Here is a 57,671-nt window from a genome sequence, read left to right on the forward strand (position 1 = left end):
TCTTTTGCCCCTAGCATTTCTTCTGGTCGCAGGAAGCATTTATGGCCAAACAAATGGCAATGAAGCCCATGGCCCTACCACTTGGAATGTAAAAGAACACCAGGCCAAAGGTGACGGCTTTACAGATGATACCGAAGCTATCCAAGCCACCATTCGCTTGGCCAACCCCGGAGATACGGTATGGATCCCTGAAGGCACTTATGTGGTCAAAACACTTGGATTACGATCCGGAGTCCACATTAAGGCTGACGGTCTTTTAAAACAACAGCTAGACAGCACAGAGGAGTTTACTACAAAGCGTCAAAACTCTTCCGCGCCTCTTTTTAGGGGTAAGAATGTGGCTGGTATTTCCCTTGCCATTCGTGCCCAAGCCCTCCATGAGGCGATTTACCTCAGCGGGAGTCAAAACATCTCCATCATCCACTCCCTACTCTCAGGAGACAGCACAAAAGTCCGTTCTTTTGCAGGGGTTCTATTGTACAAGTGCAAGAACGTCACCGTCAGACAATCGGAAGTGCGTAACTTTGGAACTGACCGAATTTACACCGACCATTACCAACCCGGAACAGGCATTCGGATTCTGGAAAGCCAAAATATCTCCATCATAAAATCCAGTATTTGTTATAATGGTGAAAATGGCGTCTTTATCCACAGCAGCCCTGATGTCCAAGTTCTCAACTCCACTATCAGCCACAATGGTATGAGCGGAATCCAGGTAGCCTTTGGCACCAGCGGAGTTGAAAAAAACTATCTTTTCGAAAACAACATCCTACATCACAATGCCGGTGATGCGGTCGATATCAACAACAGGGCTCCTAAGGGGCCTCTCGACATCCATGCCGTCATCAAGGACAATGACAGTAAAGAAAATGGTTTTGTGGACGGAAAGTCCACTCCCGATGGCTCTGGAATAGCTACTTTGGTCAATGTATCCAATGTGGAAGTCCTGAACAATGAAGCCAAAGGGAACAACCGTCCGGCTGTCTATGCAGAAGATTGTGGGGAAATATTCCTACAGGGCAATGTGGCTGACAATCAAGTGGAACTCGTGGGCGGGCTAGATCATCTCACCATGCTCGCCAATGTCTTTGCCAATGTCACGTTCATTAAAAACGTCCACGCAAAATACATCTGCATGGAAAACAACCAACTAGGCACACTGTACCTCCCCAACGACATCACTGTCAACACCCTTTTGCTCAACAAAAACGAACTGACCAATTCAGTTATAAACATCAACTTATCCGGAAACATCCAGCTGACAGGTAACCGCATCCTCAATGAAGGGAAGGATCCGGCCTTGCTGTTGGTAAAAGCCGACGCTATCAGATTGGAAGACAACTATCTCTCCAGCGGCCGATCTCCGGCCATCACCATACATAGCTCTGCTAAAAACGTGCTCATTCAAAACAACACCATCCAAGCTGCCAACACCTGCATCATCGATAACGGTTCTCCTGGCCTGCAAATCAAAGGCAACAAACTTACTGCGGCCGAATCAGGCAGCCATTACTTCACCCTAAGGAGCAAAAACCCAAAAGATCTACAGCTTACCGGAAACGAACATACTGGCATGGATGACCACACTGTCGTGCTTATGGAAGGAAAAGGAACAGCAAAAATGGACGCCGAAAAAATCATCAAAGGCACCACAGATTTTGGTCAGGTAAAAGTGGCCAAAAGTAACCTTTAAAAGTAGCAAATGATGAAGATCAACCTTTTTATCCCCACACTCAATGCAGGGGCAAAGTGGAACCAAACCTTAGCGAAAATTGCGGAACAAACAGCCGTATTTCACCGTAAGATCTTGATCGATTCTGGATCTACAGATGGCACGCTACAAGCCCCCTTACTGGATGATTGGGAAGTGATGGCCATAGATAAAAAGGATTTTGACCACGGGGGCACCCGACAAATGGCCGTAGAAAAGTTCAATGATGCAGATATTTTTATCTTCTTGACCCAAGATGCCATCCCTGCAGACAAACACGCTCTCTCCATTCTAGTGGCCTCATTGGAAAACAATGCTGAATTGGGAATGGCCTATGGCCGTCAACTCCCACATTTAGGTGCCAAAACCCTAGAGGCACATGCGCGACTCTTCAACTACCCTGCACAAAGCGAAGTCCGTAGCTTAAAAGACCATGAACAATACGGTATCAAAACCATATCCTGCTCCAATTCCTTTGCCGCTTACCGAAAAGTGGCCTTTGAAGAGGCTGGTGGATTCCCAAAAGGATTGATCTTGGGAGAGGATGCTTATATCGCAGGCAAAATGTTACTGAAAGGCTGGAAGATGGCCTATATCGCCAATGCTTGTGTTCATCATTCACACGATTACACTGTTAAGGAGGAATTCAAGCGCTATTTTGATATTGGCGTCTTCCATGCTAAAAGTAAGTGGATTTTTGAGCACTACGGGCGTGCCGAAGGTCGCGGTTTTCAATATTTACAGTCTGAACTGACCTACGCCTCAAAAAACAATCCCCTAGCCCTTCCAAAGTCCATAGCGTCACTTTTCGCCAAATGGACCGGGTACAAAATAGGCCTGAACCACAAGAAGTTACCAACTTCTTTTAACAAATTTTTATCCATGCACAAGCACTTTTGGCATTCCACATAGTGAGTAAGGCTTCCACAGGCAAAACCCACATTAACGGTATTTAACTGCATTTTAAGGCTGATTTCAAGGTATTTCTCACTTGGCATATATGTTGGCTTATGTTAGTCAGGTTTATTAACTGACTTAACATAAAAAAAATGGCTAATCATAATCAAGAAATAATCTATAACAGGGCAATGACCACTACGGCGACCGTCCCAGACTTATTCACACTTTCGGATCTCATCACCAGGGATCGTATACACAACGGAATATTGAACATGCAAGTGGACAGCACCACGAAAGTGCTGAAAAGGATGTTTGACGTTCTATTTTCCGCTTTTGTATTACTACTTGGAGCGCCGGTGTACCTGGCGCTGATGGCCATCACCAAAGCCACTTCTAAAGGCCCAATATTCTATAAACAAGAGCGCATTGGCGAAAACGGTAGACCGTTTGACATCTACAAATTCAGGAGTATGTATACCGATGCAGAGAAAAATGGACCACAACTCACGAGTGGCAACGACCCAAGGATAACCCCATGGGGAAACTTCATGAGAAAAACCCACTTAGACGAGATCCCACAGTTTTACAACGTGCTAAAAGGGGATATGTCCATCGTTGGCCCTAGACCTGAGCGAGAACACTTTATCAACCAGATCGTAAGTGTCTCCCCAAGTTATAAAAAACTCCAAGGCATCAAACCAGGAATTACCTCTATCGGTCAGGTATACTATGGCTATGCCGAAACCGTACAGGAAATGGTAGAACGAATGAAATATGACTTGCTCTACCTAACCGGTGTCAACTTAAAGACCGATATCTTCATCATTTACCAAACGGTGAAAGTCATGGTCAATGGCAAAGGCCAGTAATTGTGAAAACCAACTAAACCATAAATAGACCACAGCCTAACCGAGTCACTGGACTTTTGGATATTCCCACTTCTCCCACAATCCATAATCGCTAATAATTGTTTGAAAGGGGAAATCAAAGAGAAAAGTGGCTCGGTTTTTTTAAACCCGATTTATACATTAGCCTATCTATTTCGACCTGATCCATCGCGGAGGACGCTCACACCTCCAAACTAACTGTCTTTTTCACTTTCAGCCTTCAGCGATAATGAGGATTATTGATTACCGCATTTTCCCCTACTGTGACCTATGTGACTATGTTGTTACACATAAATCAAGTTCCAAAACATAACAGTCGTACGTGGTATTGAGTTAAAAACTCAATTTTATCTGGTTCCGCAGCACAGCTGTCGGAACAACCGTTGCGTTTATGACTTACTTATTTTGGCCACAAAGTCTCGAAGTCACAAAGGGGTGGTGAATAGTGATGTGTCGTGTACTTGGCCGGGCCTATTATTTTCCAAAACTACTTAGTGTCTTGGTGCCTTAGTGGCTTGCTATTGATCCAGCAAAAACAGTGAAGGTACCGACAGGATGACTAAATACACATCCCCCTACTGTGACCTATGTGACTATGTTGTTACACATAAATCAAGCTCAAAACGTAACAGTCGTACGTGGTATTGAGTTAAAAACTCAAATTTATCTGGTTCCGCAGCATAGCTGTCGGAACAACCGGTGCGTTTATGGCTTACTTATTTTTGCCACAAAGTCTCGAAGTCACAAAGGGGTAGTGAATAGTGATGTGTCGCGTACTTGGCCTGGCCTATTACTTACCAAAACTACTTAGTGTCTTGGTGCCTTAGTGGCTTGCTATTGATCCACCAAAAACAGTGAAGGTACCGACAGGATGAATAGATGCATCCCCCCTACTGTGACCTATGTGACTATGTTGTTACACATAAATCAAGCTCAAAACATAACAGTTGTACGTGGTATTGAGTTAAAAACTCAAATTTACCTAGTTCCGCAGCACAGCTGTCGGAACAACCGTTGCGTTTATGACTTACTTATTTTGGCCACAAAGTCTCGAAGTCACAAAGGGGTGGTGAATAGTGATGTGTCGCGTACTTGGCCGGGCCTATTATTTTCCAAAACTACTTAGTGTCTTGGTGCCTTAGTGGCTTGCTATTGATCCAGCAAAAACAGTGAAGGTACCGACAGGATGAATAGATGCATCCCCCCTACTGTGACCTATGTGACTATGTTGTTACACATAAATCAAGCTCAAAACATAACAGTTGTACGTGGTATTGAGTTAAAAACTCAATTTTATCTGGTTCCGCAGCACAGCTGTCGGAACAACCGTTGCGTTTATGACTTACTTTTTTTGGCCACAAAGTCTCGAAGTCACAAAGGGGTAGTGAATAGTGATGTGTCGCGTACTTGGCCTGGCCTATTACTTTCCAAAACACTTAGTGTCTTGGTGCCTTAGTGGCTTGCTATTGATCCACCAAAAACAGTGAAGGCACCGACAGACTGGTTACCTGAATCTCCCCTTATAGTCGAGCATCGACCAAGGTTTTATCCAACATGCCCTTGACATCGTACACCACCTGTTTATCGGACTTTTGGATAGTCCATGCTTTAAATTCCTTATGGGCAACGGCCAAAATAATCGCCGAATATTCGGAAAGGTCAGGCTGTTTCTCAGAACTCAGTACATTGATTTTGTATTCATGGGCCACTTCTTCTGAGTTTGCCCATGGATCATAAACGTCCACATTAATGTCAAAATTTCTCAGCTCTTGGTAAATATCAATTACTCTCGTATTGCGGACATCTGGGCAGTCTTCCTTGAAGGTAAAGCCTAGGATCAGCACCTTTGATTCCATCACCTTGAGGTCTTTTCTCATCATGTGCTTGATCACTTCGGTAGCTACGTGCTTGCCCATAGAGTCATTCAGCCTTCTTCCCGCTAGGATAATTTCAGGGTGATAGCCTACTTCTTGTGCCTTTTGGGCCAAGTAAAAAGGATCTACACTGATGCAGTGGCCGCCTACCAAACCGGGACGAAAGGGGAGGAAGTTCCACTTAGTACCAGCCGCTTCAAGTACCTCCTGCGTATCGATATCCAAGAGATTGAAGATTTTGGAGAGCTCATTCACAAAAGCAATATTGATATCCCGCTGGGAATTCTCAATGACCTTGGCAGCTTCAGCCACTTTAATAGAGGTAGCCTTGAAGGTCCCCGCCGTTATCACCGACTTGTAAAGATCATCAATAAAATCAGCTGCTTCGGGACAACTCCCTGAGGTTACCTTCAGTATCTTGGACACCGTATGTTCTTTGTCACCCGGATTGATCCGCTCTGGAGAATACCCTACAAAAAAGTCCTGATTGAACGTTAAACCAGAACCACTCTCCAGCACCGGTACGCATTCCTCCTCGGTGACGCCTGGATACACTGTTGATTCATACACGACCACATCTCCTTTTTTCAGCACCTTGCTGATAGATTCCGAGGCTTTGAGCATAGGTGTCAATACAGGCCTATTGTGCTTGTCTGTAGGTGTAGGCACGGTAACTACATAAACATTACTATCTGCAATATCCCGGGGGTCTGATGTGGGGTAAAAGCCGCCCTTTTTCTGATCTAAATAACTTTTGGAAGTCTCCAACACCGACTGCAACAGTTCATCCTCCACCTCCAGCGTATGGTCAATTCCTTGGGAAAGCTGACTTACACGGGAAGAGGAAATATCGAACCCGACAACAGGGTATTTTTTAGCAAACTCTACCGCCAGAGGTAGGCCAACATAGCCCAAACCAATAACGGAAATCTTAGCGTCTTCAAGAGGAAAAAGTAGTGTATTCATGAGTAGTATTAATTATAAAGTAATTAGTATCAAATTTAATTTATCGTAATAAAATAAGGTTGGCCACAAAGATAACAGTACAAGGCTGTATTTACATCACATCCTTCCAGAATAGTTCCGCTGCGGGTAATTCAACCCGGAGTTTATTACTATTTTTCCAAAATGCGGATAAACGAGGAAAGGTGCAACCATTTTGGCTGCACCTCTTCCTAATTGGCCAAAGGAAACCGCATGGCTAGAGGTCATCCGCTACCAAAGACTGTATGCTTACAATGAACCAAGGGTTCAAGAGATCCTCTTTATTATAAACCAATGGAACTCCTTTTTTGGCCTGTAAAACTTGTCCTCCCATGGCCAATACGACTCCATGTGCTGCTGCAGTGTCCCATTCCATCGTCGGGGCAAAACGGGGATAAATCTGGGCTTTGTCTTCTGCCACGAGCATGAATTTTAAGGAACTCCCCATGCTGATGATTTCAGCACCTGGATACTTTTCCATAAAAGCCTTGGTTTCTGGACTCTGATGTGAAAGGCTAACGACCAAGGTCTTCACTTCCTCCTTCTCGGGAGGAGTCAGTTGGAACGGCGTCTCTTCTTTCTCCTGTTTCCAAGCGCCCTCGAGCGCATTGCCCCAATACATCCACTCCAGTACGGGAGCATATACTACACCGAGCACTGGACTGCCCTTATGTATCAAGGCAATATTGACCGTAAATTCTCCACTTTTTTTTATAAACTCTTTGGTTCCGTCCAAGGGATCCACCATCCAGAAATAGTCCCATTCCTTTCGAGTCTCATAGGGAATATCATTCCCTTCTTCGGACAGGACAGGTAACCCTGTTTCCTTCAAGATATCTATGATAGCATCATGCCCTGCTTTGTCGGCTTTGGTCAAGGGGGAGTCATCTTTTTTATATTCGACACCAAAATCTGCCGAATGGTAAATCCTCATGATCTCATCCCCCGCTGCCTTTGAAGCCTTGACAGCTGTACTGGTTAGCTCTTTAAGATTGATTTGCATGGCACTCCTCCTAATTTAGTGTCATTTAACCCGGTTTATGCATTGGTAATCGTAATAGATAGGCTAATGCATATTCTGGGTTTAATTAACCAAATCAGGTTTATTTTTCTCCAATTTTTCAAATACCTTTTTTACCTCTTGGGCACTTTCCTTCTTTAGTACAAGGATAGCGTCTTTGGTCTGTACCAATATCGTGTTTTCAAGGCCAACAAATTCAGTATGAATATCACTGCCGATGATCATATTACCTTGTTCATCTGCACTATAACCGTGTTGTTCCATGTATTCAAAAACCGACTCAAAGGACCCCATGTCCGACCACCCAAATGACGAAGGCACTACTTTTATCTTTTGGGTCCGTTCCATCACGGCATAGTCCACCGAAATAGACGGGATCTTCATGGACAGTTCTCTATCCAAAAAACCATTGTCAGCCGCTTTGATTGCTTCTTGGGATCGATGATATACTTCTGGCTCATATTGCTCCAGTTCAGTCAAGAATACCTGGGCCTTAAAACAAAACATTCCAGAATTCCACAGGAAATTGCCCTTTTCCAAAAAGAGTTTGGCCGTTTCCAAATCCGGTTTCTCACGAAAGCCTTTCACTTCCTCTCCCTTGGCTTCGATATACCCAAAACCTGTCTCAGGCCTTGTGGGTTTCAGTCCAAAGGTGACAATCTGATCTTCTTTCGCCAAAGCGATAGCTCTTTCTACACTTTTGGAATAAGCTTCTCCAGAAGTAATCAGGTGGTCCGAGGGAGTCACAAACAACACATCCTCTGGATCACAACTCAACGCCGCAAAGGCAATGGCGGCGGCCGTATTTCTGGGGCAAGCCTCGATTACCTCTGCATAATCGGTTATCCCCAAGTCATTCACGTCCTTTCTGGACAATTCATAATTGGCTTTATTGCCCACGATCATGAGCTGGTCACAAAGACCTGAATTTCGTTCTACGGTCTTTTGAAATAGTGTTTTTTCTTCAAAAATTGGCAGGTATTGTTTTGGACAGCTTTTGCGAGAGAGCGGCCACAGTCTACTCCCTACTCCTCCAGACAATACGATATTTATTATTTTCATGGGATAATAAATCTAAGTTATAATTAAAAACCGTCACTATCGGGGCATTTCTACATTGGCAGTTCTAAAACTGTTCCAATACCAGTCACATGCCGCTTCAAGCCCTTCTTTCATGGAAAAAGCAGGTTCATACCCTAATACTCCTCTAGCTTTGTCTATCGACGCCAAAGAATGAGGCACATCACCTGCCCGCTGTGGACCATATTCAAACGCTATATTGGCTATTCCCGGTTCAAACTTGGACAATTCTGTTTTTAAATATTCTCCCAACTGGTTCAGGCTTACCCGCTCACCAAAAGCTACATTAAAAACCTCTGACAATACTGCTTCCTTAGAGAAATCCTGGGCAACTTGGGCATAATAGTCCCCAAGCTTATCTTTAATTTCCTCAGTGTTCCCTACAGCAGCTTTGATATTTGCCTGGATGACATTATCGATATAGGTAAAATCCCTCGAAAAGGATCCATCCCCATTGATTTTTGGCTGCTGGCCTTTTATCAGCGTTTGTACAAATTTAGGTATGACAGCAGCATAGGCCCCATCAGGATCCTGTCTTCTGCCGAATACGTTAAAATAGCGGAGGCCAATGGTTTCAAGCCCATAGATATCTGCAAAATTTTTGGCAAACAGCTCATCCACATATTTGGTAATGGCATAGGGGGAGAGTGCATTTCCTATAACATGCTCTACTTTTGGCAAGGTCGAATGATCACCATAGGTAGAGGAGCTGGCAGCATACACTACCCTTTTTACACCCGCCTCTTTGGCTGCAAAAAGAACCTTCACGAAACCTCCAATATTGACATCGGTAGTGGTCATAGGATCTGCAATAGACCTAGGTACCGATCCGAGGGCGGCCTGATGAAATACCACTTCACAGCCTTCTACTGCTTTTTGACAGGTAGCTGCATCACGAATATCCCCTTCCAGCATGGTAAATAAAGGCGATTTTTTGGCATTTTCCAGATTTTCAGGCTTACCTGTCGAAAAGTTATCCAAACATACCACCTTATTTTCAGCTTCCAATAAAGTGTCAATCAGGTTGGAGCCGATAAACCCGGCTCCACCTGTGACCAAAACCTTAGCTCCTGAGAGCTCTGAAGTTAATTTTTCCTTTCCCATAAGTTCGGTGTCAATTACACTTATTAAAGTTAAGCATAATTAGATTCCGATACCATAATGCTCAAAGCCCATTTCCTTAAGGTACTTACGATCGTAAATATTCCGTCCATCAAAAACCACTTTATTGGTAAGCAACTTACCCAATGCACTCCAACTTGGCATCCTGAACTCAGACCATTCTGTGACCAGAAGCAATGCATCGGCATCCACGCAAGCGTCGTATGCATCATCGCAATAAGTCACCTTATCGCCTACATATACTTCTTTGGCTTCTTCCATCGCAATCGGGTCATAGGCCTTTACTTTTGCCCCTGCTGCACGCAGCTCATTGATCATCACAATAGCTGGTGCTTCTCTCATATCGTCGGTATTTGGCTTAAAGCTCAGTCCCCACATGGCGAAGGTCATACCACTAAGGTCATCTCCAAAATGTTTCTTCACCTTCTTCACCAAAGTATGTTTCTGGTCCTCATTTACTGCTTCTACAGACTGGAGCACACGTAGATCATAGCCGTATGTCTTGGCCGTTCTGATGATGGCTTTTACATCCTTGGGAAAGCAGCTTCCACCGTATCCTACACCTGGATAGATAAATTTATTCCCAATTCTTGGGTCTGAGCCAATCCCTGCCCTTACCATGTTGGCATCGGCTCCCACCAGCTCACATAGATTGGCGATGTCATTCATGAAACTGATCTTGGTAGCCAGCATCGCATTGGCAGTATATTTGGTCATCTCTGCCGAAGGAATATCCATGTAGATTATTCTATCTCCACTCAGCTGAAAAGGCTTATAAAGACGCCTCATAATCTCTTCTGCTCTTTCCTCTTCTACACCAATGACTATTCTATCTGGCTTCAAAAAGTCCTCTACCGCGGCACCTTCTTTCAAGAATTCAGGATTCGATGCTACCGCAAATGGCAAATCACTCTTTCGCTTGTCAAGTGCATTCTGAATGGCTTCTTTCACCTTGCAGCCTGTAGTCACTGGCACAGTACTTTTGGTGGCCACTACTATATAGTCAGACATGGTCTTGCCGATTTCATCTGCTACAGCAAGCACATATTTAAGGTCAGCAGAACCATCCTCGCCAGGAGGTGTCCCTACTGCTATAAAAGCCACTTCAGAATCTTGGATAGCCTCCCCTAGGTTAGTAGAGAAGGACAACCTTCCACTTTCATAGTTTCTTACCACAATTTCCTCTAAGCCCGGTTCATAAATAGGCATGATCCCATTTTTGAGCTTATCGATTTTCTTTTGGTCAATGTCAACGCAGACCACTTCGATACCTACATCGGCAAAACAGGCTCCTGAGACCAAGCCTACATATCCGGTTCCTACGACTGTGATTTTCATTTTTCTAGCTGTTATTTGTTAAATGATCGATTGTTATATAGTATGGTTATATTAAAAATCTATTGTATTTACTTTTATGGTTTCTGACGGCCGAAAACAACATTATATCCTTTTCCAGCTCAAACCTGTTACTATCTGTTATACGACATTTCCTTTCTTTATCGGTCAATCTCCTTTCAACCCCAAGCTTCTACCTCCGTCAACCTTGAAATTTTGTCCCGTGATAAATTTACCCTCTTCCCTTGTTAGGTAGGCCACCATTTCGGAAATATCCTCAGGCCGGCCATAGGTATTCATATAATTGGTCTTCTTTAGTTTAGCCATTTGTGCAGGTGTGATCGTTCCCCGCTGTACGATTCCCGGCGACACGCAGTTGGCAGTGATATCCAAGCTACCAAGCTCCATGGCAATGGATTTGGTAAAGGCGATTATACCTGCTTTTGCAGCTGCATATTCGGAAAACTTGGCCTTGCCATGCTCACCGATTACAGAGGTGACCGATATGATGGCTCCCTTCTTTGCCTCTACCATCATTTTTGAAGCCTCCCGTGTACAAAGTATCGCTCCTCGTAGATTTACATGCAAAGTAGTGTCTATTGTCTCTGTCTCCAATTCATAAATTGGCCTACTGGCCTGCCTTGCACTTCCACCAGCGCAATTTACCAAAATATCCAACTGGTGGAAGGTATCTTTCAGCCATTGATAGAATTCCTTGATTTTTTCCTCACTCGAAATATCAAGTTGCTTCTTCACCGCCTGACCGCCATTGGCCTTGATTTCATCTACCACACCTTGCATCTTATCATGGCTCATGCCACATACTACCACCATGGCGCCGTCAGCGGCCAGCCGGCAACAGATGGCCCTACCAATGGCTCCGCTACCTCCTGTCACCACTGCTACCTTCCCTTTGAGCAGTCCTGGTGTGGACACCTGAATCGTATAGGGTACAGCTACAGACACACCACCTGTGTTCCCGGGGGCCATCCCCTTAATTTTGTTCCTCATACTTTTGGGAACCAATCTCTTGATGAAATTTTTCATTTTTTACGTTTTCCTAATATTTTCTTGACAACGATATTATTGATAAAATTCCGCTCCTGCTTTGATAGTCCTACCAGATACACTGCGGTAAGGACAGTGGTACAGGCACAAAGGACTTTTATTATAAAGTTCACCAAGTTTGTTGGTATTGTATAGTACAAGTAGCCCGGTAAGGGGATCGCCAACAATATCACGACCAAGGAAGGCACCAGCACTCCAACCAGGAAATCCCTGAATTTAAATCCGATGGACTTCCTTAGGAACGACACCCTGATAAAACTAATCAATGCGGACAAAAGGATCGCCACCACCAAGGTAGACTCAGGTTCATACCCTATAGTGAGCATAAAGTAACTGATTGGTAGATTCAATAGTCCAATAATGCTCAAGGTAATATGGTAATTTCTCACATTTCCCGTTGCGGATTGTGCAGTGGCCACAGGGTTGGCATAGGACTCTATCAATGCCTTGACCATCACCAGTCTGACAAACAACACGGTATGTTCTGGCACCTCCCCCAGCCAAAGCTTTAGTATAAAAGGTGCTTCAATAAATATCGGCAACGAGATCAGCAGTATGAGGAAAAAGGACATCTTCACACTGGTGACAAGCAGCTTTTTCATGCCTGTCAGATCACCTGCAGCATACTGCTTGACGATCTGTGGGTTCACTGCCTGGGTAAAGTTCCTTGCAAAGGTAGTCACCACCGTATTGATCTGATTAGATATCCCTTGGGCTGCGTTCACGACCGTTCCGAAAAACATATTGAGAACTACTGCAATCCCCTGGTTCCGGAGCACCACCGATATACTGCTCAGCATCGTCCATCCTGAGAATCCCAACATCTTTTTAAAGAAAGTATCATCCTTGCTCACACCTACCTTACATTCCCCGAAATTTCTTCTAGCATACCAACGCACGGCCATCCTGACCACAAATGTGACGCAGAAAGTCAGAAATCCGTACAGTATCAGTTTGTCCATCATGAACAACTGGAGCAGGTAGACAATCAACAGCTTCAAGATCACATCAATAATGCTGATATAGGCAAAGGCAGTCATTCGCTCGTTGGCAATGATGGCTGCATTATAGGGCACATTGATCACGGTCAGCACAAAGGAAAGTATCGAAAACTGGTAAACCCAGTTAGCAGCAACCATCCTTCCCTCGGGGATGTTCAACCGAGTGTTCAAAAACCAAAGTCCTGCCGTCTCTGCCAATACCAACACTACCAATGCAATGAGGTAATGGATATAAAGACTAGTACTAAAGACCTTTCTGAGGCTGTTGCCATTCTCGGTACCCTGTTCATAGTTCAAGAACCGCTGGGTAGCCGAAGCCATGGTGCCACTCAGGAAAGAGAACATCGTTACCACTCCACCAACTACCGTGTTCAGCCCGTAATCACTGACCCCTAGGGTCTGTAACACTACCCTTGCGGTATAAAGCGAAACACCCATCGTTATCAGCATCCGAAGGTACAGTGATAACGAATTCTTGGCAATTCGCGTATTCTTTGATGACATCTATATGTTACCCTTAATGGTTTTTATTGACGAACTTATCGATCTTCTGGGATACCTTAAGCTTCGCTTTATCAAACTTCGTTTCTCGGTTCAAGCTGCCAAAATATTTTTTGAGGATCTTAATATCCACCTCTTTCTTGGTAAAGACTTCAAGGACCATTGGCCCTTGCTCATTTGGATCTGACAGCCAATCCACTGCGGCGTTACATTCCTCTTGATTTCTGGCAGCATTATATTTCATACCCAAGGATTCTACCCATCCCTTGGCAGAAGTCTGGTGTCCTGCAGATATATGCTTAGAAAGGACATCAGCAAGTGATTCTTTCAATGGCAGGTGCATGATGGCTCCTCCTTCGTTGTTGAGCAGCAATATCCGCAAATTAGACGATAGGTGTCTGTTCCACAGAGCATTCATGTCATAGAAAAAGGTAAGGTCACCGATTACCAAATATACCGGCTCATCCGCTGCTGCGGCAAAGCCAACTGCAGCAGACATACATCCATCTATCCCGTTTACCCCACGATTACAATAGGCGTTAATGGATTCATCAGTCACAAACAGGTTTGCCATCCTCGCCGAAGCACTGTTGGCTATATGCAAAGAAGCTCCCTTTGGTATGGATTTCATCAGTTGGCCCACTGCATACAGCTCACTGAATGCTGCTTCGGGCTCCATGATCCGTTGTGAGATAGCCTTCAGACTGACCAGGTAATCTGTAGAACCTTTATAAGATGGAGTGGCCATTTTCCTGAAGAAGAATCCCTCCTCCATTTCGAATACATCGGTAAGCTTGTGAAACGGATCTATGATGTCCCCACTTGGCGCCACACTCCAGTGCTCGAGTTTTGGAGAAAACCGTCTGATGTACTTTTTTATGTTATTGTTAAATATGTAATTGGCGAATAAAGTAATCACCACGTCTGGAAGTCGCTTCGCACCTTCGTCAATAGAGAAGTTCCGTAATGTGACGAAGGCATTGTCAATGGCATATTCGTGACGACAATTGGAAGTTTTGTCACACAATATTGCACAGTTATAACTTTCGCAGAAAGCGTCCAGTGATCTGCGCAGCTGCTCGGACATGGGAGCTGACTGGCCCCAAATGATCAAAATCCGCTTGCCTTTCAGCCTCTCCGCATATTCTCCCCATTGAAAATCCTCCAGATCTGCTCGTGTACGGGTGATTTTCCTTACTTTAGGCAAGTTCACCGTACTAAAAGTATCGCCCTGATGGGACTCAATCGGGATATTCAAATGCACCGGTCCTGGACCACGGGAGGTCAATGACATTAGCCCCTCGTTGATCACGCGGTTACAATACCATTCATCAAAACCGTTCTTGACCTCTTTAAGCTGACCTTCGAATTTGACGAAACTACGAAACACATCATCTTGCTTGAACATCTGCTCCTCCATTTGGTTGAGCAATTCCGGAAGACGATCTGCTGTCAGTAGAAGCAAGGGCAAATGCTGGTAGAAAGCCTCTACAACCGCAGAACCGTAGTTGATCGTCGACGTACCAGAGGTACAAGCCACAGCAACAGGTTCATTGGACTTCTGTATCAAACCCAATGCAAAAAATGCTGCACTTCTTTCATCTACTACCGAATACAGCTGAAAAAAACTATCTTTTTCCATAGAATGAATAATGGAAAAATGCCTACTTCCTGGTGAAACAACTATTTTCCTTACATTGAATTGTTTCAGGAGAGACAATAACTGAAGAATTAACCTATCATCTGAATACATACTTTCTATATTTAAATGCCTATTTTTTTCGTTTATCTATTCGTTTCGACTGGATGGTAAAACAGCATACAACAGCCTTAGGCTGACATAGGATTACCTTCCGCTTTTTCACAGCATCTTTTAGACACCCCATAAAAAGGGACTAATTACCGCTTGCTTGGTTTTAAAAGATTGATTAAGGTATCTTGGGTACGTTGCATTTTTTTAACTTGGCCATCCTCCCTCCTACAAAATCTACCGTTCCTCTTTTGATTCCACCAGATACCAAGCCATGGATTGCCAAACAATTTTTCCAGCATATCAAAATTCCCCCTACTGGACTTTAAAGAACACTGGCAAGTCCAATAACACGAAACTCCTCGATCAGTGCATTCCACTTTAGAGAATGTCTTACCCTTCTGGTTAAATCACGACATCTTTACTTCATTTATGCCCTGTTTCATTTGATATTCTAAAAGTAGAACATTTTATTTTAAATACAAAAAATTGTTTTTAAAAAATTATTTTATGTATTTCGGATCACTAGCATTCACCGATTGCCTCATCTACCTACCTCACTTTCCATACGCCCAAGAGCCCCTGACGAGACTGATTTGGTAGGTACTTTTTTTGGAGCTATACTATTGTAGATCATGAGAAGTTTTAAGCCGGAATCTATGCCGTTTAGTCAAGGAATTCTGGATGATGTCAGCACTCATCTTGGACTTTAGCTTTACACTGAGCTTACTTATAGTAAAGTGATTGAAGGACTCATAGCACCTCCCTTATGCCCACCCATAAATTAACTGCATTAAACCTGAAATAGGCATTAGCCAATCTATTACGGTCTATAACGATTCCTAATGCATAAGCAGGGTTAAAACTAGGCCTAATTTAGATAATGAGCATCCATGGATGATTTCCCCTGTTTTTTTACACGCTCAATGAAAATGCTTGATATTACAGGGATATATTACCATTTTTGGGTTTTTAAAATTGTAATAACAATGGATTCTGATAGCAGTTGGTACGTAATGTACACAGCTCCAAGGGCTGAAAAGAAAGTAGCAAAACGATTGGAGGAGAAAGGTGTTGAAAACTACCTTCCCATGATCGAAGAAGTCCGGCAGTGGAGCGACCGGAAGAAAAAGGTAAAACGCCCTCTTTTTAATGGATATCTTTTTGTACGATCAGAAAGAAACCGACTTTGGGAAGCGCTACAAGTTCAAGGAGCTGTTAAATTTGTCAATTTCTCTGGAGACCATGCCACCGTAAGAGAGTCGGAAATAGCCGCCATAAGGAGAATTGTAGAAACCGGCGTAGCCGTAGAAGTCGAAACTACCGACATCGAGGAAGGCCAGCAGGTAAAAATCATAGGTGGACCTTTACAGGGCTTCGAAGGAGAATGCATTCAAAAAGGTAATCAAGATTTTTTCATCATTAGAGTGCCTAGCATTCACCAAACCGTATTGGTCAACATCCCCATAAAATTCCTGGAAATAGTTGCTTAACCCCGGATTCTAAGACATTCAGGAAGCAACGTAAACTAGCTAATTTATTAGACACATACATAGGTCACCGTAGGGCGATATGTATCTAATCAGTCTGTCAGTACCTTCACTGTTTTTGGTGGATCAATAGGGAGCCACTAAGGCACCGGTTGTTCCGACAGCTGTGCTGCGGAACCAGGTAAATTTGAGTTTTTAACTCAATACCACGTACAACTGTCACGTTTTGGAGCTTGATTTATGTGTAACAACATAGTCACATAGGTCACCGTAGGGGGGTATGTATCTAATCAGTCTGTCAGTACCTTCACTGTTTTTGAGGATCAATAGCAAGCCACTAAGGCACCAAGACACTAAGTGTTTTGGAAAGTAATAGGCCAAGTACACGACAAATCACTATCCACCGCCTCTTTGTGACTTCCCGACTTTGTGGCCAAAAAAGTAAGCCACCAAGGCAACGGTTGTTCCGACAGCTGTGCTGCGGAACCAAATAAATTTGAGTTTTTAACTCAATACCACGTACAACTGTTATGTTTTGGAGCTTGATTTATGTGTAACAACATAGTCACATAGGTCACCGTAGGGGGATGTGCATCTAGTCATCCTGTCGGTACCTTCACTGTTTTTGGTGAATCAATAGGGAGCCACTAAGGCACCAAGACACTAAGTGTTTTGGAAAGTAATAGGCCAAGTACACGACAAATCACTATCCACCGCCTCTTTGTGACTTCCCGACTTTGTGGCCAAAAAAGTAAGCCACCAAGGCAACGGTTGTTCCGACAGCTGTGCTGCGGAACCAGGTAAATTTGAGTTTTTAACTCAATACCACGTACAACTGTTATGTTTTGGAGCTTGATTTATGTGTAACAACATAGTCACATAGGTCACCGTAGGGGGATGTGCATCTAGTCATCCTATCGGTACCTTCACTGTTTTTGGTGGATCAATAGCAAGCCACTAAGGCACCAAGACGCTAAGTATTTTGGAAAGTAATAGGCCAAGTACACGACAAATCACTATTCACCACCCCTTTGTGACTTCGCGACTTTGTGGCCAATTAAAAAAAAAATCAGCGAAAATCTGCTGAATCTGCGTTATCTGCGTGCCATTCAAAACAACCAGGTTATTTTTGAAGTGGGATGTTAGATGGAAATATGCATTAGCCTATCTACGCCATAGCATACAGGTATGGCGACCCGATCCGCCCTAAACGGACAAAATCGGTCATGTCAAAATGACTATCGATCGAAATAATAGACGGATTTCCGCTCAAACAATTTCCGGAAACGGTTTCCTGTCAGTGCGCTGAACCCTCCAATTACCATTCCTAAAAAGGCAGTGACCAACATCATTAACTCAGCACTGCCCATTCCCATGATTTCTGCCATTTGTCCCGGCAAGGCAGATGCGGTATGTACCGTTATCCAATAGGACATTCCCAACCAAGTAAGTCCCACTCCCAATGCTGCTGCAAAAAACACCTTTGCTCCTTTTCCACCAATGACTGCTCCCAGTACCGCCCAAACTAACATCATCATCCAGTAAGTAAGCCATGGCCCACATAAAAGAGTCACTATGATATATACTGCTAACCAAAGTATGAATTTCATATCAGTCTGTCGGTGTTAAAGTAGTGGTAAAAAGGGCATCGGCCGTGCTGGACTCAGCTCTGAAACTAAAATCAACGTATTCTCCTTCCGCCCAAGTTTCGATAAAATTATCGTAAAACTTACTTCCGGGGTTTCCTGATTGGCCGCCAGGATAAATCCCAAATGCCTTCACATCATTCCCTAATTCTACCAGCATCCTCCAGCTGGCCCCATGTCGCTCACTAGTGGCATTGATAATGCTCCTTCCTCCTCCTGTAAATATCCCTGCTCTACTGAATGATTTGAAGTTAGGCACCAAATGCTGTATCGTAGTGTTTTTATAGGCTGACCATGAGATGTTTTCCCCTTTCTCTTCTTTAAGGGCTTCCCAAGCTATCGCTGTTTCCTCAAAACTCTTCACTAAATGATCCACAGCATCCTCTTTTATCTCCGGAGTGCTGGCAAGGTCAAAAACACTATCCTGAGGGCTTTTCTTCATTATGGAAGTGGTGGTAAAATCATCCGGGTACACCACTGCCCCTCCTTCACTACCGAGCCATTTCCACACACTGTCCTTAAAGTGTCCCCACCAAATATCAAAGATCACTGGGCCTTTGGCATCAGGATCAGCATAAAAATCCCATTTACGCAAAATTCCCAACAATGCTTCGTTATGCTCACCTAAGATCATTGTCGTATCCTGTGTCAAATAATTGATCATCGGGGGCAATGCCTCCGCAGCATGGAGGTCATAATCGTCAAACTGCAAGGCTTTCATGTCTTCCAATGTGATGTTCTCCATTTCGCGCAGACGATCATTGATCCTCCTATTTCTATAATCTTCAAAACTATTATCAAAAATGTAATAGGGATAAGACTCCCCTACTGAGTATTGATTGGCTGAGCTGACAAACCCTCTATCAGGGTTCAGTGTAGCAGGGTTTTGGTCGAAGGGTATATAGTCACCCCATTCGAACAGGGGATTGTTTCCATCCATAAGGTATTTGCCCTGTTCTGGCCATTTTAAGGGGAACTTCCCTTGAACCTTCATGGCAATGTCCCCGTTTTTTGAAGCAAACACAAAATTCTGAGCTGGCGCTGTAAAGTGGTCCAGCGCCGAAAGGTAGTCGGCATGGTTCTTTGCCCTGTTCAGCCCTAAGAAAGTTCCTTGTTCGTTAGAGCCTTCATGGGCAGTCCATTTTAAGGCAAAATTCAACTTCTGACTGTTTGGATGAAAACTTTTGTCATAGACTACTGGCCCATAATGGGTATAGATTACCGTGTCCTGATGAGGGACATCGCCTTTGATTTGGATAGTCTCTACCCGGATGGAACTTTGTATCCATTGGTCATTATAAAGGTACTCCAACCGATTGTCGTCTTTAAACTCAATTGCGTACCAGTCCCTTACATCCCTTGTGGCATTGGTCACACCCCAAGCGATGTTCTCGTTAAATCCACTGATGACACCCAGTGCTCCAGGGAGTGATGCTCCTTTCACTGTAAAATCAGGCGTGCTAAGCTGTATGGCATACCAAAGACTCGGTAAATTAAGTCCCAAATGGGGGTCATTGGCCAAAATAGGACGGCCACTCTTGGTCTTACTTCCAGAAACTGCCCAGTTATTCGATCCCACTCCCGGCTCAGGTGAAGGGATAGGCTCGATGAGCAGGGACAGATCAGGATAGTCGATACTATCTGGCCGTACCACGTCAAGCGGTTCAAAATCCCATTGATGATCTGCTTCTATTACTGGATCGCCACTTGCTGGTCTATCAGGAAACAATCGATTGACCATCGTTTCTCCCAATTGCTTCCGTAAATTAGTGAATTCGATATCCTTGTCTCCCACCAACATATCAGCCATGTACTTCAACAGTAACACCGTCTTATAATTCGTCCAGTGCTCTGGCCTGTAATCCAGTATCTTGTACTCCACAGGTGTCTTGCTCATGTCCAATTGATCAATGTACTGATTGACCCCTTTGGTGTAAGCCGTTATTAAATCCAACGTGGCGGAATTATTTTCTTCGAGAAACTGGAGCCCCATTTCGGCCCCATATCCCAAGCCCTTTCGTCGTTGCATCCTATCAAAATCAAGCGCTGCACTTCCTATTATTTCAGAAATTCTTCCTGCAGCTGCCCTGGTCTGGAATTCCATTTGCCATAACCTGTGCTTGGCAGTGACATAGCCTTGGGCCATCATAAGGTCTGCCTCATTTTGGGCATAAATATGGGGAATAAGGTGGTTATCATAGATCACTTTGACGGGAGCACTGAGTCCGGTCACGCTTAATTCTTCTTCAGCCAGCTCATCTTCACTGTAAGCATTCTGCCAAAACCCATGGTAGGGATCCATCAAATAGCCCAAAGAAGGTATTTGGCCAAAATTCACGGACAACGCTACAGCCAAAACCAGCGAAATGATAAAAACAATTAAAAAACCAAAGTATTTCATAAAATAAGCTACTAAGAAGTAATATCGGGCAATAACTCCCGAATTTAAGCCTTAAAAATGTATTTCCAATTGAAAAAACCGCTTATCTTTTACCTTCCCGGAGTTTTTGAAAGAGAAGTCGTCAAACAGTACTGTTTTTGGACGCTACTATAAAAAGACAAAAGGCTCCATAATCTGAAGCCTTTTGATAAACCGAGGATTAATACACGAGGAAATCCATCATTGGATAGCAATCGGCAAGCGCAGCTTCTCCCACCGAATAACTATCCCCGGCTCTTCCACGGTGATTTTCAACTGTTCTTGATTTTCCTCTAACCACTCTGGGGTTACCTCCACTCGTAACACATCATTTTCTTCCTTATACTGGTAATGTCCGTGCTCCAAGTTCCAATCGGAGTTAAAGATCACCGTCCAGTCACCTTCTTTCACGGGAATGGTAAAGAGGGAATATTTCCCTGCGGACAATGACTTGCCTTCTACAGACACATCTTCTGAGATATCGATATAAGTCGCCTCATTTGCTCCCGTGCGCCACACTTCGCCATACGACTCCAAGTTACCCCATATTTCCCGGCCTTTCACGGATGGAGCGCCGTATTGGACCATAAGTGTTTTTCCTCCCACTTTCCCTTGGGAAGTTTCGAGTGGACTGGCCCTTTCTTCTTCTTTCATTTCCATGGCCTGTGCCTCTTCCTCTTGGGTTGCTTCCTTTTCGTTTTTACCACTGCCTCCGCAACTAGACAGCCCTGCCAACAACAAAAAACAACCAAATAAAAATAAAGTGTCAAACTTTCTCATAGGAATTCAATAATTGATTCAAGACGAATTTATGCATTTTTTCTACTTCGGCTTATATTTTCCTGAAATAATTCGAGGAGCTTAAGCTTCTCGCCAACGCTATTCACACGCCCATATCCTCCATTCCTTTAGCTCTCAGGTAGTTTTTTTTTAAAATTCCCTAAACAACCTAACCACCCAAAAGTCCATTAACCAAATCCGGCCTATCATCTCCCTCATTCCCCCAGCTAATCGCTGATCTTTACATAAAATCATTTACTATCGTCCGACTAAATTTCACATAGACTGAAAAAGTAGGTTTAACCCGGAATATGCATTAGCCTATCTGTTGCGACCTGAAACTGCTTCAAAATCAGCCGTTTCACTTTAGTTTTCGGCATTACCGTAGCGGTGCTACGCTAATGCCTCCAAACTAACTGATTTTCTTGCAATTTCAGCTCTCACTACGATTCCCAACGCATAATCCGGGTTTAAAAGATAAGAGGAGAGGTTTTTTCGATTTCCTAAAACTGGCCCGTACGCTGAAGAGGTGATTAAAAAGTCCCCTTTAGGGGATTTAGGGGTAAATTTTAACTAAATTCCTTCAAAAGCAAAGTCTTTACTCGGACGCCACTAAAAATCATTTGTAAAAAAGTTGGCGATTTTTTTCCCTAGTCCCAAAAACTGCTTGATATTCCTTTCATCTTACACTATTTTCGCTTTCCCTTATAAGACGCTTTATGATGAGGTATCTGGTATCCTTGGTATTTTTGGTTTCCGTCCTGCTATTTTTTGGTGTTAATATTTCACCAAAACAGCTCGCCTATGCAGGATTGGTCCCAGTACTCATCCCCCTATTTTTGCTCCTTAATTTTGCATTGCTCATTATCTTACTTCTTCTAAAACGAAAACTTTTTGTCCTACCTATCGCAGCCATTCTTATCGGCTGGAGGTTTATCGGAGTCACCGTACAGTGGAACAATACATCTAGTGAAGATGGGCTATCCATCATGAGCTATAATGCCCATGTATTCAACTATGAAAAATACAAAGCCAGGGACCCTAAAGTCACCCCCAATATCTACAATTGGATAAGGGAGCAAGACACAGACATCATTGGCCTGCAGGAATTTTATCAGGACTTCACTACACCGGCGAGGAATGCCATCAAGCTTATCGGCAGGGATGGTGAATACCACTATGCCACCCAGTCAGTAGAAGAACGCAAAGGGAAACGTTTTTTTGGCTTGGCCATTTTTTCTAAATTCCCCATAATCAATGAGGGCAAACTATTTGACAATCGAAAGACCAATGGGGCGATGTTTGTGGATCTGAAAGTCCATGAAGACACCATCAGAGTATACAACGTCCATTTGGAATCAATGAGTATTCCGGCCGAGCAGCTGGACAATATTGATGGCATCAAAGAGAACTACCAGAAGACCTGGAGAAGGCTAAACCGAGGTATTGTCAATCGGGCCAGCCAAGTAGATTTCTTAGCTGAGCACGTCAAAAACAGCCCATACCCGGCTATTCTAATGGGGGATTTTAATGATGTCCCCTACAGCTACACCTATTTCACCATCCGGTCCATCCTTGAAAACGCCTTTGAAACGGCTGGCAGAGGATTTGGTTTTTCATTTAACAGGGTATTGTTTTTCCTTAGGATAGACAACATCTTCTACGATGAGGCCCTGACCCCGCTACGTTTCAATACTCTTCGGGAGGTAGATTATTCGGATCATTACCCTATCAAAGCGGTCTTTGACCTTTCCCCGCTGATAGGTCCCACTGACAAATGACCCATTCACCCTAAAAAACTACCCGCTTATTAAAACCGTTAATCCTTTTTAATGAATAATAAATAGGTAAGCATCTTACATAACACACTATCAATCCCGGACATTCTTCTTCATTTTCGTACCAACCTTTGATAAACGGTCTAGGTGTTTTTTAGTTTTTATTTTACTTTTGAGAAAATTTATAACTATGAGATTATTACGTTCAACCGCCTTATTGGCCTTCAGTATATGCTGTACAGTTGGCCTGCAAGCCCAGACTACCCGCTGGCAACAGGCCGTCAACTACGAAATGGACGTCGAAATGGACGTCGAAAGCAACCAGTACGAAGGCCATCAACACCTAAAGTACACCAACAATTCACCGGACACACTGTATCGTGTTTTTTACCACCTGTATTATAATGCCTTCCAGCCCAACTCCATGATGGATGTAAGGTCAAGGACCATTGCAGACGCTGATCGTCGCGTACAGGACCGCATCTCCCAACTCTCTCCAGAAGAGATCGGCTACCTAAAGGTAAACAGCCTGAAAATGGACGGCAAAAAACTGGACTACGAGCATGTAGGCACTATCCTTGAAGTCACTCTTGACCAGCCGATCCTGCCCAATAGTACCGTGGAGTTTTCCATGGATTTTGAAGGACAGGTCCCACTCCAGATTAGAAGAGCTGGCCGTGACAACAAAGAAGGCGTGCGCTATTCGATGTCCCAGTGGTACCCAAAAATGGCCAACTACGACGATCAGGGCTGGCATGCCAACCCGTATATCGGGAGGGAGTTTTACGGCATCTGGGGAGATTTTGATGTGAAGATCACCATCGACAAGTCGTACATCTTGGGCGGTACAGGCTACCTACAAAACCCAGAAGAAATAGGATATGGCTACGAAGAAGAAGGCCAAAAAGTAAAAAGACCAAGAGGCAAAAAACTCACGTGGCACTTCAAGGCTCCGCAAGTCCATGATTTCATGTGGGCAGCTGACCCGAAATATACCCATGACAAAATCAAGATGGACAATGGCATCACCATCCATCACCTCTATATCAAAAACAGCAAGACTGCTGGCAACTGGGAAAAGCTCAAGGAGTATTCTCCTAAATCCATGGCTTTTTTGAGCGAACACTTTGGCCAGTATCCTTATAAGCAGTATTCCATCATCCAAGGTGGAGATGGCGGCATGGAATACCCTATGTCAACGCTGATCACTGGCGAACGTTCTCTTCCAAGCTTAGTCGGTGTTACTGTACACGAAATGGCCCACAGCTGGTTTCAGGGAGTCTTAGCCACCAACGAAGCCCTTTACCCTTGGATGGACGAAGGCTTCACCTCCTACGCCACCAACCTGACCATGGCCAATATCTTCTCCGAAGAACCTTCCGACTTCCCACAAAGAGGCTCTTATGTGGGTTATGAGCGACTGGCAAAATCCGGAAAAGAAGAACCGATGACCACCCATTCGGACCATTACCATACCAACTATGCCTACGGGTCAGCGGCTTATTCCAAAGGGGCAGTTTTCGTAGCCCAGCTCGGTTATATCATCGGGGAAGAAAACAGGAACCAAGCCATGCTGAACTACTTCAACGACTGGAAGTTCAAGCACCCCAAGACCAACGATATCATTCGTGAAATGGAAAAGCAAAGCGGCCTCGAGCTGGATTGGTACAAGGAGTACTGGGTAAACAGTACCAAATCGATTGATTATGCCGTAAAATCCGTAGAAGCGGTAGACGATGGCACCAATATCACTTTGCAACGTGACGGACTGATGCCGATGCCTATTGACCTAGTAATCACCTATCAAGATGGCAGCCAAGAAATGGTCTATCTACCACTGGTCATCCAACGAGGAAACAAACCCGAAGAAGCAGGAATGCCAAAACGTATCCTGACACAACGGTGGCCTTGGACGAACATCACCAAGGAAATTACCATCGAAAAACCTTTCTCCAGTATCAAAAAAGTGGAAATCGATCCCAGTCTTAGAATGGCCGATATCGACAGGGAAAACAATGTATTCCCTGCCGAAACCACTGAAGAATAAATGACCTTATCCTAGCGGATTACCAAAGGCAAGCAACACTGCTTGCCTTTTTTCATTTCCCCGGATGAAGGCACCCAATGTCCCATTTTTCGTAATTGGCCTTTTACAGGATCAACCCAGGTTTCTAGGCAGTTTTGGTAAGCACCTTTCTGTTTATTCTAGAATCAATACCATTTATGTTACTGTCTACATGGTTTCACCGATTCTTTTTGATTTACAGTGGCCAGCTATTTTTCGTGTTAAATCCCTAGGTTGTTCCCCATCCCTTTACCTTTGTTGCTTTTTTCCTACAGGTTAAAAAAACAACAAAAACCTGCCTACCATTAACGTCCCTACCTCTATGCCACGGTGCAAAAGTGTACATCCGTTGGGATTATCTCGGTAGCTATCGGGAAAACCCTTCCTTCATAAAAGCAAATTCCTCTTGTCTAGCCCAGGGCAAATGAATTTAAAAAATATTCCTATTTGCATTTATATCTGCCGTTCCTATGGAACTTACCCTTATTTATGTAACCTTTTTTGGTGCAGGTTGTTACCTGCACCTTCTATATGCCCCTCCGCCAAAGACGGAATAGACAAGATGCTCAGTTGCTAACGCACAAAATTCTTTAACCTCATCCAAGCCAACCGCCATACATGAGCAAACAGGTGCGACGGCTTGTTCGATTAAAATCAACTAATCATTCTTTCAGCCTATTCCGCCATTCGGCAAGATAGGCTACTGCAATTCCCAATGCACAAATCGGGGCAAAGTGCCGGCAGCACGATGAATTCTGTAACTTGCGGATGAATCCGCAGGAGGTTAAGCTCTCCCCAGCCTTCAGAAGGAGTGACAGCGGCACGGACTGATAGAAGTGCCTTCAGGAAAATTATTTCCTTTCAAAACACTAAACGCGTTTGCCCTGTTTCCTAGCCCCTTTTTAATTCCTTAACGCCCCATACCTGCAAGACGGATCAAATTAACAAGGCTTCTATCCCTAAGGGAATTTCTTCGGGACAATTAACCTCTGTATTACTAATAGTCCCCCTTAACTAAGCAGAATTGAATCAGAGCCAAAGTGTTTTTTTCGTCGGTACAGCTTAAGAATTTTTGAAGAGTTAAACTATTATTAATCTTAATTTTCCATTGTTCAACATCTTGATTGGTAGTTTTACGGTCAATGATGAATTTTAATTTCCTACGGTATGTCAATTGAGGATGCTGATTTACAGACCGAATTGCGGTTAGGTGATAGCAAAGCTTTCAATAAGATCTACAGTCTTTATTGGCAAAAACTCTATTCCCATGCGTATAAAAGGGTAGGATCACCTGAGCTGACAGAGGATATGGTGCAGGAAGTTTTTTTTCAGTTTTGGTTAAAAAGGAAGAGTTTGACGATTACTAAATCCATCGAGTCTTATCTAATAGGCATGCTAAAAAACAATATTTTGATGTATTTTAGAGAGATTTATACAACAAACCAAAATCATAAAGAGATTTTTTTTCACAGCCCCGATCAAGACACCGAAACAGAGCGTAGAATAGAGTACAGTGATTTGCTTAATCATGTAGATGAATTGATAGAACGACTTCCAGAACAGTCCAAACATGTATTTAAGCTAAGCCGCAAAGAATTTTTAAGTAACAAGGAGATTGCTGATAGATTGGAAATTTCCATTAAGACTGTTGAATACCACATCCATTATTCCTTGACTTATTTACGGAACAATTGTCCAGATTATATCTTGGCCATACCTTTTTCGACCTTTATCTTTTATTGAGCCGTACTGTTCAGTGGTTGTTCCCTTTACTTTTTATCCTGCCTTGTATTATGTTACCGTTAATTCTTGAACCAAACAATTAATGTATAGATGATTTATCTCTCCTAGGGTTATAGGGTCTATATGCAACTATATTAATGACCGAACAATATTATGGAAGCGAGACGATTGAAATATCTTCTGGACAATATCAAAAAACTGGATTTTGATGAACAAGAAGAGCTAAATAATTGGTACCAATCATTCGACAAAAAACCGGATGATACTCATTTAATGGCATTGAGAAAAAACCCAATACCAACACAGGATAGGATATATAAAAAAATCCTAACGGAGATCAAGGGCAGGGCAAAAGCCAGAAAAATGTGGTCCTACGGGATAGCGGCTTCCGTTGCATGTATTCTTTCTATCGGAGTATTCTTACTTATAAACAAACAATATAACAAACCTCAAATAAACGAGGTGGCCGCTGGTATGGGCGAACAAAAGTATCTCAAACTGGAAGATGGCACAGAGATATGGTTAAATGCCCAAAGTAAAATAATGTTTCCAATAGCTTTTTCGGATACTGAACGAGAAGTATCACTATCAGGAGAAGCTTACTTCAAGGTAGAAAAAGATAGCACCAAGCCTTTTAGAGTGGTCACTGATAACCTCACTACAAGTGTTCTAGGGACAGAATTCAATGTAAATGCCTATAAAAACCAAGACTTTGTGTCAGTTGCTTTGGTAGAAGGTTCTGTACGGTTGAGGGCTGGAGATATGGTCTCTCTCCTGGGACCGGGACAGAAAGGGTCCTTAAAAAAGGAAACGTCATCATTTAATATTGAGCAGTTTGACGTCACTGATGAAATGGGTTGGATGAGAGGGGAATTAATATTCAATGGAGTATCGCTTGGGGAAATCGCAAAGAGGTTAAAGAGGTCATTCGGTATAGAGATCGAGTTTGCTAAAAAAGGATATGCCACATACGAGTTTACTGGAAAATTCAAGGATGAAGAGTTATCAATTATTTTGACTGCTATAGCCAGGGCCCATGAACTGAAATTTCGGACTGTAGGAGACCAAAAAATTGAATTTTATAAATGATGTTAAAATTAAATTATTTGTTAATCCAAAGATCAAATGTTAGAAAAACACCTATTGCCCATCATAGGAGCTAGATTTATATTCCTTAGATTATGGCTTTTCGTTTTTGTGTTTTGTGCTTTTGCACTCCGGGCCTGGACGAAACCTAGTAGTTCAGGAGAGTCTCTAAAAAATATATCCATTTCGCTCCAGGACAGCCAATACAGCATCCAAAGTTTTTTCCGAGAGGTAGAAGCGAAGACGCCGTTTAAGTTCGCCTATGCCAATAAAAAATTAGATTTGGATGAGACCTTTTCAATCCAGCCAGGTAAGCATGACTTGAAATCCGTTCTTGAAATGCTTTCCTATAAGAAGAAGTTGCAATTTGAACGAATCGACAAAAACATCATCGTCAGAAAGCAAAAGGAAAGACTGTTTAAACAGGATGTTCCTGTCCAGATACTTAAAAAGGTCAGTGGTTTGGTTTTGGACGAAACGGGAACCCCTTTACCTGGAGCGACTATTCTGGCCAAAGGGTCCAATAAAGGTACTGTCACAGATATGGATGGGGAGTTTTTCTTAGAGGTCTCCGAGAATATCCAATCCATTTTGGTTTCTTTTATAGGTTACGAAACCAAGGAGGTAAGCATTATTGGACAAACCGTGCTAGAGATCAGGTTAAGCCCCTCTGAAAGCTCGTTGAATGAAGTCATCGTCACGGCACTGGGAATTCGCAGAAATGAACATGAGGTGGGGTATGCAGAGCAAACAGTCGATTCCGAGCTTCTATCTACAGCTATGGCGCCCAATTGGTCAAATGGCCTTCAGGGAAAGGTAGCGGGGCTGAATATTATCTCTGGCGGGACTGGGCCAATCAATTCCCAAAGTATACAGTTAAGGGGAGTTACCTCCTTGGCTCCAGGAGGAAATAATGCGCTTATCGTAGTTGATGGCGTGCCGATGAATCAACATGCTACTTCTTTTGGGGACGGTGTAGATGCCGGATACGGAACAGAGGCTCCCGTAGATTACGGCAATTCCATCTCCGAACTCAATCAAGACGATATCGAAAGTGTCACTGTTTTGAAAGGTCCCGCAGCGGCTGCCCTATATGGGTCCAGAGCTGGTAATGGAGCATTGATCATTACTACCAAATCAGGTAAAAAAGGGCAGCGGTTGGGAGTTTCGGTAAGCTCCACTGCGATTTTTGACATGCCTACCAACTGGCCCAATTACCAATACCAATATGGAGCAGGTAATTACGCCGTTAGAAATGAAGAGGGAGAACAGTTCTATTCCTATGGAAATTCAGCAGATGGCGTTTCTACAAATGTCCCCCAGGCTTGGGGGGCTAAATTTGAAGGACAAAACTATTACCAATATGACCCTTTGACCCAGGGACAGGGAGCTGAACGAACCCCTTGGAGGCCTTACGAAAACAACATGAAGGACTTTTATAATACTGGCACCACTTTTATCAATTCAGTAGCATTGGAAGGCGGGAATGAAAAAGGAGCAATGAGGTTAAATTTGACCCATGCTGACAATAACTATATAGTGCCCAACACCGGTTATGATAAAAACAGTATTTCACTCAATACAAATTACCAAGTTTCCGAACGTATCAAGGTGTCCACTGTAATGAATTTCAATCAAAGAAAGTCTGATAATCTCCCAGGGTTTGGCCTGAGCAATGGCTCTTTGGGGTACTTCATGATGTTTTTGATGCCCAATGTGGATATCAATTGGTACAAGCCTATTTGGGAAAATGGTCAGGAAAACCTTCAGCAACTTAACCCATTTTCCCAATGGTCCAGTAATCCTTATTTCCTTTCTTATGTGGACCTCAACAAATTGAAAAGTAATCAAATCGTGGGAAATGTCAGTGCCGACATCAAACTGACAGACCACTTAAGTCTTATGGGAAGGCTCTCTCTCAACTCACTTTCCCAACTGAGGGAAAGTGAAAGGGGGTACTCTAGTAAAAAGCATCCCAGGGGATACTATGGAAGACAGGATATATCCAATCAGGAGATCAATGCAGATTTCTTATTGACGTATAAAAATTCCATTTCGGAAAATATTGATTATGAAATGAGGGCCGGCGGTAACATGATGTCTATGGTCAATAGAAACGTGATGTCTTCTGTGGACGCCTTGATCACTCCTAGCTTATACAACCTGTCCAATGGTGTGAACCTTCCATTAGTGGAAACCAGAGACGCCATGAAGGACATCAACAGTCTGTATGGAATGGCAACCATTTCATGGAGAGAGAATATAATAGTTGATGTCACTGGGAGAAATGATTGGTCCAGTACGCTTCCAGCAGAAAACAACTCCTATTTCTATCCATCGGTCAGTTCCAGTTTTTTGGTTTCTAATATGATACAACTGCCTGAAGAGATCAGCTTTCTAAAATACCGAATTTCTTATGCCCAGGTCGGGTCGGACGCTAATCCGTACCAAACTTCCAAGTATTATTCCCAGAGTAGTTTCCCAAGTTCTGCGATCGTTCCCGGGGCGCTGTTCAATACAAATTTGAAACCAGAAATCACTTCGGGCTTCGAGACTGGCTTCGTTTATAAGATGTTTGAAAATAGGGTGGGAATTGATTTTACCTACTATGCATCCCAAACAAAAAACCAAATACTGACCCTTCCATCAGACATTGCAGCAGGTTATAGCAGTCGGGTAATCAATGCGGGGGAGGTTAGAAACCGTGGGGTAGAGGTGATCCTCAAAGGTACGCCTATTTTTAACAAGCATTTTAAATGGGACCTTACAGGTAACTGGTCAATGAACCGGAACAAAATCCTTACTCTAACGGATAATCTGGAGCGTCAAACTCTCGCTAGGGTATGGCAGGGATATATGATCGCTACTGTAGGCGGAACAACCTCCGATATCTATGGAACCAAATTCATAAGGGATCCAGATGGTAATATTGTATACAACAATGGGGTTCCTACAAGAACCAGTACCCAAGAATATATTGGTAACGCAGCTCCAGATTGGAGGTATGGATTAACCAACACCTTCACCTATAAAGGCTTTAGGGCTAGCCTGACAATGGATGGCCAAATGGGTGGATTGATTTATTCTGGAACTTACAATCGTGCATCTTGGGCAGGCACTACGACCAACACTATTCCTGGTCGGGATGAAGGATTTATCGTAGGGGAAGGAGTTGTCCAAAATGAAGACGGTAGCTATTCTCCTAATACGGAACAGGCTGACCCGCAAGCTTATTATGTCCAAAGGCACCAAACTACTGAACCGGGAGTATTCGATGCAACATTTCTGAAAATCAGAGAGTTATCCTTCAATTATTCCTTTCCTAATAAATTAACACAATCGCTGGGAATATATAATTTATCGGTAGGGGTCTATGGAAGAAACTTAGCGGTATTTGATAAGTTCCCCATGTGGGATCCTGAGGCAGGAACCATGAATGCAAATGGATTCGTGCCTGGCATGGAAGTGACACCTATGCCATTTACAGCCTCTTATGGAGGTAATATTAAACTTAAGTTCTAACCTATATTCTATTCCGAAAATGAAAGTTAATATATACGGCGTTTTTGTAATGCTATTCTTTGGGGCTTGTACTTCTGGATTTGAGGACACAAATACAAATCCCAATTTGATCAGTGAGATAAGCCCAGGGGCACTTCTCAATGAAATAATATACAACCAGACCTCCAATAATCTACGAAATCACTATTTCGTCAATTGTGAATTGATGCAGGTTCAGTTGGCCTATCCCAAATATTATGGAGGGGTCCAGCGGTATGAAATTCTTGAATCCACGGGTACATCCCAATGGAACAGCTCATATAAGTGGCTTAAAAATATCCGTGAAATGATCCTGACTTCAGAGCAGGCAGGTGCGGTCAACTACAAGGCGATCGGACTTACATTAAATGCGTGGATATACTCTAATCTTACGGATAATTTTGGGAGTATCCCCTTTTCGGAAGCTTCACAATCTGATGAGGGAATTATCCAGCCCAAATATGATTCTCAAAAGGAGATCTATACGAAGATTTTGGCAGATTTGGAGGAAGCCAATCTTCTATATGACCATAGTATTTCTATGGTTTATGGAACGGATATACTTTTTGGCAATGACTCGAAACTTTGGCAAAAATTCACCAACTCACTTCGGTTGAGGTTGCTACTGAGGATTTCCGATGTAGATCCATCAGCTTACCAAAAAATGGTAAACATCATCAGTGACCCTGAAAATGCTCCAATTATGGAAAGCTTGGATGAAAGTGCTATTCTCCAGATCACCGGAGTTACCCCGAACTTGTCTCCTTGGTCCAGACCACTAGACTTTAGTAACCAGCATGCGGTAGGGAAGTTTTTTATAGACGTCCTCAATGAATTGGAAGACCCAAGAAGGTCGGTTTATGTAACGCCAGCCATGGATCTAGACAACAATCCAATAGGTTATGAAGGGATCCCCAGTGGATATGATCAAGAACGTTTTGATTATTCTCCTTCTTATATGAACAATGCGCAAGTGGTTGCTCCCATGATAGCCCCCATAATGTCCTATAGTGAAGTATCCTTTATCAAGGCAGAATTGGCCCAAAAAGGATATCTCTCTTCTCCAGCTGAAGAATATTTTAAAGAGGGCGTTAATGCTGCATTGGAGTTATGGACCGGACAGCCTGCTGATGCTTCCTATTTCGAAAGAACGCTGGCCCAGTATAACGGGAGTCTCGAGCGTATCATGCTTCACAAATATTTGGCACTCTACTTTACGGATTTTCAGCAATGGTCTGAATACCGAAGAACAGGATTTCCGGTTTTACCTACTACTGAATCCATGCTTAATGATGGTATTATGCCTAGTAGACTAATGTACACTTCAGACCAAAAAACCTACAATCCTAAAAATTACGATCAGGCACTGGAAGTAATGGGAGGCGATGATATTAATTTTAAAGTATGGTGGGATAAAGAATGATACGAGCTGTAGTATTTTAACCCGGTCTATGTTTTAGGAATCAACATAGCTTGCCCGACGGATGTAACAAAGAGCTGAAAGTACAAGAAAATCAGTTTGTTTGGAGGTGTGTGTGTGTACGCAGCTCCGCTACGGTATACCCTGTCGAATCGCTAGATAAGATAAATCACAAAACTAAAGCGTACCGGCTTATTTTGTTCGCTGCAATGGATCAATCGTAGTACCTGTGGTCATGGCGTAGATAGGCTAATGCATATACCGGGTTTAATTCTTTCTTTATTTAAGATGGCTGTCCCATAACTGTGTTTTCATATGTAGGGTATTAGTTAAAATGATTATTATCCCTACTTAAATGTGTCTGAAAATCACCTTAGGGGGACAGCCATCCCATTATATTTTTTGGTTGCAACTTTATTTTCAATTCTAAAAAAACGATAATAAAAATGAATAAGTTTAAACTGATCATAGTGGTAATGTTGGTGACATTGACCTCTTGCAGTGCACATACCGATGAATTACAAATGGCACATGACACCACAACGAGAAGCTTTCGGGTCGCCAGCTATAACATCCGGTACAACCCACCCTCGGATGAGGAATCGGGTAACGGATGGGATGTACGGAAGGGGCCATTGTCAGAGCTTATCCTCCGACATCGATTTGATTTGGTAGCCACTCAAGAAGGTGATGAAGGACAGCTTGCCAACTTGATGGAGCTATTGCCCGGGTTTGATTATGTAGGGTTTCCATATGGCGGGAATGATATGCATTTGTGTGCCACTCTTTATAAAAAAGATTTGTTTTCCGTAATCGATAAGGGCGTATTCTGGTTCAGTGAGACACCTGAAGTCCCTAGCATAGGTTGGGATGCCACTGACAGAAGGATATGTACCTGGACAAAGTTTAACGTTAAGGGGACTGAGAAAGAATTCTATGTGTTTAACGTCCATTTTTATTGGAGATTGGAAATCGCAAAGAAAGAATCTGGTCCCCTATTGGCGAAAAAAATAAAAGAAATCAGTAACGGTACCCCAGTAATTGTGATGGGTGACTTTAATTCTACTGAAAATACTTCACAGATCAAAGCGATAAAAGAAACCGTTATGGATGCATTTGATGTAACACAAAGTCCGCGGGAAGGGGTGATAGGCACCAATTTAGGAGGAGGAGTCTTCCAGGGAAATGTAAAGAACCGAATAGACTATATTTTTGTATCCTCGGAATTTACGGTGGAAGATTATAAGGTTATTTCGGACACCTATGGGACTGGTAAATATCCTTCTGACCACTTACCTGTGACCTCGATGGTGTCATTTTAGCTTCTGAAATAAAGTAAAAAAAAAATCATTTACTTTTTTCACCTGCAAGAAAAAGTAACAAAGGTGATGAGGTGAATGTCACGCTGGAAGTTGGCAAACAAAGTAAACGTCACCCACAGTAAATCATATAGAACAAAAAAAACCGCATTTCACAATGCGGTTTTTTTTGCTTTTGTTGACCCACTAGGGCTCGAACCTAGACTCTTCTGAACCAAAATCAGACGTGTTGCCAGTTACACCATGGGTCAGTTTTTATGTCTTTAAGACCTCGTTTGCCTTAAATGTGACACAAAGGTATGCGCTTTTTTTTTTAATGCAAACCCTGATTTAAAGTTTTTTTGAGGGTTCATTATAAGTCCCTTGAAGTCAGTAAAAAAAATATACTGACTCCAAGGGAGGATTTGGTTTGTTATTGATGGGAAGCAACCCATTCTTTGGCGTTCACGAAGGCTTCCACCCATGGAGTGATTTCCTGGTCAATAAAGCCTTCAGGGTAATTAGGCCAGTTCCAAGGTACCAATGAGCGTTCGATATGCGGCATAATGGCAAGGTGTCGACCATCCTGTGAGGCCAGTCCGGCCACGGCATAGTCAGAACCATTCGGGTTGCCAGGGTAGGCTTGATAGCTGTATTTCATGCCAATATTGTACGCTTCCTGGTCTTTTGGAAGGGAGAACTTCCCTTCGCCATGAGCCACCCAAACACCTAACCGTTGGCCGGAAAGAGAACCGAACATCACGGTGTTGTTTTCAGGGATGTCCACATTCACAAAGGCCGATTCGAATTTATGGCTTTCGTTGTGGAGCATCTTTGGCTTCACATCGTGGTCACGGTTGATGAGCCCAAGTTCTACCATCAGCTGACAACCGTTACAAACCCCAAGGCTCAGCGTGTCAGGGCGTGCGTAGAAATTGTCCAAGGCGGTTTTTGCTTTTTCATTATAGAGGAAAGCTCCAGCCCAACCTTTGGCAGACCCGAGCACGTCGGAATTGGAGAAGCCGCCCACGAAGACGATCATATTGACATCTTCCAGCGTTTCACGGCCAGAGATAAGGTCCGTCATATGGACATCCTTCACGTCAAACCCTGCCAACCAAAGGGCATAGGCCATTTCCCGGTCGCCATTTACGCCTTTTTCTCTGATAATGGCTGCTTTGGTACCCGTGGTGGTGTGACGGTAAGGGTTTAGGTTAAAAGCGTCATAAGTGCCTTCCCAGTTCTTGCCAAAGGAGAACTCCAATGGCTGCTGTTTATAATTGTCAAATCGGTCCTTGGCAAGCCGCTGGCCGCTTTGCTTTTGGTCGAGCAGATAGGAAGATTTGAACCAAGTATCCCGATGTGAGGCCACATCGAGTGACAGATCCAGTCCTTCAAGGTTTACCTTACCGCTCAGGGTTACGTCAGCGATGGCTACGTAAGCAATCCCCTGCTCTTCCAAGTTGTCTTTTACCGTTTTGGCATCTTTGGCCTGGATGACCACGCCAGGGTTTTCTGCAAACAAGGCTTTGATGATGTCCTTTTCTTCAAGTTGGTCGGTTTTGACGTCCAGTCCACATGCCTTGGTAGGGAAGGTCATTTCCAGCAGCGTAGTGATCAGACCACCAGAAGAAATATCATGGCCTGAGAGGATCAGTCCTTTTTCGATCAACTGCTGTATGGCCATAAAGGCCTTTGCGAAGTATTCATTGTCCTTGACAGTAGGAGGCGTATTGCCGATTTTATTGACTACCTGAGCAAAGCTGCTTCCCCCAAGTTGCGCACTGTCCTTGGAGAAGTCTATATATAGTAGCTCGGTGTCCGCTACCGATTTCAGGTCAGGAGTGACTGTCTTGCGGATGTCGGCACATTCTCCTACGCTGGAGATGATGACCGTGCCGGGAGAGTAAACGGTCTTTCCGTCGGGATATTTCTGCGTCATCGACAGGGAGTCTTTTCCTGTCGGGATGTTGATGCCCAAGTCTATGGCAAAATCGCTTACGGCCTGTACCGCCCTGTATAGCCGGTCGTTTTCCCCTTTATTTTTGGCAGGCCACATCCAGTTGGCACTCAGCGAAATGCCACTGAGTCCATCTTCGATCGGCGCCCATACCAAGTTGGTGAGGGCTTCTGCGATAGCCAGCTTGGAGCCTGCTTCCGGATTGGCAAGCGCCGCTACGGGGGCATGCCCTATGGAAGTGGCGATGCCTTTTTTGCCAGTATAGTCAATGGCCATGACAGCCACGTTGTTCAGGGGTACCTGGATGGCGCCAGTAGTCTGCTGGGTGGCCACACGGCCGGTTACCGATCTATCCACCTTATTGGTGAGCCAGTCCTTGCAGGCTACTGCTTCCAGCTGGAGAACCTCATGGATATACTGCTTCAGCTCTGTGGTTTGGTAGGCAGGTTCTGCAAACTGCGTCGTGGCCTTGCTATCGGTAAGGATGGTTTTGGGAGAGCTGCCAAACATATGTGACAGGTCCCAATCAACTGGTTTTTCTCCCGAGTTTTTATTTTCAAACTTGAAGTGCATGTCCCCGGTGGTTTCACCCACCACATAGAATGGTGCACGTTCACGTTCGGATATTTTTCTCAATGTTTCCACATGCTCATCGCCAATGACCAATCCCATTCTTTCCTGGGACTCGTTGCCGATGATCTCTTTGGCAGAGAGCGTGGGGTCTCCCACGGGAAGTTGGTCAATATCGATATTTCCGCCCGTATCTTCTACCAGTTCTGACAGGCAGTTAAGGTGTCCGCCTGCCCCGTGGTCGTGAATGGAGATGATGGGGTTATGGTCGTTTTCGGCCATGGCACGAATGACATTGGCCACTCTTTTTTGCATTTCCGGATTGGAACGCTGAATGGCGTTCAGTTCGATGGAATTGCTGAATTCACCGGTATTCACCGAAGAAACAGCACTTCCCCCCATGCCGATACGGTAGTTATCACCGCCCATGATGACGATTTTGTTGCCTTTGACAGGGGTGTTCTTTAGGCTGTATTTCTCCCGGGTGAAGCCGATGCCACCAGCGAGCATGATGACCTTATCAAAGCCAAACTGCTTGTCGTTTTCTTCATGCTCAAAGGTAAGTACACTCCCGGAGATCAATGGCTGGCCAAACTTGTTGCCAAAATCACTGGCTCCGTTGGAGGCCTTGATCAGGATGTCCATCGGGGTTTGGTAGAGCCACTTTCGCTCGTTGAGGTCTTTTTCCCAGCTTCTTCCTGCCTCGCTTCTGGAGTAAGAGGTCATGTAGACAGCCGTTCCGGCCAATGGAATGGAGGCGGTTCCTCCTGCCAATCTGTCCCGTATCTCCCCTCCCGCTCCTGTGGCTGCACCGTTGAATGGTTCTACGGTCGTGGGGAAGTTATGGGTTTCTGCCTTAAGTGAAAGGACCGTGCTGATGGTTTCCGGTTGGAAATAATCGGCTTTGTCCTGGCTTTTTGGGGCAAATTGCTGTGCTTTTGGTCCCTTTACGAAGGCCACATTGTCCTTATATGCAGAAACAATTTTATTGGGGTGCTTGATCGAGGTCTTTTTGATCAATTGGAAAAGGGTGTTTTCCTTTTCTTCTCCGTCGATGACAAAGGTGCCATTGAAAATCTTATGGCGACAGTGTTCGGAATTCACTTGGCTGAAGCCAAACACCTCACTATCGGTCAGCGGCCTGCCAAGGCTTTTGCTTACCTTTTCCAAATAGTCGATTTCCTCATCACTCAGAGCAAGGCCTTCCTGTGCATTATAGGATTTGATATCGGTGATCGACAGCACTTCCTCGGGCTTTAGGTCAATGGTGAAGATGTCCTGGCCGAGTCCGTTATACTTTGCCTGAAGCATGGGATCGATCTCCTGACCTTCTTCCAAGAGGCTGAACTCTTCAATTCTGAGGATTCCCGAGATGCCCATATTGCCAGTGATTTCCACTGCATTGGTGGACCAGGGAGTGATCATTTCTTTTCTGGGGCCGGCATAGCTGCCTTCCACTTTTTCCTGTGCAAGCTGACTGGCCTCTCCAAAGAGCCACGAAAGCTTTTGGAGATCTTCAGGTGCAACAGGTTGTTTGGCTTCTAGCGCGTAGATGGTGTTTTTTTGTGGGGATTGGAAAAAGAGAATCATGTCCGCTGTTATTGGATGACCATAAATTAAGGAGCAAAGGTACGCAAATGGTTGAAAACTTGGAAGAGGCAGTTGGATTTTATATTACCCTCCTTCCTGAAGTCTGGGCACGACTGTTTGTGATGGTGAAAAAGCATGCTAGGTCAAAAGAAGCTTTGCTATAGGGATAAACCCGGAATATGCATTAGCCTATCTGTTGCGACCTGAAACTGCTTCAAAATCAGCCGTTTCACTTTAGTTTTCGGCATAACCGTAGCGGTGCTACGCTAATGCCTCCAAACTAACTGATTTTCTTGCAATTTCAGCTCTCACTACGATTCCTAATGCATAATCCGGGATAAATGTTTCCTATCTCTTTACCGACAAAAGAAGCACATTTACCGAGTTTATTATTTTGATAACCTAATAGATAGTGGGATAGTGAGTATCATGCTCTAGTTTTGGGAATTACCAACGTTCAGATTCGATCATATTTATGGTCGATATCGTACATCAAACCCAGAATGCCTTAGCCTATCTACTCCATAGTACAGAGATATTGTGACCTATCCACTGCGGAAAAAAATCGGCCGCTTTGCTTTAGTTTTCGGTGCTATCTGGTAGCAAGACAGGGTAAATATCCGACTCGGCAGACACTCACACCTCCAAACTAGCTGATTTTCTTGCACTTTCAGCTCTTTCTGACATCGGGCGGGAAAGGCCATGATGATTCCTCCGGGTTAAATGAAAAACAATAATGTCTGAAGGCATTTAATGGGCAGTTTACATTTTCGTAGGGTTTTTGCTTAGGGGGTGTAAGATATTGGGAAATAAAACCATGGAAACTTTGAAGTCCCGTATAGTTTCCCGAGTTTTGCGCTTGTCAATATTCAAGTGAACTGAAGATTTGGAAACACGCGAAAAAATTTTGGAAATAGCAATGGACCAGTTTGCCCGGCTGGGGGTAAGGTATGTGACCGTGGATGATATTGCCCGGGCTGCTGGTGTTTCGAAGAAGACGATTTACCAAGAGTTTAAGGACAAGGCGCAGCTGGTACTGGAAGCCTTTAAGAACAAAATGCAGGAAGATCAAGCGTTTTTCATGAACCTGTATGATGAAAACAAAGGGGCGATATGGCATTTTGTGGAAGTCTCCAAATACATCCGGTCAAGGTATTCCAATATCAACCCCGTGGTGTTCAGTGAAATCCAACGGTATTATCCCAGTTGTTGGAAGTTATTTGAGGATTTTAGGCAAAACTGTGCCATCAAGACCATTTCTGACGTCTTGAAGAAAGGTAAGAAGGAAGGGACATTCAGGTCAGAAATAGATGCAGATATTTTGGCCTTGGTCAGGATGGACCAAATAGCGAGTACATTTGATTCGGAAAAATTTCCGCCATCGAAATTCAATGTTTTGGAGGTTCAGATGGCAATAATGGACCATTTTATCCATGGTATTTTAACGGATAAAGGACGAGAACTATTTTATACAATCAATAATCAGGATTAATTCATGCGTTTAACAACCAGATTCTCCCTTTTTGGCGTCTTGCTCGCCTGCCTGTTGGCAGGTCGGGTGTCCGCTCAGGAAGTATTGGAGTTTACTTTAGAAGAAAGCGTCCAGTACGCTTTGGAAAACAACGCCGATGCCAAGAATGCCTTGCTGGAGACCTATGCTTCAAAAGCGTCGGTAGGAGAGCAGGTGGCTCAGGGACTGCCCCAGATCAATGGTAGTTTTGATTTTACCAAGAACGTATCCATTCCGGTGATGTTTTTGCCCAACGAGGGTCCTTTTGCAGATCCGGACAATCCTTCGGACGTGATTCCGGTGCAGTTTGGGGTAAATTATCAAAGCGGCATTGCTGTGACGGTTAACCAGATGATCTTTGACGGATCGTACTTTGTAGGCTTGAAAGCTGCCCGTACGTATAGGCAGCTCAGTGAGTTTGATAAGGAAAAGACCGAAAATGATGTCATTGAAAGTGTCAAAAAGGCCTTTTTTACGGTGCTGGTGAACAGGGAGCGCCAACAGCTTGCCGAGGCCAACTTGGCGAGGATCGATACGCTTCTCCAGGAAACTACCGCCCTCTACGAGGAAGGATTTGCAGAAAAGATCGAAGTTTCCCGGGTGAAGGTGCAGTACAATAATATCAGGACCGAGCTGGATAAGATCAATGCTGCTACCGAGATCAGCAAGCAGCTGCTAAAAGTGCAAATGGGGCTTCCTATGGAATATGAGATCCAGATGACCGAGAGCTTGAGGGACCTTAACCAACCCCAGCAGATCCAAGACTTGCTAGGTAACCCAGGGTACCGCAGGGTCGAAATGGACCAGCTGCAGACCAATTGGGAACTGGTAAAGCTAGACCTTAAAAACAATACGGTACAATATCTCCCCAGTCTTGATGCGAATTTCACTTACCAGCGAAATGGTGCGGGGCAGGAATTCAGTACCGTTTGGGAAGGCGAGAATTGGTTTACGGGAGCTTTTGTAGGAGTCACACTGAGTGTACCGATCTTTGACGGCCTGGCCAAGGCCAAGCGAATCCAGCAAAACCGCATCCAGCTACAGCAGATCGAAAACCAATTGGACATGCTGGATGACAATATCGAAGTGGAGCGGTTTCAAGCTAGGACAAACCTCCAGAACAACCTCAAAACCCTCGATGTGCAGCGGGAAAACATGGAGCTGGCCACTGAAGTCTATGAAATCAGCCGGATCAAGTATTCGGAAGGCGTAGGCTCTAACCTTGAGGTAGTGGAAGCGGATTCTGACCTTGTGGAGGCTGAAATCAACTATTACAGTGCATTGTACGACGCGTTGATCTCCAAAGTAGATCTCGAAAAAGCATTAGGAATATTAAGATGAAAAAATACATATACCATTATAGCAATATGAAAACCTTTTCCAGATTATCATTGGCATTAGCGGCCGCGATGACTTTTTCCTGCGGACCGCAGGAATCTGAGCTGGAGGCCAAAAAAGCCCAGTTGAAAGAATACAAGGATCAGTACCATGAACTGAAAAGCAGCATTTCAGCGCTTGAAAAGGAGATTGCCGCTGAGGATTCGACTTTTGCCAAGAACAACAGGAAGTCGGTTTTGGTGACTACCGTGAAGGCAAAAAACCAACCATTCAAACATTATCTGGAGGTGACCGGATCAGTGCTTTCCAAAAAGAACGTCAATATCAGTGCTGAAGTGGCCGGAAGGATAGAGCAGATCGAAGTACATGAAGGCATGCGTGCTGCCAAAGGAGAGGTATTGGTGAACATTGATGGTGAGTCCATCGATAACAATATCTCTGAACTGGAGACACAGCTGGACCTGGCCTCTACCCTGTATGAAAAGCAGAAGCGTCTATGGGACCGGGAAATTGGCACGGAAGTGCAGTACCTTGAAGCCAAAAACAGGGTAGAGTCCTTGGAGAAAAATCTCGCAACCCTGAAGACCCAAAAGGATAAAACTACTATCCGTGCGCCCTATCATGGCACGGTAGAAGAAGTGATGGTGAAACTAGGGGAACTCGTGCAGCCGGGAATGCCGATCATTAATTTTGTGGGAGAAAGTGACCTGTATATCGAAGCGGATATATCCGAGGCTTATGTAGGGGTGTTGGAACAAGGCGATTCGGTGAGAGTGGAATTCCCTTCTCTTGGTCGTGACATAAAGACCAAAGTGACTGCCGTGGGAGCCATCATCAATCCAAGCAACAGGACGTTCAAGGTAGAAGTGTTCCTGCCAAGGCTCAAGCATATCAAACCTAATATGATTTCGGTGCTTCGGATCAAGGATTATGAAAACAAAGAGGCTACTACTGTGCCTACCAATCTAATCCAGCAGGACAATAAAGGAGAATATGTCTATGTGGTGACCAATGGGCAAGCCAAGAAAACATATATCAAGAAAGGAGAAACCTACCATAGGGTTTCTGAAATCAAGGAGGGACTTTCAGGAGGAGAAGTACTGATAGACAAAGGGTTCAGAGAAGTCGCTGAAGGTTCCAAAGTTCAAATCGTCGAAAGTTAATCATGGCAGAACAACAACAAGATAAGAATGTGACCAGGGAATTTGGGCTGTCCTCGCTAGCGATCAATAACAAGACCAGTGTGATCATCCTTTCGCTGATCATCACTTTTATGGGATTGTATGCGTACCAAACGATGCCCAAAGAGAGTTTCCCTGAAATCGTCATCCCTACCGTGTATGTAGGAACCAGCTACCCGGGCAACTCCCCGGTGGATATGGAAAACCTCATTACACGTCCCATTGAGAAGGAGCTTAAATCACTCAAGGATGTGAAGACCATCGAGTCCACTTCCATACAGGATTATTCCACCATTATCATTGAGTTTAATCCCGGCGTGGATATCTCCAGGGCGCTACAGGACACCAAGGATGCAGTGGACAAGTCCAAGAGCGAATTGCCCACGGACCTGGATCAGGATCCTAATATTTTCGAGCTTGACTTCTCGGAGATGCCGATCATGTTTGTGAATCTTTCGGGGAATTACGCGCAGGAAGAACTGAAGGAGTTTGGGGAGTACTTGGAAGACGAGATAGAGGCCTTGCCCGAAATCTCCAGTGCCGACCTTACCGGTACCATCGAGCGTGAGATCCAAGTGAATGCCGATCTGTTCAAGATGGAAGCCATGGAGGTGAGCTTTGGGGATATTGCCGATGCTATTTCTTCGGAAAACGTGACGATCTCTGGCGGAAACATCCTTAGCGGTGATTTTCGCAGGGCACTGAGGATTACTGGGGAGTTTGAAGACCCTGATGAGCTCAATGATATTATCGTCAAAAGTGAAGGGGGAAATATCATTTACCTCAAGGATGTAGCTGAGGTGAAAGATACTTATAAGGAACGTGAAAGTTATGCCCGTGCTTCCAAGCTGCCAGTGGTCACTGTCAATGTGATCAAAAGAGGCGGGGAAAACCTATTGGCAGCTAGTGACAAGATCAAAGAAATACTGGAGGAAGCCGAAAACAACCATTTTCCTTCCGACTTAAAAGTCAGTATTACGAATGACCAATCCAAGGTGACCCGAAGTATGGTGGCCAACCTGGAAAACAGTATCATTTCAGGGATTATCTTGGTTATTATCGTGCTGATGTTTTTCATGGGCTTTAGAAATGCGCTGTTCGTGGGAATAGCCATTCCACTTTCCATGTTCATCTCCTTTATGGTCCTCAATGCCTTTGGGGTGACACTGAACATGATGGTGCTATTTTCGATGATCCTCGCACTGGGTATGCTGGTGGATAACGGAATTGTGGTCGTCGAAAATGTCTACAGGCTGATGCAAGAAGGCAAGACGCCAATACGGGCAGCCAAGGAAGGAGTAGGAGAAGTCGCTTGGCCGATCATCACCTCTACGGCCACGACTGTAGCGGCATTTATCCCGTTGGCCTTTTGGCAAGATATCATGGGGGAATTCATGAAATACCTTCCCATTACCCTGATCATTGTCCTTTCTTCATCGCTGTTTGTCGGTTTGGTCATTAACCCAGTGGTGACGGCGATGTTTATGAAAATCCAAAACCTGGACGATGTAAAGCCCAAAAAACGGTCCTTCATAGTAGCAGGCACTTTGCTGACCATTGCAGCCATCTGCTATATCGCCCAAGTGTTTACCATGGCCAATATCGCTTTGATAGCAGCCATCATCACGCTGGTCAATGCAGTCTTTATGAAAAAGGCCATTCGATGGTTCCAACAAGTATTTTTGGTGTGGCTGGAAGAAAAATATGAAGGGATGCTGTCCTTTGCCCTTCGTGGCAGGAAGCCCTATCTGTTTTTCTTTGGAATGTTCGGAGTGTTGATTCTTTCGTTGGTGCTATTAATGGTAAGGTCTCCAAAAGTGGAGTTTTTCCCGAGCAGTGACCCTAACTACGTGAATATCTTTATCGAATATCCCATAGGTACAGACATCGAGGCGACCAATGAATTCAGTGAAAAAGTGGAAGATGAGGTGATGGAGTTGATCAAGCCGCACAGGGATATTGTGGAGGCATTTATCGCCCAAGTGGGAGAAGGCACGAGCGACCCTTCCGAAGGGCCGAGTATGGGGGTAACCCCACACAAGGCGATGCTGACGGTGAGTTTTGTCGAATACCAATACCGAGACGGTAAGAACACCACCAAGATCATGGAGGAACTCCGGGAGGCCATGGCAAAATACCCTGGGGTACAGATCACTGTGGACAAGGAACAAAACGGCCCACCAGTCGGCAAACCAATTAATATTGAAGTAAGTGGTGAAGATTATGAAAAACTGGTGACTGAAGTGGAAGATATCCGGGAGTTTATCAAAGGAGCCAATATAGAGGGGATCGAAGAGTTGAAGATGGACCTTCAGACGGGCAAGCCCGAGCTGATCGTCAATATCAACAGGGAAAAAGCCAGGCGATTTGGGCTGTCCACCTCGACAATTGCCAATGAACTGAGAACGGCCATCTTCGGTCTGGAAGTTTCTAAGTACAAAGAAGGTGAAGACGACTACCCGATCCAGTTGAGGCTGGCAGAGAAATACCGCTATGATGTAGATGCCTTGGTCAACAAGAAAATCTATTTTATGGACAAGTTTGGCAATAAAAGGCATATCCCTATTACTTCAGTAGCGAATTTTGAATACAGCTCCACCTACGGTTCGGTGAAGCGAAAAGACTTGGACAAGGTCATTACCATTTACTCCAATGTCAACGAAGGGTTCAACCCAACGGAGATCAATAACCGGATCAGGTCCAGACTGGATGATTATGAACTTCCCGATGGTATGGATATCAAGTTTACTGGTGAGCAGGAAGAGCAGGCCAAGTCCATGGAGTTTCTTGTGCGGGCGATGATGATCGCTGTAGCAGCCATATTCCTGATTATTGTTGCCCAGTTCAATTCCCTGATGACACCATTTATCATTATGTGCTCGGTTATTTTGAGTACAATAGGTGTGTTTATCGGTCTTGCTACATTTAACATGGATTTTGTAGTGATCATGACCGGAATCGGGATCATCTCACTGGCAGGGGTAGTGGTAAATAATGCCATTGTACTGATCGATTACACGAATTTGGTAAGAGAACGAAAACGCTCCGACAGAAAATTGGGAGAGGACGAACACCTCACCTATGACGACTTGGTGGCAAGTATAGTCGAAGGGGGCAAGACGCGTCTTCGTCCTGTATTGTTGACTGCTATTACCACTATCCTGGGCTTAATTCCGATGGCGATCGGGATGAACATTGACTTCTTTACCTTACTATCGGATTTTGACCCTCAGTTTTACGTAGGAGGTGATAATGCGGATTTTTGGGGACCAATGGCTTGGACCGTAATATTTGGGCTAACCTTTGCGACCTTTTTAACGTTAGTAATTGTACCTGTCATGTATTTATTGGCAGACAAAATCAATATAGCTATTAGAAGAAAATAGTTTGTATAGATTTATTTAAAGGTTGGTGGTTTTTTAAGTGTTAAAACCTCCGAGGCAATGTCTCGGAGGTTTTTATTTTTTCGAAGTTTTTAGTGGTTAAACCCGGAATATGCATTAGCCTATCTGTTGCGACCTGAAACTGCTTCAAAATCAGCCGTTTCACTTTAGTTTTCGGCATAACCGTAGCGGTGCTACGCTAATGCCTCCAAACTAACTGATTTTCTTGCAATTTCAGCTCTCACTACGATTCCTAACGCATAATCCGGGTTAAACGGGTCAAGCGGAAAAGTTGAGGGACTGATGAAACGCTGATGATTATGAATTGCGCTGATTTTTTTGCTTAAATTGGAAAAGACAAGTAGCATAAAAAAGCCCTGAAAGGGCGTAACATCCTTAGCCATGGGCAACGCCCATGGTAAACATCAAAAATAATCTCATTGTTTTAGCTGCAATTACCTTCCTAGCGCTTATAAATTCACGCTAAAACCCAACACACACCAACAGCGCTTTATTCCAATAATCAATAGGGGATAAATTTCAAGAAAGTGTGTCTAAAATTATTTCCCGCAGAAATATTGCTTGACCCAGTTAAACCCGAGGCAAGCTTAGCTGTTCGAGATTTGTAATCTCAAATAGTCCTCCATGGTATCAATGTCCACTTCTCCATTTAAAAGTTCTACCGTTATTAAATCTTCCGCTTCTAAAAGGAACTGTTTGGCTCCCGAATCCCCCTTTAATTTCAGCAAACTGGAAAAAAAACGCTTATGAAAAAGAACAGGAACGCCTGCCCGTTTTTGGTACCTGCTGGCAACGATCCTTGCTTTCGTTTCGTGCTGACGGTCAATTATGGCCTTCAAATGTCCACTGGTGACATAGGGTTGGTCACACAGCATTATCAGTGCATAATCTATATCCTGATCAAGTGATTGTAGGTGGCGTATCCCTGTTCTAATAGAGGAAGCAATCCCCTCGCTAGAATCAGAATTGATAACAATGGAGACCTCCAGCCCATGTAGTTCTCTTTGATGCAAATGGGCCTTTTCTCCCAGCACCACTACTACCTGATCAGGCTGAGCGGCCACTGCTGTTTTGGAGGCTCTCTTGAGCAAAGTTTCCCCTTGGACCAGTAATGTTTGCTTGTCCCTCCCGAGCCTAGTGGAATTACCAGCAGCCAAAACAATGATGCCATATTTCCCTGTATTTACAGCATAGGACTTCTTATTGGGCTTATTCATTATTTAGTTACCTATTTACTTTCCATTGCTCGCTATCGTCATCAAGTACCTCTTTGCCCCAAATGGGAAGGTCTGATTTGATGCGTTCCACCAGTTCATTGCAGGCCGTTATTGCCGCCTTCCGGTGGGGGGAAGACGTAAATACAAACAAGCAGATCTCGCCCACCTTCACTTCTCCCAAGCTATGGTAAATATGTAAACAGGTAAGGTCATATTTGGAAAAAGCTTCTTCTCTAATTTCCCTTGCCTTCTCCAGCGCCATATCTCTATAGGCTGTATATTCCATGGATACCACACTTTTCCCATCCTTTTCGTCTGCCCGGATTTGCCCCAAAAATATGGAATGTGCACCTATTGCGGTTTTGCCACTATGGTTAGCTATTGACTTGGCGATTTTATCCGGAGATATAGCGCCGTTTACAAAAATGTCCTTGATTTTATTTACTTTTTCCATTTATTGATCATCTATTATTATACAAAAGTTGGCGTCTACTGCGGTGGTGCGGCAGCACCGTTTTCAATCCAGGTCAGCCAAGCCTCTTTAAATTCATTATAGCTTAATGGAGGTAACTCCCTTGCTCCTCCTATTGTCCAGCCTTCTTTTACGAGTCCATCATTGACGTGCTCTTTCAGCGCTTCCATATCTTTATGGCCATTTTGTTCAGGATCCACTAATTGGAGGGCGAGTTCCCGTGGAGATTTACCTTCAAAAACCATTTTCATATCCGCCGGAGGCAAATGCCAATTGGGATTACCAGGTGGGGTATGTTCTCCCGGAACTCCTTCAGGTGCGTGGCAATTGGAGCACTTGAGTGTCAATATCCCTTTCCCATCTACGCCCCTCATGGGTGACATGGCGTGCAATTTTTGCTCATCCCCTTGTAGCGGAATATCCCCAGCAGGATGGCAGTTCATGCACCGTGGGCTCATGAGGACTTTATAGACATCTTCAAAAGCTTCAATGGACTTAAGCTCTTGAGGCCCCATTTCGGTTTCCTTATCGTTTAAATCAGTCTTGAAGGAATATCGGGAGAACACCAACAATCCGACAAAGGCTAAATTAGCTATTAGCAACAACTTGTTCGTAGCGATATTTCTAAAATACTTTTTCATAACAAAAGTTGGTTTTAGTGATAAAACATCCTGCCAAAAACATATTCGATATATATTTCAACTCGGAATATGCATAAGCCTATCTATTCCGGGTTTAAAACGACTGCCCCTGCTATAGGTTATTCGTTTGTTCATTCATAAAACACTGCTTCACTAGTCCTTTTACTACAGCAACTTCCTTTCTTCCAGTTTTTTGAAAAACTCCTCCCGATAGTTCCTACTGATCGGATAGAACTCTTCCCCTATCAATACTTCATTGGACTCTACTTCATCGATATGTCGCATATTGATGATAAATGACCGGTGTATCCGCACAAACTCCCCTGGAAGTGCATTGGCAATATTGGTCAGCGAGACCAAGGACATTACTTTTCTGGTTGGTGTGATGATTTTCACATACTCTCTTTGTGCCTCAATAGCCTGTATTTCTGCAAACAGGAATTTCACAATCCTCGTGTCCGTTTTGATAAAAAAGTAATCGAGTTTTTCTGCCGTATCTTCGGCCAACACTTGAACGGAAAGGTATTCCAGCGCCTTGTCGATGGCTTTTCTGAACCGTTCGAAAGATACCGGCTTCATCAGGTAATCGATCACATCCAGCTCATAGCCTTTTACGGCATATTCTTCATAGGCCGTCACAAATATCGTGAGTGGTTTATCCGTCAATTCATTCAGTAAATCCATGCCTGTCATCAGGGGCATACGGATATCCAGCAAAAGAATATCAACGGGCTTCTCCTTCAAAAACACCATGGCCTCCTCCCCGTTGCTACATACACCGGCCAGCTCCAACATTCCGACTTTGGAAACGTAGTCCAAAAGCAACTTCCTTGCGGGTGGCTCGTCATCGACTATAAGGATCTGGTATTTCATTTCAAATCTATGGTTAGTTTAACTATAAAAGAGCTAGCGTCCTGATCCAACATCAACGTGTGCTTTCTTGGATAAATCAGGTTCAGTCTCTTTTTTACATTTGATAGGCCTACCCCACTTTCTTCTTCTGCCGTCTTGCGTGCTTTGATCACATCATTGCTGATGAAGAAGTGTAGCTTATCTTCACTATCTATGGTCAGTCTAATGTCTATTTTCCCGTCCACGGTATTTCCGTGTTTAAAGGCGTTTTCCAGAAAAACCAAGAAAATCAAATGGGCAATCCTGTGCCTGTCTTTGACTCCCTCATGCTTAAAAACTATGACCGGCTTTTCATCCAGCTTTAACCTCCACAGTTCAATGAAATTTTCCATAAACAGGATCTCCTTTTTAAGCGATACAAACTTTCCCTGATCCTCATATAACATATGACGCATCATTTCAGAAAGCTTCATGATCGCTGGAGCCGTGTTGTGGTCTTGAAAATAAGCCATTGAATAAATATTGTTCAGCGTATTGAACAGGAAATGTGGGCTCAGTTGAAGCTTCAGGAACTTCAATTCCGACGCCAGTTGACTATTTCTAAGTTCGATTTCCTTTCTCTGTGCGGAGATCATATTGGCAAAAAACCAAATAACCGTGGTGATAAGGTAAAAGCCAATTGCCGGAACCGACCTGATAAAATAGGTGTACGCCACAGACCGGTGGGTCATCCCCAGGAGACTTACCCGCAAGAGCACTATGACCACCACTATACCAATAGAAGCCAAAATATAAGCTGTGTATTTCCCTTTTCTATAAAGCCTCGGCAACAGCAGGTAATAATTCAAGTAAGCAATGGACGAAGAAGTCAGCACATCAGAGACCACTGCACCCCAGAGTTGCTCAGAAGAATAGATCCAACCACTAAGTGCAGCATACAGTATAGCCCCATAACACAGCCAGAAAAGGACATGGAGCGCATAGAATGCCGGACGAGATATGAAACTATTTTTCATTTTGGAAATTTAGGCATTTAAATAACATCATATTTCAGCAATCATCCAACTGACAGTTGTGGTCTACAGAAGGCATTTTTTATTCAACAAGTGGCTAGCACAGAAATTAGTATATTCCTATCCTTTAGGGGCAGTTTTCATTCGTAGATCAAAACAGTTGACTGGGTGAGAGAATCTTGCTGTCTATTGATTTTGCTAAAAACATAGGATTTTTTTTCGTCTATTAGTAGTGTGTCGAAGGGTTTATTGAGGGGGTTGAACGTAACCCTTCACCCAAAATCACTAACTTAAGTTATACAAAGAGTAATTTATCGATGCTAAAAACCAGCTTATTATATATCCTGCTTACACTAACCCTTGCTTTCCCTTCCTTTGGACAGAAAGCGCCAATTGTCCTAGTGGACCAAGGGAGTTTTGCGGTGGGAGGAAAAGTAATCACTGCTCCGGGTACCTTTGACCCAATTGCGCACGGAGCTTTCAATCCCGGCAATCAAAGTTCTGCAGGGCAGACACTCCATGGAGATCATGCTTATGTCTTTTATCAGGTACCAAAAAATTCAAAGAAACTTCCTTTGATTTTTTGGCATGGCTATGGGCAATTTTCGAAAACCTGGGAAACCACCCCTGATGGAAGAGAGGGCTTTCAAAATATCTTTTTACGAAAGAAATACCCTGATTACCTCCTCGACCAACCCAGACGTGGAAGGGCCGGTCGCAGTACTGTCGCGGGAAACATTTCCGCAGCTCCAGATGACCAGCTTTGGTTTGGCATTTTTCGCTTAGGCGTTGGAACAGCATTCTATCCAGGGGTTCAGTTTGACAAAAGTCCCGAAACATTGGACCAGTTTTTAAGACAGATTACTCCTGATACAGGACCAATAGATTTTAACGCAAACACAGCGGCTGTCACTGCCCTGTTCGATCGAATCGGAAACGGAATATTGGTTACCCATTCCCATAGCGGAGGACAAGGCTGGCTGACAGCCTTAAAAACAGATCATATAAAAGGAATTGTCTCCTACGAACCAGGTAGCAATTTTGTCTTTCCGGAAGGGAGTGTGCCAGAACCGATTCCTTATGTGGGCGGAGTTCTTAAGGCTGTCGGTGTACCAATGGATAAATTCAAAAAACTGACCCAAATCCCCATCGTGATATATTATGGAGATTATATTCCCGCAGAGCCTGTAGAAAACCCAGCTCAGGAACAATGGAGAGCTGCTTTGCAAATGGCAAAACGCTGGACCAAAACAGTCAATGAAAATGGTGGTGATGTCACTTTGGTCCATTTACCTGAAATCGGCATCGAAGGAAATACCCACTTTCCATTTTCAGATTTAAACAATATTCAAATAGCCGAATTGATGGCCGAATGGCTCAGGCAAAAAGGCTTGGACAAATAATCACCACAACTAAAAAATAAAATGAAAATCATGAAAAAACACCTATTTGTATTGACCCTCATTCTACTCAGCGCTACCTACTCCTTTGCCCAATCGGCTACTGAGCAGGAAATCAAAAAACTCTCCATGGACAAATGGCAATGGATGGCTGATAAAGATGTGGCGAAACTGGAAAAGCTCTTTGACGACAAAGCCAAATTTGTCCACATGAGCGGAAGTTGGAAAAAAGACCGCGAACTGGAAATCATCGAATCCGGAAGTATATGGTATAAAAAGGCAAAGGTGCATGATACGGCCATTGAGATTTCAGGAAAAACTGCAGTGGTATGGAACCGAATCACCTTGACCGCTTTCGTAAGAGGCAGCGATGTAACCACTGAATTTACCGTGACCGAAGTCTATCAAAAGCAGGAAACAGAATGGAAAATGCTGGCCTTGACATTCAGCAGCGTCAGGGACACGCACGAGATCGAACATTAACCAAAACATTATGAAAAAGACAATTATAGGGTTCTTCCTTCTCTTTTTTGCCGCTCAATTGACCTATGCACAGGAGGATGCGAGCAAACAAGCAATTATCGAGCTATCCAAAGCCAAATGGCAGTGGATGGCCGACAAGGACGCAGAAAAACTCGCCGAGCTTTTTGACGAAAAAGCTGTTTTCGTCCACATGGGCGGCTCCTGGGGCAAGGAACAAGAAGTGAACATTATCCGCAGTGGTGGGATCTGGTACAAAAAAGCCGATATCCATGAAGTATCTGTGGAGATCATCGATAATACCGCCATCTTGCTGAACCGCATCACCTTGATAGCCGAAGTGGGAGGAAACGAAGTGACCAATCCATTTGAGGTCACGGAAGTGTACATCAAAAAAGCTGAAGGATGGAAGCTCGGGTCTCTCTCCTTCACCAAACTGATGGGATCCGGGAACCATTAAAATTAAGTTGCTATGAGATTCTTCTTTCTGCTTATTTTCCTTTTTGGCTCCCTGAATTGCACCAGCCAGACCCAGACTGAGCTCAATACCAATGCGGTGGAAACAACCCCGGACAAAATTCTCATCGTGTATCTCACACGCACTAAAAACACCAAGGCAGTGGCAGAGATGATTGAGGCAAAAGTGGGTGGAACCTTGTTAAGTCTGGAATTGGAGACTCCCTACCCCGAGGATTATGAAGCCATTGTCGCACAGGTTGCTGAGGAGAACGAGACCGGAACACTACCGCCCTTAAAGACCGAAGTTGACCTTTCCCAATACGAAACCATCTTTGTTGGTTTTCCGACTTGGGGCATGCAGCTACCGCCACCGGTGAAAACATTCCTAAATGAAAATGACCTCAGTGGGAAAACCGTCATTCCCTTTAACACCAATGCAGGTTACGGAGTCGGGAGCAGCTTTGAAACGGTTAACAAACTCTGCCCGGAAAGCAATATCTTGGAAGGTTATGCTACTAGGGGCGGAATCGAACGCGACGGAGTGTTATTTGTCATGGAAGGAGAAAAAGAGATGGAAGTGAGCAAAGAGGTCAATGATTGGCTGAACAGCCTGGGGTTCTAAATAGCCAACTTTTTGCAGCATAATATCCAATGAAAAACGATAAGAACCAATGATTCCTGAAACTACAAAAATACAGTCAACCACCAACCCAATCTTGGAGAGTCAGCAAATGCTGCGGCAAACAGGATCAGTAAATATTCTCGAAAAACCGCTAGCGAAATCCATACGTTTATAGGAACACAGTGACTGAGGTATATCAGAAACAGTCTATGCCTTGGGATACACTGAAGTAATTCATTTCGATAACTTCTTCAAAAAAGGGACAAACATGAATCCTTCTCAGTTTCATCAATCACTAGCCAAAATTCAACTACCATGAGCCCAAAAACCACTACACTCAACCGACGAACTTTTCTTAAAGTTTCCGCTCTTGCTGGGGGAGGAATGATGCTGAGCTTTAACTGGCTGGCAGGATGTCAACCCAAAACAGATGGAGCCTTGGGCGCATCCAAAGAACTGTATAGACTAAATGGCTACATCCGTATCGGAGACGATGGTTTGGTAACCTTGATGTCCCCCAATCCCGAAGGAGGACAAAACGTCAAAACCTCCATGCCCATGATTTTGGCGGAGGAGCTGGATGCTGATTGGAGCAAAGTAGTGGTGGAACAAGCTCCACTGGACACGGACAATTTCACCCGTCAATTTATTGGAGGCAGCCAGGCCATTCGTACTGGATGGACTGCTTTGCGAACGGCTGGAGCCACCGCCCGGCAAATGCTACTTCTTGCCGCTTCCCAAACATGGAATGTCCCCGTATCGGAAATAAGCACCGAACCGGGTATTATCATCCACAAGAAAAGTAATAAGAAAGCGCACTTTGGAGAGATGGCCACACTTGCTGCCACGCTGACTGTCCCCAAAGAGGTTCCTTTAAAAGAAGCTGAAAATTTCAAGATCATTGGTACCTCAAGAAAAAATGTAGACTTGGGCAAAATCGTAACAGGTAAACCACTCTTCGGAATGGATTTCAAAAAAGAAGGAATGCTCATTGCCATGATCGTTCATCCTCCTGCCTTGGGGAAGCAACTGAAGTCGTTTGATGATACTAAGGCTAGAAAAATGCCGGGAATTAAAGCGGTTTTCCAAATCAAATCCCTTCAGGACGATTACAAAAGAACCTTTTTTGACACGGCCCAATTCACCGATCTAATTGCGATCGTTGGTGAAAGTACCTGGCAGGTACTTCAGGCAAAGAAAACAATCGAAGCGGAATGGAAAATCCAGGAAGGCTACGAAGAAAAGCGGGACAGGTTTGGGAGGGATGAGATCAGACTGGTGCCAAAGGGCTTGGAAAGCACGGCTACCCAAGAACAGGCCATGAAGCAAGCTGCACAAAACCCCCAAACCCAACGGAAAGACGGAAATCCAGAAGCAGCGTTTAACACTGCATCCAAGATCATAGAGAGGAGCTATACAGGCCCATTTTTATCCCACAACTGTATGGAGCCGATGAATTTTTTCGCCCATGTGCAGGGCGAAAAGGTGGAGTGTGCTGGCCCCTTGCAAAAACCAGAATTGACAGAGCAGGCACTTTCTTCCAGACTGGGAATTCCTATCGAAAACATAGAGATCGCTATGACCCGGCTCGGTGGTGGCTATGGCCGGAGATCCTATGCCCATTGGCTGATCGAAGCGGCGGTGATTTCACAAAAAATAAATGTGCCCATCAAACTGATATACACCAGGGAAGACGAAATGACTGGTGGAGTTTACCGCTCACGTTACCAAGCCACATATCGGGCGGCATTGGACCAAGACAATCAGTTGATCGCATTCCATGTAAATGCCGGAGGACTTCCCGAGAACCCATTATTCCCAAATAGGTTTCCTGCCGGAGCGGTGGACAATTATATTGCCGAAGGCTGGGAGGTGCCTTCCAATGTCACCACGGGCTCATTCCGTGCTCCTCGATCCAATTTTATGGCTTGCGTAGAGCAATCTTTCTTGGACGAAGTGGCCGAAGCCGCAGGAAAAGACCCCATTGATTTTCGATTGGAATTATTGGCAAAAGCAAAGGAGAACCCTATTGGGGAAGAAAATGACTACGACGCTGACCGTTATGCAAAAGTGCTTCAGCTGGTCAAGGAAAAATCCAATTGGGGGCATTCGACTCCGGGGGTTTCCAGAGGTGTTTCCGCTTATTTCTGTCATAATAGCTATGCTGCCCAGGTTTTGGATTTGAGCATTGTAAATGGTGAGGTTAAAATCGATAAGGTGACCAATGCCATTGATTGTGGTATGGTGGTCAATCCCGATGCTGCCAAAAACCTCTGTGAAGGTGCCGTGGTGGATGGAATAGGCACGGCGATGTTTGGTGAGCTGACGTTTGAAAAGGGAGTGGTCAGCAAATCCAATTTTCACCAATACCGTCAGATCCGGATGAAAGAGGCCCCTGCATCTATAGCAACCTATTTTGTAGACAACGGAAAAGATCCCTCTGGGCTTGGGGAACCCGCCTACCCTCCTGTTTTCGCAGCCTTGGCCAATGCGCTATATAAAGCCACAGGAAAGCGGTTTTATAATCAGCCATTTATCAATCAACTGAACAGCTAAAACGGATCAAATGGAATTTAGAACCCTTTTAAATTATCAATCTTTCCGGCTTCAAGTGCACTTCCTTGGAATTTCGCATGCATCATTAATTGTAATTAACTAATTTAGAGACAAATAGAACACTTATGACACAGTATAACTTAACTATCAATGGCAAATCTCTCCAAGTAGATGTAGACCCCGACACACCTCTGTTGTGGGTTTTGAGAGATCATCTAAATTTAGTTGGCACCAAATTCGGCTGCGGCATCGCCCAGTGTGGTGCCTGTACCGTTCATATAGACGGTGATGCGGTAAGGTCGTGTTCCTATCCTGTCAGCGTGATAGAGGACAAAAAGGTCGTGACCATAGAAGGCCTGTCCGAAAATGGTGACCACCCTGTACAGAAAGCTTGGCTGGAGCATGATGTACCCCAATGCGGCTATTGCCAATCCGGACAAATAATGACCGCTGCTTCCCTACTGGCCGAAAACCCCCATCCTACTGACGAAGAAATATCTTATGCCATGAATGGGAATATTTGCCGCTGCGGCACTTATACTCGAATCAAAGCCGCCGTTAAAACGGCCTCTAAATCAATTTAACCCGCGGAATCATGACATTAACCGATAAAAAACTAAACAGAAGATCCTTCCTGAAAGTATCAGCACTTGCCGGAGGCGGAATGATGCTGAGCTTCAGTTGGCTGGCAGGCTGTAAGCCCACAACGGACGAATTGCTGACCATGCCGGATGAATGGTTTGAAATCAACAGCTATATCAAAATCGGCGAAAACGGAGCTGTGACACTTTTTAACCCAAACCCTGAATTTGGACAGAATGTCAAAACATCTTTACCCATGATTTTGGCAGAGGAGCTGGACATAGACTGGAAAAAGGTTTTTGTGGAGCAAGCTGACTTTTATCCTGAACGATTTGATAGACAGTTTACAGGAGGAAGCAATAGTGTCCGAACTAGCTGGAAGCCACTACGAACTGCCGGAGCCACTGCCCGGCAACTTATTGTCAATGCCGCTGCCAAAACCTGGGAAGTGCCCGCAGAAGAAATCACCACAAGCCACGGAACGGTAGAACATAAATCTTCCGGAAAGAAAGCCGGATATGGGGAAATGGCTTCCTTGGCCGGAACATTGGAAGCCCCTGATCCTGAGACGATCACCTTAAAAGAAATCAGTGATTTCAAGATCATTGGCAAGTCCAAAAAGAATGTGGATGCCACTAAAATCGTGACCGGAAAGCCACTTTTCGCTCTGGACCATAAAGTGAAAGGAATGAAATATGCGGCCATTGTCCATCCTCCGGCATTTGGCATGAAGCTAAAATCATTCGACAAAAGCTCGGTCACTTCCATGCCTGGCATTCAGGATGCCTTTGAAGTGAAGATCTTCAAGGACGATTATGGCAGAAATTTCTTTGATACCACTACTTTTCCGGTCATCATCGCCATCGTGGGCGATTCCACTTGGGAAGTGATGCAGGCCAAAAAAAGCCTCAAAGCCGAATGGGAAAAAGCACCGGAAAGCACCTTTCCCATGGCCGGCAGAGGTGGTCAAACTAGGGACATCAAAGTACCAGACGGACTGGAAAACTCCAGTACCCATAAAGAAAAAATGGCCGAGTACATTGCCAAACCCGGTACTGAGCATAGAAAAGACGGCGATCCAGAAGCTGCTTTCAAAAAAGCAGCCAAGGTGCTGGAAAGAACCTATACCGCACCGTTTTTGGCACATAATACCATGGAACCCATGAATGCTTTTGCAGATGTCACAGCTGACAAGGCTGTCATCTATGGTCCCACCCAAGCCCCAGAACTGATCAGGCAGACCCTTGCTAGCAGCTTGGGCATGCCGCAGGAGAATATTCAGATCAATCTGGCCCGAATGGGTGGAGGATTTGGACGAAGGGCGT

40 protein-coding genes and 1 tRNA gene (2 of these 41 only partly in view) are annotated in these 57,671 nt (G+C 44.2%); 22 read left to right on the forward strand and 19 right to left on the reverse strand.

The features are described from left to right. The 3 genes from DN752_RS05635 to DN752_RS05645 form a co-directional block, all read left to right on the forward strand. Positions 1-1,693, forward strand: partial view of a right-handed parallel beta-helix repeat-containing protein gene (locus tag DN752_RS05635; protein ID WP_245949472.1) — the 3' portion only. It extends 23 nt beyond the left edge of the window; only the last 1,693 of its 1,716 coding nucleotides appear in the window; its start codon lies beyond the left edge, outside the window; it ends in the stop codon at positions 1,691-1,693. A 9-nt stretch (positions 1,694-1,702) separates the two neighbouring features. Then, positions 1,703-2,623, forward strand: a complete 921-nt coding sequence (locus DN752_RS05640) for a glycosyltransferase family 2 protein (RefSeq protein ID WP_245949473.1) — start codon at positions 1,703-1,705, stop codon at positions 2,621-2,623. 137 nt (positions 2,624-2,760) lie between these two features. Continuing rightward, positions 2,761-3,480 (forward strand): sugar transferase, encoded by a 720-nt coding sequence (locus tag DN752_RS05645; protein WP_112783043.1) that lies wholly within the window; start codon positions 2,761-2,763, stop codon positions 3,478-3,480. Positions 3,481-5,018: 1,538 nt separating this feature from the next. Here DN752_RS05645 and DN752_RS05650 read toward each other — a convergent pair. The 8 genes from DN752_RS05650 to menD all read right to left on the reverse strand — a co-directional run bounded on the left by DN752_RS05650 (position 5,019) and on the right by menD (position 15,237). Further along, positions 5,019-6,338, reverse strand: a complete 1,320-nt coding sequence (locus DN752_RS05650) for a nucleotide sugar dehydrogenase (protein WP_112783044.1) — start codon at positions 6,336-6,338, stop codon at positions 5,019-5,021. Positions 6,339-6,573: 235 nt separating this feature from the next. Next, positions 6,574-7,359 carry a 3'(2'),5'-bisphosphate nucleotidase CysQ gene (gene cysQ / locus DN752_RS05655; RefSeq protein WP_211324162.1) on the reverse strand — a complete coding sequence of 262 codons (786 nt, stop codon included), beginning with the start codon at positions 7,357-7,359 and terminating at the stop codon, positions 6,574-6,576. An 81-nt stretch (positions 7,360-7,440) separates the two neighbouring features. Continuing rightward, positions 7,441-8,439 carry a mannose-1-phosphate guanylyltransferase gene (locus DN752_RS05660; protein ID WP_112783045.1) on the reverse strand — a complete coding sequence of 333 codons (999 nt, stop codon included), beginning with the start codon at positions 8,437-8,439 and terminating at the stop codon, positions 7,441-7,443. A 36-nt stretch (positions 8,440-8,475) separates the two neighbouring features. Then, positions 8,476-9,561, reverse strand: a complete 1,086-nt coding sequence (locus DN752_RS05665) for an SDR family oxidoreductase (RefSeq protein ID WP_112783046.1) — start codon at positions 9,559-9,561, stop codon at positions 8,476-8,478. A 39-nt stretch (positions 9,562-9,600) separates the two neighbouring features. After that, entirely contained in the window at positions 9,601-10,917 is a 1,317-nt protein-coding gene (locus DN752_RS05670; RefSeq protein ID WP_112783047.1) for a UDP-glucose dehydrogenase family protein, read from the reverse strand. Between the two features lie 165 nt (positions 10,918-11,082). Further along, positions 11,083-11,961, reverse strand: coding sequence for an SDR family NAD(P)-dependent oxidoreductase (locus DN752_RS05675; RefSeq protein ID WP_112783048.1), 879 nt, complete (start codon positions 11,959-11,961; stop codon positions 11,083-11,085). Continuing rightward, complete coding sequence (locus DN752_RS05680; protein WP_162633130.1) at positions 11,958-13,487, reverse strand: lipopolysaccharide biosynthesis protein; 1,530 nt, start codon at positions 13,485-13,487, stop codon at positions 11,958-11,960. Before DN752_RS05680 ends, DN752_RS05675 begins: the two co-directional genes overlap by 4 nt. A 13-nt stretch (positions 13,488-13,500) precedes the next feature. Then, a complete protein-coding gene (gene menD / locus DN752_RS05685; protein ID WP_112783050.1) occupies positions 13,501-15,237 on the reverse strand; it encodes a 2-succinyl-5-enolpyruvyl-6-hydroxy-3-cyclohexene-1-carboxylic-acid synthase in 1,737 nt (578 codons plus the stop codon). Positions 15,238-16,223: 986 nt separating this feature from the next. On the opposite strand from menD, the gene DN752_RS05690 reads away from it, so the two are divergent. After that, positions 16,224-16,727 (forward strand): UpxY family transcription antiterminator, encoded by a 504-nt coding sequence (locus DN752_RS05690; RefSeq protein WP_112786440.1) that lies wholly within the window; start codon positions 16,224-16,226, stop codon positions 16,725-16,727. A gap of 1,235 nt (positions 16,728-17,962) precedes the next feature. Here DN752_RS05690 and DN752_RS05695 read toward each other — a convergent pair. From DN752_RS05695 to DN752_RS05705, 3 genes are all read right to left on the reverse strand, one after another. Next, positions 17,963-18,334 (reverse strand): hypothetical protein, encoded by a 372-nt coding sequence (locus DN752_RS05695; protein ID WP_112783051.1) that lies wholly within the window; start codon positions 18,332-18,334, stop codon positions 17,963-17,965. Between the two features lies 1 nt (position 18,335). Then, positions 18,336-20,771 carry a penicillin acylase family protein gene (locus DN752_RS05700; protein ID WP_112783052.1) on the reverse strand — a complete coding sequence of 812 codons (2,436 nt, stop codon included), beginning with the start codon at positions 20,769-20,771 and terminating at the stop codon, positions 18,336-18,338. Positions 20,772-20,990: 219 nt separating this feature from the next. After that, the gene (locus DN752_RS05705) at positions 20,991-21,569 is read right to left on the reverse strand and encodes a DUF2911 domain-containing protein (RefSeq protein ID WP_112783053.1); all 579 of its coding nucleotides are present in this window, start codon (positions 21,567-21,569) and stop codon (positions 20,991-20,993) included. Positions 21,570-22,288: 719 nt separating this feature from the next. Here DN752_RS05705 and DN752_RS05710 point away from each other — a divergent pair. From DN752_RS05710 to DN752_RS05740, 7 genes are all read left to right on the forward strand, one after another. Next, entirely contained in the window at positions 22,289-23,350 is a 1,062-nt protein-coding gene (locus DN752_RS05710) for an endonuclease/exonuclease/phosphatase family protein (RefSeq protein WP_317048523.1), read from the forward strand. 187 nt (positions 23,351-23,537) lie between these two features. Continuing rightward, positions 23,538-25,394, forward strand: a complete 1,857-nt coding sequence (locus DN752_RS05715) for a M1 family metallopeptidase (protein WP_112783055.1) — start codon at positions 23,538-23,540, stop codon at positions 25,392-25,394. 1,185 nt (positions 25,395-26,579) lie between these two features. Further along, positions 26,580-27,155 carry an RNA polymerase sigma-70 factor gene (locus DN752_RS05720; RefSeq protein WP_112783056.1) on the forward strand — a complete coding sequence of 192 codons (576 nt, stop codon included), beginning with the start codon at positions 26,580-26,582 and terminating at the stop codon, positions 27,153-27,155. A 153-nt stretch (positions 27,156-27,308) separates the two neighbouring features. Then, positions 27,309-28,244, forward strand: a complete 936-nt coding sequence (locus tag DN752_RS05725; protein ID WP_112783057.1) for a FecR family protein — start codon at positions 27,309-27,311, stop codon at positions 28,242-28,244. A 36-nt stretch (positions 28,245-28,280) separates the two neighbouring features. Then, positions 28,281-31,763 carry a SusC/RagA family TonB-linked outer membrane protein gene (locus DN752_RS05730; RefSeq protein ID WP_112783058.1) on the forward strand — a complete coding sequence of 1,161 codons (3,483 nt, stop codon included), beginning with the start codon at positions 28,281-28,283 and terminating at the stop codon, positions 31,761-31,763. 19 nt (positions 31,764-31,782) lie between these two features. Beyond that, positions 31,783-33,204, forward strand: coding sequence for a SusD/RagB family nutrient-binding outer membrane lipoprotein (locus DN752_RS05735; RefSeq protein ID WP_112783059.1), 1,422 nt, complete (start codon positions 31,783-31,785; stop codon positions 33,202-33,204). A 443-nt stretch (positions 33,205-33,647) separates the two neighbouring features. Further along, positions 33,648-34,523: an endonuclease/exonuclease/phosphatase family protein gene (locus tag DN752_RS05740; RefSeq protein ID WP_112783060.1), complete on the forward strand. Its 876-nt coding sequence runs from the start codon at positions 33,648-33,650 to the stop codon at positions 34,521-34,523. Between the two features lie 175 nt (positions 34,524-34,698). On the opposite strand, the gene DN752_RS05745 is transcribed toward DN752_RS05740, so the two are convergent. Both DN752_RS05745 and purL read right to left on the reverse strand, forming a co-directional pair. Continuing rightward, positions 34,699-34,771, reverse strand: a tRNA-Gln gene (locus tag DN752_RS05745). 161 nt (positions 34,772-34,932) lie between these two features. Continuing rightward, positions 34,933-38,619, reverse strand: a complete 3,687-nt coding sequence (purL, locus tag DN752_RS05750; RefSeq protein WP_112783061.1) for a phosphoribosylformylglycinamidine synthase — start codon at positions 38,617-38,619, stop codon at positions 34,933-34,935. 907 nt (positions 38,620-39,526) lie between these two features. Here purL and DN752_RS05755 point away from each other — a divergent pair. The 4 genes from DN752_RS05755 to DN752_RS05770 are packed head-to-tail and all read left to right on the forward strand — an operon-like array spanning position 39,527 to position 46,034. Then, positions 39,527-40,111, forward strand: coding sequence for a TetR/AcrR family transcriptional regulator (locus tag DN752_RS05755; RefSeq protein WP_317048524.1), 585 nt, complete (start codon positions 39,527-39,529; stop codon positions 40,109-40,111). A 3-nt stretch (positions 40,112-40,114) separates the two neighbouring features. Next, positions 40,115-41,470 carry a TolC family protein gene (locus DN752_RS05760; RefSeq protein ID WP_112783063.1) on the forward strand — a complete coding sequence of 452 codons (1,356 nt, stop codon included), beginning with the start codon at positions 40,115-40,117 and terminating at the stop codon, positions 41,468-41,470. After that, positions 41,467-42,630 carry an efflux RND transporter periplasmic adaptor subunit gene (locus tag DN752_RS05765; RefSeq protein ID WP_112783064.1) on the forward strand — a complete coding sequence of 388 codons (1,164 nt, stop codon included), beginning with the start codon at positions 41,467-41,469 and terminating at the stop codon, positions 42,628-42,630. Before DN752_RS05760 ends, DN752_RS05765 begins: the two co-directional genes overlap by 4 nt. Before the next feature lie 2 nt (positions 42,631-42,632). Next, positions 42,633-46,034, forward strand: coding sequence for an efflux RND transporter permease subunit (locus DN752_RS05770; protein ID WP_112783065.1), 3,402 nt, complete (start codon positions 42,633-42,635; stop codon positions 46,032-46,034). Between the two features lie 191 nt (positions 46,035-46,225). On the opposite strand, the gene DN752_RS05775 is transcribed toward DN752_RS05770, so the two are convergent. The 6 genes from DN752_RS05775 to DN752_RS05800 form a co-directional block, all read right to left on the reverse strand. Further along, positions 46,226-46,435, reverse strand: coding sequence for a hypothetical protein (locus DN752_RS05775; protein WP_112783066.1), 210 nt, complete (start codon positions 46,433-46,435; stop codon positions 46,226-46,228). 204 nt (positions 46,436-46,639) lie between these two features. Continuing rightward, positions 46,640-47,269, reverse strand: a complete 630-nt coding sequence (locus DN752_RS05780; protein WP_112783067.1) for a nucleotidyltransferase family protein — start codon at positions 47,267-47,269, stop codon at positions 46,640-46,642. Positions 47,270-47,276: 7 nt separating this feature from the next. Next, entirely contained in the window at positions 47,277-47,723 is a 447-nt protein-coding gene (locus DN752_RS05785) for a molybdenum cofactor biosynthesis protein MoaE (RefSeq protein ID WP_112783068.1), read from the reverse strand. 35 nt (positions 47,724-47,758) lie between these two features. Next, complete coding sequence (locus DN752_RS05790) at positions 47,759-48,382, reverse strand: hypothetical protein (protein WP_112783069.1); 624 nt, start codon at positions 48,380-48,382, stop codon at positions 47,759-47,761. 165 nt (positions 48,383-48,547) lie between these two features. Further along, on the reverse strand, positions 48,548-49,255 hold the full coding sequence (locus tag DN752_RS05795) for a LytR/AlgR family response regulator transcription factor (protein ID WP_112783070.1): 708 nt from the start codon (positions 49,253-49,255) through the stop codon (positions 48,548-48,550). Beyond that, positions 49,252-50,250: a sensor histidine kinase gene (locus tag DN752_RS05800; protein WP_112783071.1), complete on the reverse strand. Its 999-nt coding sequence runs from the start codon at positions 50,248-50,250 to the stop codon at positions 49,252-49,254. The genes DN752_RS05795 and DN752_RS05800 overlap by 4 nt, the downstream gene beginning before the upstream one ends. A gap of 314 nt (positions 50,251-50,564) precedes the next feature. Between DN752_RS05800 and DN752_RS05805 the strand changes: the two genes are divergently transcribed. The 7 genes from DN752_RS05805 to DN752_RS05835 all read left to right on the forward strand — a co-directional run. Next, entirely contained in the window at positions 50,565-51,650 is a 1,086-nt protein-coding gene (locus DN752_RS05805) for an alpha/beta hydrolase (RefSeq protein ID WP_112783072.1), read from the forward strand. A 30-nt stretch (positions 51,651-51,680) separates the two neighbouring features. Then, on the forward strand, positions 51,681-52,130 hold the full coding sequence (locus DN752_RS05810; protein ID WP_170134442.1) for a nuclear transport factor 2 family protein: 450 nt from the start codon (positions 51,681-51,683) through the stop codon (positions 52,128-52,130). Positions 52,131-52,140: 10 nt separating this feature from the next. Next, the gene (locus DN752_RS05815; protein WP_112783074.1) at positions 52,141-52,587 is read left to right on the forward strand and encodes a nuclear transport factor 2 family protein; all 447 of its coding nucleotides are present in this window, start codon (positions 52,141-52,143) and stop codon (positions 52,585-52,587) included. Positions 52,588-52,599: 12 nt separating this feature from the next. Further along, a complete protein-coding gene (locus DN752_RS05820; RefSeq protein ID WP_112783075.1) occupies positions 52,600-53,208 on the forward strand; it encodes a flavodoxin in 609 nt (202 codons plus the stop codon). A 315-nt stretch (positions 53,209-53,523) separates the two neighbouring features. Then, positions 53,524-55,764: a xanthine dehydrogenase family protein molybdopterin-binding subunit gene (locus DN752_RS05825; RefSeq protein WP_112783076.1), complete on the forward strand. Its 2,241-nt coding sequence runs from the start codon at positions 53,524-53,526 to the stop codon at positions 55,762-55,764. A 125-nt stretch (positions 55,765-55,889) separates the two neighbouring features. Then, complete coding sequence (locus DN752_RS05830; RefSeq protein ID WP_112783077.1) at positions 55,890-56,348, forward strand: (2Fe-2S)-binding protein; 459 nt, start codon at positions 55,890-55,892, stop codon at positions 56,346-56,348. A gap of 11 nt (positions 56,349-56,359) precedes the next feature. Beyond that, positions 56,360-57,671, forward strand: the 5' portion of a protein-coding gene (locus DN752_RS05835; RefSeq protein WP_112783078.1) for a xanthine dehydrogenase family protein molybdopterin-binding subunit. 959 nt of this gene lie beyond the right edge of the window; the window shows 1,312 of its 2,271 coding nt (coding positions 1-1,312); the start codon lies at positions 56,360-56,362; its stop codon lies off the right edge, out of view.

Origin of the sequence: Echinicola strongylocentroti, from assembly GCF_003260975.1 — a bacterium.
Classification (GTDB): Bacteria; Bacteroidota; Bacteroidia; order Cytophagales; family Cyclobacteriaceae; genus Echinicola; species Echinicola strongylocentroti.

What these genes read in the sequence shown, in the direction of transcription:
- DN752_RS05640 (WP_245949473.1), top strand. Translation starts at nt 1,703, where the DNA reads ATGATGAAGATCAACCTTTTTATCCCCACACTCAATGCAGGGGCAAAG.
- DN752_RS05645 (WP_112783043.1), top strand. Translation starts at nt 2,761, where the DNA reads ATGGCTAATCATAATCAAGAAATAATCTATAACAGGGCAATGACCACT.
- DN752_RS05650 (WP_112783044.1), bottom strand. Translation starts at nt 6,338, where the DNA reads ATGAATACACTACTTTTTCCTCTTGAAGACGCTAAGATTTCCGTTATT.
- cysQ (WP_211324162.1), bottom strand. Translation starts at nt 7,359, where the DNA reads ATGCAAATCAATCTTAAAGAGCTAACCAGTACAGCTGTCAAGGCTTCA.
- DN752_RS05660 (WP_112783045.1), bottom strand. Translation starts at nt 8,439, where the DNA reads ATGAAAATAATAAATATCGTATTGTCTGGAGGAGTAGGGAGTAGACTG.
- DN752_RS05665 (WP_112783046.1), bottom strand. Translation starts at nt 9,561, where the DNA reads ATGGGAAAGGAAAAATTAACTTCAGAGCTCTCAGGAGCTAAGGTTTTG.
- DN752_RS05670 (WP_112783047.1), bottom strand. Translation starts at nt 10,917, where the DNA reads ATGAAAATCACAGTCGTAGGAACCGGATATGTAGGCTTGGTCTCAGGA.
- DN752_RS05675 (WP_112783048.1), bottom strand. Translation starts at nt 11,961, where the DNA reads ATGAAAAATTTCATCAAGAGATTGGTTCCCAAAAGTATGAGGAACAAA.
- DN752_RS05680 (WP_162633130.1), bottom strand. Translation starts at nt 13,487, where the DNA reads ATGTCATCAAAGAATACGCGAATTGCCAAGAATTCGTTATCACTGTAC.
- menD (WP_112783050.1), bottom strand. Translation starts at nt 15,237, where the DNA reads ATGTATTCAGATGATAGGTTAATTCTTCAGTTATTGTCTCTCCTGAAA.
- DN752_RS05690 (WP_112786440.1), top strand. Translation starts at nt 16,224, where the DNA reads ATGGATTCTGATAGCAGTTGGTACGTAATGTACACAGCTCCAAGGGCT.
- DN752_RS05695 (WP_112783051.1), bottom strand. Translation starts at nt 18,334, where the DNA reads ATGAAATTCATACTTTGGTTAGCAGTATATATCATAGTGACTCTTTTA.
- DN752_RS05700 (WP_112783052.1), bottom strand. Translation starts at nt 20,771, where the DNA reads ATGAAATACTTTGGTTTTTTAATTGTTTTTATCATTTCGCTGGTTTTG.
- DN752_RS05705 (WP_112783053.1), bottom strand. Translation starts at nt 21,569, where the DNA reads ATGAGAAAGTTTGACACTTTATTTTTATTTGGTTGTTTTTTGTTGTTG.
- DN752_RS05710 (WP_317048523.1), top strand. Translation starts at nt 22,289, where the DNA reads ATGATGAGGTATCTGGTATCCTTGGTATTTTTGGTTTCCGTCCTGCTA.
- DN752_RS05715 (WP_112783055.1), top strand. Translation starts at nt 23,538, where the DNA reads ATGAGATTATTACGTTCAACCGCCTTATTGGCCTTCAGTATATGCTGT.
- DN752_RS05720 (WP_112783056.1), top strand. Translation starts at nt 26,580, where the DNA reads ATGTCAATTGAGGATGCTGATTTACAGACCGAATTGCGGTTAGGTGAT.
- DN752_RS05725 (WP_112783057.1), top strand. Translation starts at nt 27,309, where the DNA reads ATGGAAGCGAGACGATTGAAATATCTTCTGGACAATATCAAAAAACTG.
- DN752_RS05730 (WP_112783058.1), top strand. Translation starts at nt 28,281, where the DNA reads ATGTTAGAAAAACACCTATTGCCCATCATAGGAGCTAGATTTATATTC.
- DN752_RS05735 (WP_112783059.1), top strand. Translation starts at nt 31,783, where the DNA reads ATGAAAGTTAATATATACGGCGTTTTTGTAATGCTATTCTTTGGGGCT.
- DN752_RS05740 (WP_112783060.1), top strand. Translation starts at nt 33,648, where the DNA reads ATGAATAAGTTTAAACTGATCATAGTGGTAATGTTGGTGACATTGACC.
- purL (WP_112783061.1), bottom strand. Translation starts at nt 38,619, where the DNA reads ATGATTCTCTTTTTCCAATCCCCACAAAAAAACACCATCTACGCGCTA.
- DN752_RS05760 (WP_112783063.1), top strand. Translation starts at nt 40,115, where the DNA reads ATGCGTTTAACAACCAGATTCTCCCTTTTTGGCGTCTTGCTCGCCTGC.
- DN752_RS05765 (WP_112783064.1), top strand. Translation starts at nt 41,467, where the DNA reads ATGAAAAAATACATATACCATTATAGCAATATGAAAACCTTTTCCAGA.
- DN752_RS05770 (WP_112783065.1), top strand. Translation starts at nt 42,633, where the DNA reads ATGGCAGAACAACAACAAGATAAGAATGTGACCAGGGAATTTGGGCTG.
- DN752_RS05775 (WP_112783066.1), bottom strand. Translation starts at nt 46,435, where the DNA reads ATGGCTAAGGATGTTACGCCCTTTCAGGGCTTTTTTATGCTACTTGTC.
- DN752_RS05780 (WP_112783067.1), bottom strand. Translation starts at nt 47,269, where the DNA reads ATGAATAAGCCCAATAAGAAGTCCTATGCTGTAAATACAGGGAAATAT.
- DN752_RS05785 (WP_112783068.1), bottom strand. Translation starts at nt 47,723, where the DNA reads ATGGAAAAAGTAAATAAAATCAAGGACATTTTTGTAAACGGCGCTATA.
- DN752_RS05790 (WP_112783069.1), bottom strand. Translation starts at nt 48,382, where the DNA reads ATGAAAAAGTATTTTAGAAATATCGCTACGAACAAGTTGTTGCTAATA.
- DN752_RS05795 (WP_112783070.1), bottom strand. Translation starts at nt 49,255, where the DNA reads ATGAAATACCAGATCCTTATAGTCGATGACGAGCCACCCGCAAGGAAG.
- DN752_RS05800 (WP_112783071.1), bottom strand. Translation starts at nt 50,250, where the DNA reads ATGAAAAATAGTTTCATATCTCGTCCGGCATTCTATGCGCTCCATGTC.
- DN752_RS05805 (WP_112783072.1), top strand. Translation starts at nt 50,565, where the DNA reads ATGCTAAAAACCAGCTTATTATATATCCTGCTTACACTAACCCTTGCT.
- DN752_RS05810 (WP_170134442.1), top strand. Translation starts at nt 51,681, where the DNA reads ATGAAAAAACACCTATTTGTATTGACCCTCATTCTACTCAGCGCTACC.
- DN752_RS05815 (WP_112783074.1), top strand. Translation starts at nt 52,141, where the DNA reads ATGAAAAAGACAATTATAGGGTTCTTCCTTCTCTTTTTTGCCGCTCAA.
- DN752_RS05820 (WP_112783075.1), top strand. Translation starts at nt 52,600, where the DNA reads ATGAGATTCTTCTTTCTGCTTATTTTCCTTTTTGGCTCCCTGAATTGC.
- DN752_RS05825 (WP_112783076.1), top strand. Translation starts at nt 53,524, where the DNA reads ATGAGCCCAAAAACCACTACACTCAACCGACGAACTTTTCTTAAAGTT.
- DN752_RS05830 (WP_112783077.1), top strand. Translation starts at nt 55,890, where the DNA reads ATGACACAGTATAACTTAACTATCAATGGCAAATCTCTCCAAGTAGAT.